The sequence below is a fragment of the Streptomyces sp. NPDC005402 genome (assembly GCF_040606575.1).
Taxonomy (GTDB): Bacteria; Actinomycetota; Actinomycetes; order Streptomycetales; family Streptomycetaceae; genus Streptomyces.
Window position 1 is genome coordinate 229282 of sequence record NZ_JBEXFB010000006.1, and the last position, 57671, is coordinate 286952.

General features: G+C 70.1%; 47 protein-coding genes, 2 tRNA genes and 1 pseudogene (1 of these 50 running past the window's edge). 33 read left to right on the plus strand and 17 right to left on the minus strand.

The features are described 5' to 3' along the window. Together ABZT02_RS13980 and ABZT02_RS13985 are read left to right on the plus strand one after the other, a co-directional pair. A protein-coding gene (locus tag ABZT02_RS13980; RefSeq protein ID WP_356017987.1) for a histidine phosphatase family protein crosses the window boundary here: on the plus strand, positions 1-437 show its 3' portion. It extends 187 nt beyond the left edge of the window; only the last 437 of its 624 coding nucleotides appear in the window; its start codon lies beyond the left edge, outside the window; the stop codon is at positions 435-437. 12 nt (positions 438-449) lie between these two features. Then, positions 450-1226, plus strand: coding sequence for an SAM-dependent methyltransferase (locus ABZT02_RS13985; protein ID WP_356017537.1), 777 nt, complete (start codon positions 450-452; stop codon positions 1224-1226). Positions 1227-1346: 120 nt separating this feature from the next. Here the strand turns inward: ABZT02_RS13985 and ABZT02_RS13990 are convergent, their stop codons facing one another. The 8 genes from ABZT02_RS13990 to ABZT02_RS14025 all read right to left on the minus strand — a co-directional run bounded on the left by ABZT02_RS13990 (position 1347) and on the right by ABZT02_RS14025 (position 9801). After that, positions 1347-1988, minus strand: coding sequence for a superoxide dismutase (locus ABZT02_RS13990; protein WP_356017539.1), 642 nt, complete (start codon positions 1986-1988; stop codon positions 1347-1349). A gap of 41 nt (positions 1989-2029) precedes the next feature. After that, a complete protein-coding gene (locus ABZT02_RS13995) occupies positions 2030-3421 on the minus strand; it encodes an amino acid permease (protein WP_356017542.1) in 1392 nt (463 codons plus the stop codon). A 112-nt stretch (positions 3422-3533) separates the two neighbouring features. Then, positions 3534-4430, minus strand: a complete 897-nt coding sequence (locus ABZT02_RS14000) for a TauD/TfdA family dioxygenase (protein ID WP_356017544.1) — start codon at positions 4428-4430, stop codon at positions 3534-3536. 15 nt (positions 4431-4445) lie between these two features. Further along, positions 4446-5798 carry an LLM class flavin-dependent oxidoreductase gene (locus tag ABZT02_RS14005; protein WP_356017546.1) on the minus strand — a complete coding sequence of 451 codons (1353 nt, stop codon included), beginning with the start codon at positions 5796-5798 and terminating at the stop codon, positions 4446-4448. Next, on the minus strand, positions 5795-6520 hold the full coding sequence (locus ABZT02_RS14010) for an ABC transporter ATP-binding protein (RefSeq protein ID WP_356017548.1): 726 nt from the start codon (positions 6518-6520) through the stop codon (positions 5795-5797). The genes ABZT02_RS14005 and ABZT02_RS14010 overlap by 4 nt, the downstream gene beginning before the upstream one ends. Next, positions 6496-7344, minus strand: a complete 849-nt coding sequence (locus ABZT02_RS14015; protein ID WP_356017550.1) for an ABC transporter permease — start codon at positions 7342-7344, stop codon at positions 6496-6498. Before ABZT02_RS14015 ends, ABZT02_RS14010 begins: the two co-directional genes overlap by 25 nt. Beyond that, positions 7341-8408, minus strand: coding sequence for an ABC transporter substrate-binding protein (locus tag ABZT02_RS14020; protein ID WP_356017552.1), 1068 nt, complete (start codon positions 8406-8408; stop codon positions 7341-7343). The genes ABZT02_RS14015 and ABZT02_RS14020 overlap by 4 nt, the downstream gene beginning before the upstream one ends. Before the next feature lie 181 nt (positions 8409-8589). Next, the gene (locus tag ABZT02_RS14025) at positions 8590-9801 is read right to left on the minus strand and encodes an ROK family protein (protein ID WP_356017554.1); all 1212 of its coding nucleotides are present in this window, start codon (positions 9799-9801) and stop codon (positions 8590-8592) included. Between the two features lie 420 nt (positions 9802-10221). On the opposite strand from ABZT02_RS14025, the gene ABZT02_RS14030 reads away from it, so the two are divergent. Continuing rightward, on the plus strand, positions 10222-10830 hold the full coding sequence (locus ABZT02_RS14030) for a biotin transporter BioY (protein WP_356017557.1): 609 nt from the start codon (positions 10222-10224) through the stop codon (positions 10828-10830). Here the strand turns inward: ABZT02_RS14030 and ABZT02_RS14035 are convergent. Together ABZT02_RS14035 and ABZT02_RS14040 are read right to left on the minus strand one after the other, a co-directional pair. Then, positions 10820-11307, minus strand: a pseudogene (locus ABZT02_RS14035) (hypothetical protein); the annotation flags it as partial. The gene ABZT02_RS14030 and the pseudogene ABZT02_RS14035 overlap by 11 nt on opposite strands. A 132-nt stretch (positions 11308-11439) precedes the next feature. Next, positions 11440-12165, minus strand: a complete 726-nt coding sequence (locus ABZT02_RS14040) for an LPXTG cell wall anchor domain-containing protein (protein ID WP_356017989.1) — start codon at positions 12163-12165, stop codon at positions 11440-11442. 239 nt (positions 12166-12404) lie between these two features. Between ABZT02_RS14040 and ABZT02_RS14045 the strand changes: the two genes are divergently transcribed. Beyond that, complete coding sequence (locus ABZT02_RS14045) at positions 12405-15101, plus strand: protein kinase (protein WP_356017559.1); 2697 nt, start codon at positions 12405-12407, stop codon at positions 15099-15101. A gap of 69 nt (positions 15102-15170) precedes the next feature. On the opposite strand, the gene ABZT02_RS14050 is transcribed toward ABZT02_RS14045, so the two are convergent. After that, positions 15171-16583, minus strand: a complete 1413-nt coding sequence (locus ABZT02_RS14050) for an amino acid permease (protein WP_356017561.1) — start codon at positions 16581-16583, stop codon at positions 15171-15173. 204 nt (positions 16584-16787) lie between these two features. Here ABZT02_RS14050 and ABZT02_RS14055 point away from each other — a divergent pair, with 204 nt between their 5' ends. After that, on the plus strand, positions 16788-17273 hold the full coding sequence (locus ABZT02_RS14055; protein ID WP_356017563.1) for a ribose-5-phosphate isomerase: 486 nt from the start codon (positions 16788-16790) through the stop codon (positions 17271-17273). 151 nt (positions 17274-17424) lie between these two features. Then, positions 17425-18240, plus strand: coding sequence for a DNA-formamidopyrimidine glycosylase family protein (locus ABZT02_RS14060; protein WP_356017565.1), 816 nt, complete (start codon positions 17425-17427; stop codon positions 18238-18240). A gap of 10 nt (positions 18241-18250) precedes the next feature. Here ABZT02_RS14060 and ABZT02_RS14065 read toward each other — a convergent pair whose 3' ends face one another. After that, positions 18251-19480, minus strand: coding sequence for a GNAT family N-acetyltransferase (locus tag ABZT02_RS14065; RefSeq protein WP_356017566.1), 1230 nt, complete (start codon positions 19478-19480; stop codon positions 18251-18253). A 169-nt stretch (positions 19481-19649) separates the two neighbouring features. On the opposite strand from ABZT02_RS14065, the gene ABZT02_RS14070 reads away from it, so the two are divergent. Continuing rightward, positions 19650-20831, plus strand: a complete 1182-nt coding sequence (locus ABZT02_RS14070) for a PP2C family protein-serine/threonine phosphatase (RefSeq protein ID WP_356017568.1) — start codon at positions 19650-19652, stop codon at positions 20829-20831. 98 nt (positions 20832-20929) lie between these two features. Then, on the plus strand, positions 20930-21385 hold the full coding sequence (locus ABZT02_RS14075; protein WP_356017570.1) for an HD domain-containing protein: 456 nt from the start codon (positions 20930-20932) through the stop codon (positions 21383-21385). Here ABZT02_RS14075 and ABZT02_RS14080 read toward each other — a convergent pair. After that, positions 21382-22500 (minus strand): acyltransferase family protein, encoded by a 1119-nt coding sequence (locus ABZT02_RS14080; RefSeq protein ID WP_356017573.1) that lies wholly within the window; start codon positions 22498-22500, stop codon positions 21382-21384. The genes ABZT02_RS14075 and ABZT02_RS14080 overlap by 4 nt on opposite strands. A gap of 365 nt (positions 22501-22865) precedes the next feature. Between ABZT02_RS14080 and ABZT02_RS14085 the strand changes: the two genes are divergently transcribed. Then, positions 22866-23060 carry a hypothetical protein gene (locus ABZT02_RS14085; RefSeq protein ID WP_007382026.1) on the plus strand — a complete coding sequence of 65 codons (195 nt, stop codon included), beginning with the start codon at positions 22866-22868 and terminating at the stop codon, positions 23058-23060. Positions 23061-23135: 75 nt separating this feature from the next. Here ABZT02_RS14085 and ABZT02_RS14090 read toward each other — a convergent pair. Further along, positions 23136-23206, minus strand: a tRNA-Gly gene (locus tag ABZT02_RS14090). Between the two features lie 886 nt (positions 23207-24092). Here ABZT02_RS14090 and ABZT02_RS14095 point away from each other — a divergent pair. The 5 genes from ABZT02_RS14095 to clpX all read left to right on the plus strand — a co-directional run bounded on the left by ABZT02_RS14095 (position 24093) and on the right by clpX (position 28893). Then, positions 24093-24169 (plus strand) — tRNA-Pro (locus ABZT02_RS14095). Positions 24170-24351: 182 nt separating this feature from the next. Beyond that, on the plus strand, positions 24352-25761 hold the full coding sequence (gene tig, locus ABZT02_RS14100) for a trigger factor (RefSeq protein ID WP_356017575.1): 1410 nt from the start codon (positions 24352-24354) through the stop codon (positions 25759-25761). 328 nt (positions 25762-26089) lie between these two features. Then, positions 26090-26695, plus strand: coding sequence for an ATP-dependent Clp protease proteolytic subunit (locus ABZT02_RS14105; RefSeq protein WP_050789879.1), 606 nt, complete (start codon positions 26090-26092; stop codon positions 26693-26695). Between the two features lie 70 nt (positions 26696-26765). Further along, positions 26766-27446, plus strand: coding sequence for an ATP-dependent Clp protease proteolytic subunit (locus ABZT02_RS14110; protein WP_007382023.1), 681 nt, complete (start codon positions 26766-26768; stop codon positions 27444-27446). A gap of 160 nt (positions 27447-27606) precedes the next feature. Next, on the plus strand, positions 27607-28893 hold the full coding sequence (gene clpX / locus ABZT02_RS14115; protein WP_356017578.1) for an ATP-dependent Clp protease ATP-binding subunit ClpX: 1287 nt from the start codon (positions 27607-27609) through the stop codon (positions 28891-28893). A 71-nt stretch (positions 28894-28964) separates the two neighbouring features. Here clpX and ABZT02_RS14120 read toward each other — a convergent pair whose 3' ends face one another. Further along, a complete protein-coding gene (locus ABZT02_RS14120) occupies positions 28965-29996 on the minus strand; it encodes a hypothetical protein (protein WP_356017581.1) in 1032 nt (343 codons plus the stop codon). 135 nt (positions 29997-30131) lie between these two features. On the opposite strand from ABZT02_RS14120, the gene ABZT02_RS14125 reads away from it, so the two are divergent. From ABZT02_RS14125 to ABZT02_RS14175, 11 genes are all read left to right on the plus strand, one after another. Then, entirely contained in the window at positions 30132-32756 is a 2625-nt protein-coding gene (locus ABZT02_RS14125) for a valine--tRNA ligase (RefSeq protein WP_356017583.1), read from the plus strand. Positions 32757-32861: 105 nt separating this feature from the next. Beyond that, positions 32862-34346, plus strand: a complete 1485-nt coding sequence (locus tag ABZT02_RS14130; RefSeq protein WP_356017585.1) for a folylpolyglutamate synthase/dihydrofolate synthase family protein — start codon at positions 32862-32864, stop codon at positions 34344-34346. Positions 34347-34354: 8 nt separating this feature from the next. Further along, entirely contained in the window at positions 34355-34720 is a 366-nt protein-coding gene (locus ABZT02_RS14135) for a DUF4233 domain-containing protein (RefSeq protein ID WP_356017588.1), read from the plus strand. A 64-nt stretch (positions 34721-34784) separates the two neighbouring features. Next, the gene (gene ndk / locus ABZT02_RS14140; RefSeq protein WP_007382017.1) at positions 34785-35198 is read left to right on the plus strand and encodes a nucleoside-diphosphate kinase; all 414 of its coding nucleotides are present in this window, start codon (positions 34785-34787) and stop codon (positions 35196-35198) included. A gap of 309 nt (positions 35199-35507) precedes the next feature. Continuing rightward, a complete protein-coding gene (locus ABZT02_RS14145) occupies positions 35508-36527 on the plus strand; it encodes a rod shape-determining protein (RefSeq protein WP_004931372.1) in 1020 nt (339 codons plus the stop codon). Positions 36528-36642: 115 nt separating this feature from the next. Next, positions 36643-37590, plus strand: coding sequence for a rod shape-determining protein MreC (gene mreC / locus ABZT02_RS14150; protein ID WP_356017590.1), 948 nt, complete (start codon positions 36643-36645; stop codon positions 37588-37590). Positions 37591-37601: 11 nt separating this feature from the next. Next, the gene (gene mreD / locus ABZT02_RS14155) at positions 37602-38279 is read left to right on the plus strand and encodes a rod shape-determining protein MreD (protein ID WP_356017592.1); all 678 of its coding nucleotides are present in this window, start codon (positions 37602-37604) and stop codon (positions 38277-38279) included. A 135-nt stretch (positions 38280-38414) separates the two neighbouring features. Then, positions 38415-40664 carry a penicillin-binding protein 2 gene (gene mrdA / locus ABZT02_RS14160; protein WP_356017594.1) on the plus strand — a complete coding sequence of 750 codons (2250 nt, stop codon included), beginning with the start codon at positions 38415-38417 and terminating at the stop codon, positions 40662-40664. Then, positions 40661-41860, plus strand: coding sequence for a rod shape-determining protein RodA (gene rodA / locus ABZT02_RS14165; RefSeq protein ID WP_356017596.1), 1200 nt, complete (start codon positions 40661-40663; stop codon positions 41858-41860). The genes mrdA and rodA overlap by 4 nt, the downstream gene beginning before the upstream one ends. Before the next feature lie 65 nt (positions 41861-41925). Further along, complete coding sequence (locus tag ABZT02_RS14170; RefSeq protein WP_356017598.1) at positions 41926-43425, plus strand: CYTH and CHAD domain-containing protein; 1500 nt, start codon at positions 41926-41928, stop codon at positions 43423-43425. Positions 43426-43501: 76 nt separating this feature from the next. After that, complete coding sequence (locus ABZT02_RS14175; protein WP_356017600.1) at positions 43502-45469, plus strand: TIGR03960 family B12-binding radical SAM protein; 1968 nt, start codon at positions 43502-43504, stop codon at positions 45467-45469. Between the two features lie 75 nt (positions 45470-45544). On the opposite strand, the gene ABZT02_RS14180 is transcribed toward ABZT02_RS14175, so the two are convergent. Both ABZT02_RS14180 and ABZT02_RS14185 read right to left on the minus strand, forming a co-directional pair. After that, positions 45545-46243 (minus strand): DUF899 family protein, encoded by a 699-nt coding sequence (locus ABZT02_RS14180; protein WP_356017602.1) that lies wholly within the window; start codon positions 46241-46243, stop codon positions 45545-45547. A 179-nt stretch (positions 46244-46422) separates the two neighbouring features. Next, positions 46423-47007, minus strand: a complete 585-nt coding sequence (locus ABZT02_RS14185; protein WP_356017604.1) for a TerD family protein — start codon at positions 47005-47007, stop codon at positions 46423-46425. Positions 47008-47230: 223 nt separating this feature from the next. Between ABZT02_RS14185 and ABZT02_RS14190 the strand changes: the two genes are divergently transcribed. The 8 genes from ABZT02_RS14190 (at position 47231) to ABZT02_RS14225 (ending at position 57646) form a co-directional block, all read left to right on the plus strand. Next, positions 47231-47380 (plus strand): hypothetical protein, encoded by a 150-nt coding sequence (locus tag ABZT02_RS14190; protein WP_356017606.1) that lies wholly within the window; start codon positions 47231-47233, stop codon positions 47378-47380. A gap of 118 nt (positions 47381-47498) precedes the next feature. After that, positions 47499-48665 (plus strand): hypothetical protein, encoded by a 1167-nt coding sequence (locus ABZT02_RS14195; RefSeq protein WP_356017609.1) that lies wholly within the window; start codon positions 47499-47501, stop codon positions 48663-48665. 48 nt (positions 48666-48713) lie between these two features. Further along, positions 48714-49478 (plus strand): TIGR03936 family radical SAM-associated protein, encoded by a 765-nt coding sequence (locus tag ABZT02_RS14200; protein WP_356017611.1) that lies wholly within the window; start codon positions 48714-48716, stop codon positions 49476-49478. 263 nt (positions 49479-49741) lie between these two features. Continuing rightward, positions 49742-53800: an Rne/Rng family ribonuclease gene (locus ABZT02_RS14205; RefSeq protein WP_356017613.1), complete on the plus strand. Its 4059-nt coding sequence runs from the start codon at positions 49742-49744 to the stop codon at positions 53798-53800. Positions 53801-54011: 211 nt separating this feature from the next. Then, the gene (locus ABZT02_RS14210) at positions 54012-55079 is read left to right on the plus strand and encodes a glucose-1-phosphate thymidylyltransferase (protein ID WP_356017615.1); all 1068 of its coding nucleotides are present in this window, start codon (positions 54012-54014) and stop codon (positions 55077-55079) included. Beyond that, the gene (rfbB, locus tag ABZT02_RS14215; RefSeq protein WP_356017618.1) at positions 55076-56062 is read left to right on the plus strand and encodes a dTDP-glucose 4,6-dehydratase; all 987 of its coding nucleotides are present in this window, start codon (positions 55076-55078) and stop codon (positions 56060-56062) included. The genes ABZT02_RS14210 and rfbB overlap by 4 nt, the downstream gene beginning before the upstream one ends. Then, positions 56059-56943, plus strand: coding sequence for a dTDP-4-dehydrorhamnose reductase (rfbD, locus tag ABZT02_RS14220; protein WP_356017619.1), 885 nt, complete (start codon positions 56059-56061; stop codon positions 56941-56943). The genes rfbB and rfbD overlap by 4 nt, the downstream gene beginning before the upstream one ends. A gap of 97 nt (positions 56944-57040) precedes the next feature. Further along, on the plus strand, positions 57041-57646 hold the full coding sequence (locus ABZT02_RS14225) for an FG-GAP repeat protein (protein WP_356017621.1): 606 nt from the start codon (positions 57041-57043) through the stop codon (positions 57644-57646). The last annotated feature ends 25 nt before the right edge of the window (positions 57647-57671 follow it).

Sequence of the window (57671 nt, forward strand, 5' to 3'; positions counted from 1 at the left end):
CCGCCGACCCGGCCTGCCGTGCCCTCGGCGTCACCCCGCACCGCGAACCCGGGCTCAGGGAGTGCGACTTCGGGGTGGTGGAGGGCCGTACCCTCGCGGAGTTCGCCGCCGAGGTGCCCGACGCGGCCGAGGCCTTCCGCGCGGACCCGGTGACGTACCCCTTCCCTGGCGCGGAGGACCCGGCGGCGGCCGCCGCCCGGGGCACGGAGGCCCTGCGCCGCATCGCCGCCGCCCACCCCGGCGAGCGCGTCCTGGTCGTCGCCCACAACACCCTGCTGCGGCTGGTGCTGTGCGCGCTGCTGTCGATCCCGCTCGGGGAGTACCGCAGAGTGTTCCCGCGGTTGCGCAACGCGGCGATCACCGAACTCCGCCTCGACAAGGACGGATCCGCCGCACTTCTCTCCCTCAATGTGCCGTGCGAGCCGGACAGGTCGTAGCACGATGGGCCCATGACGGAGATCGACACCTCGGTGCCGCATTCGGCCCGGATCTGGAACTACTGGCTCGGCGGCAAGGACAACTACCCCGTCGACGAGGCGGCCGGCGACGCCTACACGGCCGTCTTCCCCGGCATCGTCACCATCGCCCGCAGCAGCCGCGCCTTTCTCGGCCGCAGCATCCGGTACCTGGTCCAGGAGGCGGGCGTCCGCCAGTTCCTGGACGTCGGCACCGGGCTGCCCACGGTCGACAACACCCACGAGGTCGCCCAGCGCTTCGCCCCCGAGTCGAAGATCGTCTACGTCGACAACGACCCGCTGGTCCTCGCCCACGCCCGCGCCCTGCTCACCTCCACCCCGGAGGGTGAGACGGCGTACGAGGACCTGACGCTCTACGAGCCGGAGAAGATCCTCGAGGCGGCTTCCCGGACCCTCGACCTGACCCGCCCCACGGCCTTGATCCTCAGCGGCATCCTCGGCCATGTCGCCGACTACGACCTGGCCCGCGAGCTGGTCGGCCGGCTGGTGGCGGGCCTGCCCTCCGGCAGCCACCTCTGCGTCAACGACGGCTCGCGCGGCACCGACCCGGACTACGAGCACGCTCAGGACGCCTACAACGAGACCGGCGCGGTGCCCTACTTCCTGCGCCCGGTGGACAAGATCGAGGCCTTCTTCGAGGGCCTGGAGCTGGTGGACCCGGGCGTGGTGTCGGTCCCGCTGTGGCGCCCGGACGGCGGCGCGGCCCCGGCCCCGATCGGCCAGCACGGCGGTGTGGGCCGCAAGGCCTGAGCTCCCGGCTCATGGGAAACCCCCGCGAGTCACGTCCTCGCGGGGGTTTCCCGTCCTTCCGCCCGCCGCATGAAGGTTGAGAAGACGATCACGAGGCGGGACGCTCCGGGTGCGGGCCGCTCAGGGCGCCGGCAGCAGTACGTCCGTACGGGACCTGGCGGCCTCGTAGCGCCGGGCCACGTCCTGCCAGTCGACGACGGCCCACATCGCGTCGATGAAGTCGACCTTCTGGTTCTTGTACTGGAGGTAGAAGGCGTGCTCCCAGGCGTCGAAGACCAGGATCGGGGTCGAGCCCTGGCCGACGTTGCCCTGGTGGTCGTAGACCTGCTCGACGATCAGCCGTCCGCTGAGCGGCTCGTGGGCGAGGACGCCCCAGCCGGACCCCTGCGTGGTCGCGGCGGCCTTGGTCAGCTGCGCCTTGAAACCGGCGAACGACCCGAAGGACTCGGCGATCGCGTCCGCGAGCTCGCCCACGCCGTCGGCCTCCAGCGGCTCGCCGCCCCCGTCGCCGGACATGTTCCGCCAGTAGATGGAGTGCAGGATGTGCCCGGAGAGGTGGAAGGCCAGGTTCTTCTCCAGCCCGTTCACCGCCCCCCACGACTGCTTGTCCCGCGCCTCCGCCAGCTGCTCCAGCGTGTCGTTGGCGCCCTTCACATAGGCCGCGTGGTGCTTGTCGTGGTGCAGCTCGATGATCTCGGGACTGATCACGGGCGCGAGTGCGGAGTAGTCGTACGGCAGGTCGGGCAGCGTGTAGACGGGCATGCAGGGGTCCCCTCCGGACTCTTATTGCAAGTAGCTCGCAACTACAAGCTAGCAACAAGAAGGCGTTTCTGTCGCGCGTATCCCACGCCCGCCAGCACCAGCGTCATCCCGCCCGTCCAGTACAGCTGAACGCGGGTGTCAGGTTCGCGGGCCATCAGGACGAGGATCGCGGCCATGCCCGCCAGGGCGACCCAGGTCAGGTAGGGGAACGCCCACGTGCGGACGGTCAGCCGCTCGGGGGCCTCGCGTTCCAGCGCGCGGCGCAGCCGCAGCTGGGAGACGGCGATGAAGCCCCAGACGACGAGGATGACCGCGCCGATCATGTTGAGGAGCCAGGAGAAGACGTCGTCGGGGCGCCAGTGGCTGAGGACCACACAGGCGAAGCCGAAGACGCTGGAGGCGAGGACCGCCAGGCGCGGGACACCACCGGAGACGCGCCCCAGGAGGCCGGGGCCGAGGCCCCGCTCGACCAGGGAGTAGGCGATGCGGGACGAGCCGTAGACGTTGGCGTTCATCGCGGACAGGAGGGCGACCAGGACGACGACGTTCATGAGCTGCCCCGCTCCCGGGATGCCCAGTTCGTCGAGGGCGGCGACGTACGGGCCCTTCTCCACGACGGACTTCGAGTCCCAGGGGACCAGGGTGACGATGACCGCCATCGAGCCGACGTAGAACAGCGCGATGCGCCACATCGCCGTACGGACCGCGCTCGCCACCCCGCGTACCGGGTCCTCGGACTCGGCCGCCGCGATGGTGACCGTCTCCAGGCCGCCGTACGCGAAGACGGAGGCGAGCAGGCCGACGACCAGGCCCTCGCCGCCGCCCGGGAAGAAGCCTCCTCGGCCGGTCAGGTTCGCGGTGCCCGGAGCGTCCGTGCCGGGCAGGACACCGGCGATCGCCAGCACCCCGAGGACCAGGAACAGCCCGATCGCGCCGACCTTGAGGGCCGCGAACCAGAATTCGAACTCGCCGAAGTTCTTCACCGCGGCCAGGTTCGTGACGCAGAAGACCACCATGAACAGGGCCACCCAGGCCCAGTCGGGCGTCCCGGGCAGCCAGCCGGTCACGATCTTCGCCGCGCCGATGCCCTCCAGGCCCACGGCCGTGCACAGCAGGATCCAGAAGGACCAGCCGACGGTGAAGCCCGCCCAGGGCCCGAACGCCCGCTCGGCGTGCGCGGAGAAGGAGCCGGAGGACGGGTACGCGGCCGACATCTCGCCGAGCATCCGCATCACCAGCATCACGAGGAGGCCGGAGAGCGTGTAGGCGAGGACGATCGAGGGCCCGGCGGCGGCGATCCCGGCGCCGGAACCGACGAACAGTCCGGCACCGATCACCCCGCCGAGGGCGATCATCGACAGATGGCGCTGCTTGAGGCCGTGGGTCAGGGAGGCTTCGGACTCTCGTGGAGCCTTGACGGTGGTGCTGGGCATCGGCGCGGTTCGTCCAGTGCGTGAGACGGCAAAAACGCCCACAGTCTGGGTGGTCTCCCCAGGTCAGAGGGGAGGCCGCCCAGACTGTGGACTGGTCCGGCACCGGCTGTGACTAGGCGGCTACGGCCGTGTAGTGCGAGGCGTCCCCCTCGATCGAGTAGCTCTCCTTGCCCTCGATGCCCACCGGCACCTCCCCGGCGACGGTCACCCGGTGCAGCCGGCGCGGCAGACCGTCGTAGTTGTCGACGGCGTAGTGCTGGGTGATGCGGTTGTCGAAGAGCACGAGCTGGTTCTGAGACCAGCGGTGCCGCAGCAGGTTCTCCGGCCGGGTCACATACGCCTGGAGCAGATCGAGGACCTTGCGGGACTCGCTCACCGAAAGCCCCACGATCCGCTGTGCGAACCCGCCGATGAACAGCCCGCGTTCACCGGTCAGCGGGTGGACCCGGACCACCGGGTGGGCCGTGCGGAACTTGATCGAGGTGAACTGGGCGCGCCGGGCGGCCTGTTCCTCGTCCAGCGTCTCCTCCGGTACGGCGTAGTCGTAGTCGTTGGTGTGCTCGGCCCACAGTCCGTCGGCCAGCCGGCGCAGCGGCTCGGGCAGATTTCGGTACGCGGCAGCCGAGTTGGAGATCAGCGTCTCGCCGCCGTACGGCGGGATCGTCAGGCTGCGCAGGGTGCTGGCCTGCGGCGGGTTGAGGACGAACGTGACGTCGGTGTGCCAGTTGTTGGCGGCGCGGCCCCCCTCGCTGTCGACGGGCAGGACGTTCGGGGCGCCGTCCACGGCGGGCACGGTCGGGTGGGCGGAGGTGAGCTCGCCGAAGTGCCGGGCGAAGGCCTGCTGGCCCTCGTCGTCGAGGTTCACCTCGTCGAAGACCAGCGCCTTGTGGACGTTGAGGGCGTCCCGGAGGGCGGCGGCCGTCTCCTCGTCGAGCGGCCTGGAGATGTCGACACCGGAGACGTGGGCGCCGATGCGGGCGGTGACCTTGCGGATCTCGATACCGGACATGGGAGGGGGTCCTTCCTAGGCGTGGACGGGCTGGGCGTGGACGGGCTGGGCGTACTGGTTCGCGGGGCGGGGGAGGCCGTAGCGCTCCCGCAGGGTCTGCCGGGGCCCGTACTCCCGGCGGAGCAGACCGCGGGTGCGCAGGATGGGGACGACGTGGTCGACGAAGGCGTCCAGGCCGGACGGCAGGACCGCGGGCATGATGTTGAAACCGTCCGCGGCACCCTGCGTGAACCAGGTCTCGATGGCGTCGGCGACCTGCTCGGGCGTACCGGCGAAGGTGAGATGGCCGCGCCCGCCGCCGAGCCGCCCGATCAGCTGCCGCACCGTGAGGCGGTCGCGCCGGGCCAGCTCCACGACGAGTGTGTAGCGGCTCTTGGCTCCCTCGACGGCGGACTCGGGCGGCAGGTCGGAGGGGAGCTGCCGGTCCAACTCCAGGACACCTTCCGGCAGTTGGAGAAGGCGCTCCAGGTTGGCCACTCCGTGCCGGTGCACGATGTGGTCCTCCAGCTCTTGTTCCCTCGCCAGCGCCTCGGTCTCCGTGGCGCCGATGACGGGGACGATCCCGGGGAGCACCTTGATGTGGTCGGGATCCCGGCCGGCCGCGACGGTACGGGCCTTGAGGTCGGCGTAGAAGGCCCGGGCGTCCTCGATGGTCTGCTGCGCGGTGAACACCGCCTCCGCGTACCGGGACGCGAACTCCTTGCCGTCCTCGCTGGAGCCCGCCTGCACGAGCAGCGGGTAACCCTGGGGTGCGCGCGGCACGTTGAGCGCGCCCTCGACGCTGAAGTACGTCCCCTGGTGCCGGGGCGGGTGGACCTTCGTGTCGTCGCCCCAGACGCCGGCCGCCTTGTCGCCGACGATCGCGTCGTCCTCCCAGCTGTCCCAGAGCTTGAGCGCCACGTCGAGGAACTCGGCGGCCCGGGCGTAGCGGTCCGCGTGCGCGGGCTCGTGCTCCAGCCCGAAGTTGCGGGCGGCCTCCTTGCCCGCCGTGGTGACGATGTTCCAGCCCGCCCGGCCGCCGCTGATGATGTCCAGCGAGGCGAACTTCCGGGCCAGGTTGTAGGGCGAGTTGTAGGAGGTGGAGGCGGTCGCGATCAGCCCGATGTGCTCGGTGGCCGTCGCCAGCGCGGTCAGCAGCGTCAGCGGCTCCAGCGCACCGGCGGGCCGCTGGGCGAGGTTGCTCCACAGCTGCGGCCCGTCGGCCAGGAAGAGCGAGTCGAAGGTGCCGCGCTCCGCGATCCGGGCGAGGTGGACGAAGTGGTCGAGCGAGACGTGCGCGAACGGATCACTCTCGGGCAGCCGCCAGGAGGCCTCGTGGTGGCCGGTGTTCATCAGGAACGCGTTGAGGTGGAGCTGTCGTGCGGTCATGCGTGGTCCTCCGTGACGCCGAGGGCGGTCAGCAGTCGTTCGCGGTACTCGCCCAGCAGGGGATCCCGGTACGAGCGCGGGTGCGGGCGGTCGATGGTCAGGTCGAGGCCGATGCGGCCCTGTTCGAGTACGAGCACACGGTCGGCGAGCACGATCGCCTCGTCCACGTCGTGGGTGACGAGAAGGACGGACGGCTGGTGGCGCTTCCACAACTCCCGCAGCAGCGCGTGCATCCTGATGCGCGTCAGCGCGTCGAGGGCGCCGAACGGCTCGTCGGCCAGCAGGAGTTCGGGTTCACGAACCAGTGAGCGAGCGAGGGCGGCGCGCTGGGCCTCGCCGCCGGACAGCTCGTTGGGCCAGGCGCGTTCACGGCCGGCGAGACCCACCTCGGCGAGCGCCTGGCGTCCCCTGTCCTCGCCGTCCGTGCCCAGCAGGACGTTGTCCAGCACCCGCCGCCAGGGCAGCAGCCGGGAGTCCTGGAAGACCACGGACACCCGCTCGGGGGCACTGAGCCGACCGCTCCCGGCCACCTCGTGGTCGAGCCCGGCCACCGCCCGCAGCAGCGTGCTCTTGCCGGAGCCGCTGTGCCCGAGCAGGGCGACGAACTGTCCGGCCGGGATGTCGAGGTCGATGCCGTCGAGGACCGTACGCCCGTCGAACGACCGGGTCAGGCCCCGCAGCTGTACGGCCGGCCGGGTCAGCTGCTCAGTGTGCGTCGCCATGACAGCACCTTCCGTTCGATGAGACGGACCGCGCTGTCGGAGACCAGGCCGAAGACGCCGTAGACGACGAGACCGACGAGGATCACATCGCTCTGGCCGTAGTTCTGGGCCTGGAACATCAGGTAGCCGAGTCCGCTGGTGGCGTTGATCTGTTCCAGGACGACCAGGCCCAGCCAGGAGCCGGTGACGCCGAGCCTCAGGCCCACGAAGAATCCGGGCAGCGCGCCGGGGACGACGATCTGCCGTACGAACGCGAACCTCGACAGGCCCTGGACCTCGGCGAGTTCGACGAAGCGGTGGTCGATGCCGGACAGCGCGGCATGGGTGTTCAGATAGATCGGGATGTAGACGACGATCGCGATGATGGCGACCTTGAAGGTCTCGCCGATGCCCAGCCAGAGGATGAACAGCGGGATCAGACCGAGGGTCGGGATCGCCCGGTTGAGGTTGACCGTGCCGTCGATCAGCGCCTCGCCGGTGCGGCTGAGCCCGGAGGCCAGGGCCAGCAGGACGCCGGCGACCAGGCCGATCGCGAACCCGGACGCGGCCCGCCGCAGCGAGGTCAGGACGTCGGTGGGCAGTGTCCCGTCGGTCCACAGACGGACGCCGGTCCGCACCACCGTCCAGGGTGCCGGGATCGCGGCCGGATCGAGCTGCCCGGCGGCGGAAGCGGCGGCCCACAGCGCGAGGAGGAGGACCGGTCCGGCGAGCCGGGCCGCGGGCAGCCGCCTGCCGGGGGAGAGCCGGCGGCGCCTGCGGACCTGGGGCGTGTCCTCGGCCGGGGCGACCGTGACGGCGGCTTCGGTCGTGGTCACGGCGCTCACCTCCGGTACTCCGCGGCCACGGACTTCGCCGCGATGCCCTCGAAGCGGTGGTCGAAGAGCTCGCTCACGTCGAACTTCCTGACGAACCCGCCCTCCGCCAGCAGATCCGCGGTCTCCTGCTCCCACTTGATCGCCTCGCTCCAACTCGGCGGGAAGAGCGGCTTGTTGGCGAGCGCGGTGACCGCCTTCGCCTGGGCGGGCGTCAGGTTCTGCGTCTTGACGTAGAACTCCTCGTTCCAGAGGTCGGGGTTCTCGTACGCCCACACCTGGCCCTTGGCCCAGTACGGGATGTACGCGGCGACCGCGGCGGCCTTCGCGGGGTCGCTCAGCACGGCGGTCGGCGCCCAGAGCAGGTTGAGCAGGTCGACCACGTCGGTGGTGATGGCGTGCGCGCCCTTGGGCTCGTACTGCTGGAGGTAGGCGGGCGCCTGGCTGTTGGCGAGCGGGGCCACGTCCACCTGGCCGGACTGGAGCGCGGTGAAGAACTGGTTGCTGGTCAGCGGGACGAGCTCCACCTCGTCGTAGGAGAGCCCGGCCTTCTTCAATGCCCGCAGCAGGACCACGCCCTGCGCCTGTCCCTGTGAGAAGGCGAGTTTCTTCCCCTTGAAATCCCCGACCGTGCGGATGTCACTGCCGGGCTTGGTGGCGAAAAGGTAGTTCGGTTTGCGGGTGATGTTGATCGCGACGATTTTCGCGTCGTAACCCTGGAAGTGCGCCTGGATCGGCGGGATACCCGCGTTGTTGGCGACATCCAGGGAGCCGGACCGGAAGGCGTTGATGACATCGGGCCCTGCGCTGATATTGGCCCAACTGCTCACCTTGAACGGCAACTCACCCAGTCTGCCGAGTTTCAGCTGGAGTTGCTGGGTGCCGGAATACGAGGCGATCTTGAGGCTTGTGCCGGCGGGCACCTTGGCGGCGAGCGGGGCGGACAGGGCGCCCTTGGTGTCGGCGGCGGCACTGCCGGAGGCGCAGCCGCTGAGGCCCGCGACACCGGCCGCGGCACCGAGGACCGAGGAGAGGAACAGCCGCCGGTCGATGCCGGACGTGCGGGAAAAGGACATGGGAAGGCTCCCTGGAATCAGTGCACGGAAAACTCACGGAGAAAAGAGTTCATGCGGAGGAAATGAGCGCGTCACGCGGGGCAACGTGTCAGCGACAAAGGGCGTGACAGTACAGGTGAGGGCTCATGAAAAAGATGTTCGCGGCCATGGGGAACTCCTGTCAATATTCGGAGTTTCTGAATTAAATAGCCTCAGGTGACGAGGCCAGTGGATCCCGGTAGAGCACGTCGAGCGCCACCGAACCGCCGGCCACCGCCAGCACGGAATCGGGGAAACTCGTCGGCATCACAGAAGCCGCGCGTGCGTCGCCGACCCCCTCGCGCAGCGCGGCGAGGCAGTCCTCCCGGTGCATGACACCGACCTCGGTCACCACGACCGTCTCCGGGTTCAGCACGTCCAGCAGCAGCCGCGTGGCCCGACCGACGGCCCCTGCCCGCGCCACTAGCAGCCGCACGGCCTCCGGGTCACCGGCGGCCGCCGCCGCGACGACATGCATCGGATTGGTGCCGTCGGTGACCCCGGCCCGTCGCGCCCGCTCGCACAACGTCCGCTCGCTCAGCTCGACTTGCAGGCACCCGGTCCGTCCGCACGGGCAGGGTTCGGTGCCGCCCGGCACCGGCAGATGGGCGATCGCGCCCGCCTGGGAACGCGGCCCGTGGTGCACCTCGTCGTGGGTGGCGAACGCCGCGTCCACCACATTGCCGGCGAACAGATGCAGCATGCTCCGGCCACCGCGCGCCCGCCCGAACAGCCGCTCCGCGTTGACCAACGCCCGCGCGTGGCCGTCCACATGGACCGGCAGACCGGTGCGGGCGCCGAGCACCTCCCGCACCGGCACCTCGCGCCAGCCCAGCAGGGGATGCTCGACGACGGTCCCGGAGTCCCGGTCCACCCAGCCGCCGGCCGCGAAGCCGACACCGAGGGCCCGCAGTCGCGGGGAGCGGTCCAGCAGCGCGGTGAGCCCGTCGGCGGCCCGCGCCAGGACCGTGGACGGATCGGCGCCGTCGACCGCGCCGGCTGCGTCGGCTCCTTCGTGCCGAAGCTCCCGCCGGTCCACCACCCGCCCGCGCAGATCGAGCAGCGCCACCGTCGTATAGGGGACGGCCACATGGATCCCGCCCACGACGAACCGTGAGTCGTCCAGGTCCAGGGGCACATGGGGGCGGCCCACACCCTGGGACCGCCGGGGTGCTTCCGACTCGCGGATCAGGCCGAGTTCGCTGAAGCGGGCGCAGTAGTCGGTGACGGAGGCCGGGGAGAGTCCGGTCAGCCGGGAGATGGTGCTGCGGGCCACCGGCCCGTGCTCCAGCACGGACCGCAGGACGACACTGGCGCTGGTCCGGCGCCGGGAGGTGGGAGGTGGGCTGACAGGGGGTGCCTCGGTACGGGGCATGGAAGACCGTCCTCGGGAACGGGGGCCGACACGTCTCGGAGGATGAGGCGCGCCGGAGCCCGCCTCACGCCGGACGGCGACAGACGGCCGTGCCCACGCGTCGCAGGTCGACGTGACGACGCGACGAGAAGTACCGGGACTGGGCGACCATGTCCGAAGAGTAAGCCACGAACGGTGAATCCGACCAGACCACTAGGATTCATTGGTGATTCCCCACAGCAGGAGGCGGCGCGCCCCCTGTACCCCCACCCACCTCACCTCAGTGACAGGCATCACGCCGAACCCGGTGTAACCCACACTCTTTGTCCGGAGCCCACCAAGCCCCCGTTCAAGGCTTTGTCGACCGTTGACGGTGATCGGCTCAAGGGCGCCGGGATAGCGTCACCGTGTCCCCCTGTCGTTCACACCCGCGGAGTCCCCATGAGCACCGCCGCCCCCATCCTCCCCCACTCTCGAAAGGACTCGAGCGGGGGGACCCCCACCGGCCAGGTCCTCGCCGACCTGATCCCCGCCTCCCGCGTCCGGGACATCGCGCTCGTGGTGGGCGGCGCCGCCCTCACCGGCCTCGCCGCGCAGCTCTCCGTGCCCGTGCCGGGCTCCCCGGTGCCGGTGACCGGCCAGACCTTCGCCGCGCTCCTCGTCGGCACGACCCTCGGCGCCCGCCGCGGTGTCGCCTCCCTCGCCCTGTACGCGCTGGCCGGCCTCGCCGGACTCCCGTGGTTCGCCCAGGGCACCTCCGGGTTCTCCGTCTCCTTCGGCTACATCCTCGGCATGATCCTGGCCTCCGCCGCCGTCGGCGCCCTGGCCCGCCGCGGCGCCGACCGCAGCGTGTGGCGGACGGCCGGTGCCATGCTGGTCGGTGAGGCGATCATCTACGCGATCGGCGTCCCGTACCTCGCCTACGCCGCCGACATGTCGCTGTCCGCCGCCATCGCGGCCGGCCTCACCCCGTTCCTCCTCGGCGACGCCCTCAAGGCGGCCCTGGCGATGGGCGTGCTCCCCACCACCTGGAAGCTCCTCAAGCGCTGACCCTCCTTTGCAAGAGGCTCGCCGGGTCGTAGCGCGACTCCCACCCGGCGAGCCTCTTGCGCGTCCCGGCGTCGTACAGACCCTCGGTCCGGTCCCCGGCCCCGAAGGCGAAGTTCACGGTACGGCCGAGGGTGACGGGCGACAGCAGCGCGAAGGCCGGGTCGAGCACCTCGCGCGCCTGCTGCCGCCCCCCGCCAATCAACAGCCGTACCAGAAAACGCCCTTCGCGGTAGGCACCGAGTTCGGCGCCGGCCGCGCCGGCGCCCCGCTCAGATGATTGACCTGTACGACGGCGCCGTAGAGCCTGCGCACGGGGACGAGTCAGATCTCCAGCTCGGTGATGATGCCGAGGCGGTGTCCGCCGCCCAGTGTGTACGACACGGCACCGACGCCCGGTGCGGAACCGCCCAGTGGCGCGAGCTCGTACGGCTCGGCCGCCTCGACCACCTGACCCCGGCGGACCCCCGCCTCGACCCGGCACGGACTGCCGGGTGCGGTGCAGGGCGGCGCGCTCATCAGCACCCGGCGCATCTGTTCATGCCGGACAGGCTGGAGGCATAACCTGACCGTTTCCGTCAGGTTATGCCTCCACCGGTTTCCCGCTCCGTGTCAGGCGGTGCGCTGCGGCCGCCGCTGCGACCACCACAGCCCGGCCACGCCCGCCGTCATCAGGGACGCGCCCGCCGCCCCGAGCGGCAGCAGTTCACGTTCCGCCCCGGTCTTGGGCAGCTCGCTCGGTGCGTCGCCGCCGGGGGCCACCGGCTTGTTGTCGGTGCCCAGCAGCAGCGGGGTGGCCGGGGCGTTCGGCGACGGGTTCGTCGTACCGAACGGAACCGGGCCCTGCTGCCAGAACGTCTTCTTTCCGTCGCCGGTCTGCACCGGCAGACAGATCTTGCCGGTCTTCTTGAGATCGAACGTCGCGTCGACGGCGTACGACTTCGACTTACCGGCCGCGAGATTATCGATGGGGCAGGCAAAACCGCTGTTCGAGCCCTCCGGCAGATCCTTTTCTTCAATCGGAGAGCAGCCTTGAACGTTTTTGACCGTCATGCCGTCGAAACCGACGACCAAAAGCCTGATCTTTCCGCTGTCCTTGCTCCCGTCGTTCTTCACGCCGGCCGTGAGGCCGGTCTTCTGCGAGCTGTTGTCGACGGAGATCGTCCCGGGCAGTGTCGTCGTCAGCTTCACGCCCGTCGGCGCCTCGTCAACAGCCTTTCCCCCCTTGCTGCTTGCGGGTCCTTCGTCCGCACTCGCGGTGAAGGAACAGACCATCACCGTCGAGAAAGCCGCCGTGACCAGCGATCCGGCGATGGTCGTCATACGACGAGAACTCATGTCCGCCCCCCTTGGCTGCGCCTGAATTCGCAGTACTTGAAGAGGTACCACAAGATTTCTCCGCACTATGCTGGTACGGCGCGAAGTGTGACCATTGTGTTCCACTCGGGACATCGTTGAGGGGGTGCAGCGGATTGCCGGGGAATGCGGGAGACACGGGAAATGCGAGGCGCGGCGGAGTTCCAGGGCTCCTGGTGACGGGGCGTTATCGCCTGGTCGAAAGTATCGGCCAGGGGGGAATGGGACGGGTGTGGCGGGCCGCCGACGAGATGCTCGACCGGCAGGTCGCGGTCAAGGAGATGCGGATCGACGGCCTCGACGCGGAGGACACCCGCACCCGCCGTGAACGGACCCTGCGCGAGGCCAGGGCCACGGCCCGGATCGACCACCCCAACGTCGTACGGGTCTACGACGTGGTGGACGAGGGCGAACGCCTGTGGATCGTCATGGAGTTGGTCAAGGGCCGCTCCCTGGAACGGCTGACGGTGGAGGACGGCCCGCTGGGCCCGCGCGAGACGGCGCTGCTCGGCCTGGGGCTCGTGCGGGCGCTCCGCCAGGTCCACGCCCGCGGCGTCCTGCACCGGGACATCAAACCCGGGAACGTCCTGGTGGAGTCCGGCGACCGCACCGGCCACCGGATCGTGCTGACCGACTTCGGCATCGCCGCGATGCAGGACGCCAAGGCGCTCACCATGGTCGGCATGCTCGTCGGTTCCCCCGACTACATGGCCCCCGAGCGGGTCTCCGGGCGCCCGCAGGGGCCCCCGTCGGACATCTGGTCCTTGGGTGCGACGCTCTGCGCGGCCCTGGGCGGCCGCTCCCCCTTCTCCCGCGACACCACCCTGGCCACGCTGCACGCCGTCCTCTACGAGGAGCCCGAACTCCCCGCGGCGGCAGGCCCGTTGACCGACATCCTGACGGCCCTGCTGGAGAAGGACCCGTCGATACGACCGGGCCTGGACGAGGTGGAGTCGGCCCTGCACATCGTCGCGTTCCCGGCGCCTACGCCGACTTTGAGGATGGGGGCGGGAGACGACCTCGGTACGGCGGAACCGGGTGACCGGCGCGGGCCGGGCCAAGCCGCCGACGAGACGGGCGAGCAACCGCCGTCGGAGGGAGGCGGGCGCGAAGACGGGGCCGGGGCCGCGCGGGGACCGGTTGCCGTAGAGGAGGGGGACCGGGAGCGCCGGTGGGGAGACCCGGGGCGGGTGGGCTCTGCGGGGGCGCCGGTTGCAGGACGGGCCGACCCCGCGCAGTCGGCGGGGGCCGGAGGGGATGACGGGACGCAGGCGTCGGAGACGGCGCCGGTATCGGAGCGAGCGCGGGCGGTGCGGGATCCGCGGGTGCCGCCGTCGGAGACGGGGCCGGAGGCGGCCGTACGTGAGCCTGCCGTTGTGGAACCGTCGGACGCCCTGCCGCTCGGGCATGCCTTCTCGGGCGCAGCTGATGACGAGGACTCCGGCACGTCGTCGGACGGGGCTCAGCCCGTTACCGAGGTCGCCGGGGCGGTCGTGGGCGAATCGGTACGTGAGCCTGCCGTTGAGGAGCCGTCGGATGCCGTGCCACCAGGTTTTGCCCTCTCGGGTGGGGCAGGTGACGGGGGTTCGGGCCCGTCGTCGGACGGCTTCCCGGCGGTCGCCGAGGTCGTGGCCGCGCAGCCCGAACCCCCCACCCCCGCCGAGCCGTTCTCGACCGACCGCGTTGCCAGTGCCTCCACCGAGGCCGTCTCGGAGGAGCGTTCGGAGGTCCGGTCGGAGACGCCGTCCGGGAGCGCGGTGGGAGCCGTACTCCGGGCGGGTGCCACCACGACCAGTACGCCCCTCGCCAGCGCCCCCACGCAGGACTCCCTCTCGGCGGGCGCCCCCACGGAGCACTTCCCGATGCCGGACGCACCGACACGGGACACCCCCGCGCGCGCGGCCTCCGCCCCCACCCGTGTCGGCCCGGTACCCACGGCCCACCGCCGCTCCGGCCCCGGAGTCTCCCTGGTCCGCGGCGAGCAGGCGGTACCCGACCCATCGGGATCCCTGGACACCACGGCAGGCACCGGCACCTCCCACACCGACGGCCCCGCTGCCAACCTCCGTACCTACCCCGACCGTACCGACCCCGACCGTACCGACCCCGAGCGTCCCGACCCCAGCTCCACCGGGCGCCCGGGCCCCGGCGCCGATCCCCAACGTCACTCCGGTCAGGATCCCGACCCCGCCCCAGCGCTGGTCCTCGGCCCCCACCCCCACCGCATGCAACCGGGCGAACTCCCCGGCCCCGCTCGCCCTGCCACAGGCCACCGCGGCCGCCGCCGAACCGCCCTGGTCGCCGCCGGAAGCATGGTCGCCGCAGGTGCCGTCGTGGTCGCGATCATCCTGGCCACCCATTCCGGCTCACCCGGCGACGACAAGGCGGGCAGTTCCCCAGCTGCCTCCACTCGCGCCTCCGCATCGGAACCCGGCGCGTCCACGCCCGCCGGCACCCCGACCTCGACCGTCGAGGGCACCTCCCGCCCACGCTCCCTCCCGCCCGGCGCACACGAGGAGGCCGGTGGGTTCGCGTGGGCGACCCCCACCGGCTGGCGGCGGGACGTGAAGACCGGGGCGGAGGTCCACTACACCTCGCCCGACGGAAAGCAGGAGCTCGCAGCCAAGTCCTCCCTCGCCCGGGGCGACTTGATGGAAACCTGGCGGACCTCCGAGCAGAACGCCCACCAGGGCGAGGACTACGCCAAGATCCGCCTGGAGGAGACGACGTTCCGCGATCACCCCGCGGTCGTGTGGGAGTACACCTTCACCCTCGACGGCATCCCCTGGCATGCGCAGCTGCTCGGCTTCAACGTGGGCGACAAGTCGTACCAGATCAACACCTGGTACCAGCCGGAGATCGAGACGCAGGCCCTCAGCACGTACGAGAAGGTGAAGGACAGCTTCACCGTCCTCTGAACGCCCAGGAGGAACGCACACGAGAAGGGCCCCGCGGCACACGCCACGGGGCCCCGCTCACACATCCGTTCAGCCGACGGAGACCTTGTCCGTCACCTCACCGGCGGGCGCGGCACCCGCCCGCCCGCGTCCGACCTTCTCCTTCACCACGGCGATGACCAGCACCACCGCCGCGACGAGCAGCGACAACAGCACGGTCTCCCGCCCGTCGTGCTCGGTGTCGGTCAGCATGTAGCCGAGGACGAACACGATCAACGCGGCCGTAGCCCAGGTCAGATAGGGGTACAGCCACATCTTCACGACCAGCTTCTCCGGCGCCTCGGCCTGGATGATCTTCCGCATCCGCAGCTGCGAGAAGCAGATGACCAGCCAGACGAACAGGGCCACCGCACCGGAGGAGTTGACGAGGAAGAGGAAGATCTTGTCGGGGGAGAGGTAGTTGAAGAACACGGCGACGAAGCCGAACACCACCGACGCGAGGATCGCGGCCATCGGCACACCCCGGCCGTTGACCCGCGCGAACGCCTTCGGCGCGTCTCCGCGCTCGCCGAGCGAGAAGGCCATCCGGGAGGCCGTGTAGAGGCCGGAGTTGAGACAGGACAGCACCGAGGTCAGCACGATGAAGTTCATGATCTGACCGGCGTGCGCGATGCCGAGGGAGTCGAGCGCGGCGACGTAGGAGCCGTCGTCCTGGATGGACTTGGAGTCCCACGGGATCAGCGTGACGACGACGAAGATGGATCCCAGGTAGAAGACCGCGATACGCCAGATGATGCTGTTGGTCGACTTGGTCACGGCCCGCTGCGGGTCCTCCGACTCACCGGCCGCGAGCGTCGCGATCTCGCTGCCCATGAAGGAGAAGACGACGAGCAGCACGCCGGTGAGGATGGCGCCGGGCCCGTGGGGCAGGAAGCCGCCGTGGTCGGTGAGGTTGGAGAGCCCCGCCTGGTCGGCGTCGACACCCGGCAGGACGCCGAACACGGCGAGCAGGCCGATGACGATGAACGCCCCGATGGCGACGACCTTGATCCCGGCGAACCAGAACTCGAACTCGCCGTAGGACCCCACGGAGACGAGGTTGGTGGCGGTCAGCACCACCATCACGATCAGCGCCCATCCCCACTGCGGTACGGCGGGTATCCACCCTTCGAGGATCTTGGCACCGGCGGTCGCCTCGACGGCGAGTACGACGACCCAGAAGAACCAGTACAGCCAGCCGATGGAGAAACCGGCCCAGCGCCCGAGGGCCCGGTCGGCGTGCGCCGAGAAGGAGCCGGAATTCGGATTCGCGGCGGACATCTCACCGAGCATCCGCATCACGAGGACGACCAGCGTGCCGACGAGGGCGTACGACAGCAGGATGCCGGGGCCGGCGGTGGCGATACCGGAGCTGGAGCCCACGAAAAGGCCCGCTCCGATGACACCGCCGATGGCGATCATCGAGAGGTGACGGTTCTTGAGTCCGGCCTGGAGACCAGTCATTCGGGGAATTCCTTCGTGCCGGGTGTGGGGCTCCCGTACGAGCGGTGTACGGGTCGGTCCAGTGAATCGGAGGCAAAGAAATTCGTGAACCTTTGAATCCAGATCGTTACTTGAGGTTTGCTTGAGGTTCCATTGTCGGGTTCACGGTTTTCCTGGCCGACACCCGGGGCTGCTGCCCTGAAACAGCCGTGTCACACTCGTCTCATGCGCGTGTATCTCGGCTCCGACCATGCGGGCTTCGAACTCAAGAACCACCTCGTCGACTGGCTCAAGGCGGCCGGCCACGACGTGGTCGACTGCGGCCCCCACATCTACGACGCCCAGGACGACTACCCGCCCTTCTGCCTCCGCGCCGCCGAGCGCACCGCCGCCGACGCCGACTCCCTCGGCATCGTGATCGGCGGCTCCGGCAACGGCGAGCAGATCGCCGCGAACAAGGTCAAGGGCGTCCGGGCGGCCCTCGCCTGGAGCGAGGAGACCGCGTCGCTGGGCCGCCAGCACAACAACGCCAACGTCGTCGCGGTGGGCGCCCGCATGCACTCCACGGAGGAGGCGACGAAGTTCGTCGAGACCTTCCTCGCCACGCCGTTCTCCGGCGACGAGCGCCACCAGCGCCGCATCGACATGCTGTCCGCCTACGAGACGACGGGCGACCTGCCGGCGATCCCGGCACACCACCCCCAGCAGTAGCCTCCGGCGGTGGGGCGGCGAAATCCAGCCCCTCCGGCGTTTGAGGAGCGGGGGCCCCGGGGGCGGAGCCCCCGGAGGACGGGACGGGTAGGGGCGGCGGGGGCGAGAATCCCATGGGCCGCCCCCACCCCCGGACGAACAAGGAGCCACCGTGCCCGAGGGCCACACGATCCACCGCCTGGCCCAGGACTACGGCACCGCCTTCCAAGGCACCACCCCCCGCGTCACCAGCCCCCAGGGCAAGTTCTCCGACGCCGCCGCCCTCCTCGACCGCTCCGAACTCACCCGCACCGAGGCCCACGGCAAGCACCTCTTCCTCGGCTTCCGTGACACCGACTGGGTCCACATCCACCTCGGCCTCTTCGGCAAGGTCACCTTCGGCGCCGCCCCCGCACCCCCGCCCACCGACACGGTCCGCCTCCGCCTCGCGAACACCACGGCGTACGTCGACCTCCGCGGCCCCACGACCTGCGCCCTGATCACCCCCGCCGAGAAGCAGTCGATACACGACCGTCTCGGCCCGGACCCCCTCCGCTCGGGCACCGACGCCGACCCGCATGCCGCGTACCAGCGGATCTCCCGCAGCCGTACGACGATCGCCGCCCTGCTGATGGACCAGAAGGTCATCGCGGGCGTGGGCAACGTCTACCGGGCGGAGGTCCTCTTCCGGCACCGCATCGACCCGTACCGGGCGGGCAGGGACATCACCCCGGCCGAGTGGGACGCGATCTGGGCCGACCTCGTCGAGCTCATGCGCGAGGGCGTGCGGAACAACCGCATCGACACCGTCCGCCCGGAGCACACCCCGGAGGCGATGGGCCGCCCGCCCCGCGTCGACGACCACGGCGGCGAGGTCTACGTGTACCGCAGGGCCAACCAGCCCTGTCACATCTGTGGCGGCGAGATCCGCACCGCCGATCTCGCCGCCCGCAACCTCTTCTGGTGCCCGGCCTGCCAGAAACCCTGACGGCCGGGCCCTAGAACCCGTGCGGCAGCCACGGCGCCACCGCCGACCCGAACCCCACCGCCGCCTCGGCCAGCGCCCCCTGCCGCAGCTCCCGCACCAGACCGGCCCCCGCCAGCGCGGCGAGACTCACCCCGCCGAGATAGGCCGCCCCCAACTCCCGTACGGACAGGGCGAGATCGGCCGGGTCCGTCGTACGGTCGCAGGACGCGCCCTTCGCGTCCCCGCTGAGCCGCCAACGCCCGCTGTTCCAGGGGCAGAAGGCGTCCTCGACCTCCAACACCACGTCCACCGGCGTCTGATAGGTCCGCGCCTCAAGTGCGGCCGCCACGTCGACCAGCCGCACGTGCAGCGAGTCCCGCACCAGCAGCGAGCAGCGCCGGACGTCGGAGACGAGGTACTGCCAGACCTCGTCGACCGGCCGCCGCCGGACGTCGATCCGCGAGGTGAGGTCGAGGTCGAACAGGAACCGCCACAGCGCGCCGTGGGTGGCCGGATCCAGCGCCTCCAGGTCGGAGAGCACCACCGTCCCCTTGGGCCCGGCCGGCTCCCAGTCCGCCTTGACCCGGTACCGCGCGAACCCCACGACCTCCCCGTCCCGCTCCGCGACCACGCACTGCAGCGGTGAGGCGCCACCCCGCTCGCTCTCCGGGTCGAGCAGCCCGAGCCGCTCCCAGCCCGGAATCCGGGCGATCATCCCGGGCCGCCGGGGCACGAGCCGGGCGTAGACCGCCTCGCACGCGTCGAGCACGTCGGCGGGCGCCGCGTACCGCAGCAGTACGTCGTCGGTGCCGGGCGGCAGGGACAGCCGTACCCGGGTCGTGTCGATGTCGGCGTTGACGTGGTAGGTGCCGACGCCGTACCCGAACCGGCCGTAGATCACCGGCTCGGAGGCGGTGAGCACGGCCAGCGGTTCGCCCCAGGAGCGCACGTCGTCCAGCTGGCGGCGCATCATCGAGGTCAGCACCCCGCGCCGGCGGTGCGTCCCGGCCACGCTGACCATGGTCACGCCCGCGGCGGGCACGGCGGCCCCGCCCGGCACGGTCATCCGGAAGCCGAACGCCCCCGCCGTACCCACACACCGCTCGCCGTCCCAGACGCCGATGGAGCGGTCGTGCTCGGTGAGCTGACGAAACAGCTCCAGTTCCTCGGCCGACTCCGGAACCCCGCCGAAGGCGCGGATCAGGTTGTCGTACCACTCGTCCCACTCGTCCTGTCGAAGCACCCGCAAGTCAGTCCCCATGAACCATGCCTACCAGGGCATTGCGGGACGAGCGAGGGAATTTCACCGGCACCCGTCGTGAGCAGGGGCGCGTACGGCCCTTCGGCGTCTGTGAAGTTGAACCTCGCACGGGGGACAAGTCGTACCTCCTGTGCCAAGCAGGGGGTTCGACGGATAAGGTCCCGAACTAATGGCAGCAGGACGAGAGCGGCGCGCGGAAGCCGAGACGTTCACGGCCCGGTTGAGGATGCAGTGGCACCGGGTCCGCGTCGGCCTGCGCCGAAGCGCCGTGGACTACTTCCGCGGCGACGGCTCGGACTGGGTCGCGCTGGCGGGCCTGCTCCTGACCGTCCCGGTGATCGCGGCCGTCACCCTGATGAACTCGGTGTGGTGCTCACCGGTCGCGCTGGTCCTCCCGATCGTCGCCGGCGGACTGCTGCTGCGCCCGGCGAGCCTGCTCGGCCTGTACGCGGCGGCGGCGACCGCGCTGATCGTGGAGTCGGTGCGGCTGGGGCCGTACACCGAGGGGCCCTCGCGGGTCACCCCGGGCGTGGTCCTGGTCGTGGCCGCCTGCGGGTTCTTCGGCCTGCTGATCGCCCAGTTCCGCAGCCGGGTCGGGGTGCCCTGGCGGCGAGGCGGCACCATGCTGTTCGACCTGCGCGAACGCATCCGGGTGCAGAGCAAGCTGCCGCACCTGCCGCAGGGCTGGCACCGGGAGATGGCGCTGCGTCCCGCGGGCGGACAGTCCTTCTCCGGCGACTTCGTGGTCGCGGCCCGTACGAACGGCGGCCGGACGCTGGAGGTCGTCCTGACCGACGTCTCCGGCAAGGGCATGGACGCGGGGTCGCGTGCGCTGCTGCTGTCGGGAGCGTTCGGCGGCCTGCTGGGTTCCCTGCCCCCGCACGCCTTCCTGCCCGCCGCGAACGGCTATCTGCTGCGCCAGGACTGGGACGAGGGCTTCGCGACCTCGATCCACCTGGTCCTGGACCTCGACTCCGGCGACTACGAGCTCTACTCGGCCGGCCATCCGCCGGGGCTCCAGCTCAGCGCCGGCAGCGGCCGCTGGGAGGAGAAGGCCGCGGAGGGCCCCCTCCTCGGTGTCTACGACGGGGCCCAGTTCGACCCGGTCAAGGGATCACTGCGTCCCGGCGATGTCCTGATGCTCTTCACCGACGGTCTGGTGGAGACCTCCGAACGGGACATCGTGGAGGGCATCGACCGCCTGACGGGCGAGGCCGACCGGTATGTGGCCGGCGGCTTCCACGGCGCCGCCTGGCACCTGATCGAGGCGGTCGCCAAGGACGTCAACGACGACCGGGCGCTGCTGCTGATCTGCCGGGAGGGACCGACGGCTCAGGCGATGCCGCGCTAGCCGTTCGTTCGCGGGCACGATCACCGTGCTCGGCCTCACCGCGACCCGCCTCCCGGCCCGCGCGGCGCCGCGCCGCTGGGGCGCGACACACTGGGGGAATGACCGACGAGTTGAGCCTGGCCGAGGTCGAGTCCCTCGCCCGCGCCGCGCACGAGGGCCAGACCGACAAGGCCGGACATCCCTACGCCGAACACCTGCGGGCCGTCGCCGAGGGCGTACGCGCGCGGGGCGGCGACGACGAGCAGATCGCGGCGGCCTGGCTGCACGACTCCGTCGAGGACGACGCGCTCTCCGCGCGGTGGCTCGACGAGGCCGCGCTGAGCCGCCGTACGAAAGACATCGTGCTCGCCGTCACCAAGCGGGCCGGAGAGCCGCCCGAGGCGTACGCCGGGCGCATCCTCGCGACCCCGGGCGCCCTGCTGGTGAAACAAGCAGACCTCGCGCACAACGCGGACCCGGCACGCCTGGCGGTCCTCGACGAGGCGACCCGGAGACGACTGACCGAGAAGTACGCCAGAATGCGCGCGCTTCTCCGTCTGCCGGCGTCCGGCTAGGCGTTGACCCGCTCCCGGGGAGCCGCCGCCTTCTGCTCGCGCCCGCGCGCCACCTCGGCCGCCTCCCGCCTGAACGCCCACTCCATGTCGGGCTCCATCACGCACCGGAAGACGCGGCGCACCGGCGCGGTGCACAGCAGGGTGACGGCGATCGCGGCCAGCGCGCTCACGAAGAGCTCACCGGCCGGACGGTGCAGCCGGGCGTGGTCGAACCAGCCCGCGAAGTCCGCGCCCTTGATCAGGAAGCCGTGCAGCAGATAGCCGTACAGCGTGCCCGCGCCGAGCGTGGTGAACCACATGCGCCGGCCCGGCACCCAGGCGAAGAAGCAGGCCGTGAGCAGCAGCGAACTCCCGAACATGGCCAGCACCATGACGGGACCCGTCCACCAGGGCGCGCCCAACTCCTGGACGGCGTCGCGGTGGTAGAACCACCCGGTGTCCATGCGCGGCACCGCCCACCAGCCGACGGCGAGGGCGGCCGCGAACACCGGCACCGCCGCGATCCGCAGTGAGCGCCGGCGCACCATCCGGAAGTGCTCGGGCTTCATGACCAGGCCCAGCACGAAGTACGGCAGGAACTGCAACACCCGCTGCAGGTCCAGGTCGTCGCCGATGTCCGGGGTCACGGACGCCAGCATCGCGATGCCGAGCGCGAGCGGCAGCGGCCACCGCACCAGCTTCCAGATCGGCGTGGTCAGCCGCCAGATGAACAGCGCCACCAGGAACCAGGTCAGGAACCACGGGTCCAGGAGGCTGATCTCCATGCCCGGGTTGTGGTCGGCGTAGCGCTTGAAGAGGGAGTACGCCGTCTCGAAGACGATGTACGGCACCGCGACGCCGGTGACGAGGCGCTTCAGCCGGTCCGGGCGCATGTCGAAACTGCGCGAGAAGAAGCCGGAGATGACGATGAACGCCGGCATGTGGAACGAGTACACCACCGTGTACACGCCCTCCAGGATCCGGCTGTCGCCCTTGAGCGGCTCCCAGGTGTGCGCGACCGCCACCAGGACGATGGCCAGGTACTTGGCGTTGTCGAAGAAGGAGTCACGCTGCTTGTGAGGAGGGTCCTGCGGCGGGCGCGGACGGGGGACTGCGTCGGCGGCGGCTGGAAACATCTGAGGCACCCTAGTCCGGGCTGTGTGCTTCCGTAAAACCGGCCGTCTCGTTGCTGGTTGTTCACTTCTGAGCCGTCTTCAACAGGCCTGTATTGTCTGGATTAATCCCCCTGAAATGCCGCATAACCACGGCTGTCGCACATGTGTGTCGGTGCTTCGAATTCCCTGCGGACGAAATGTGCGGACGCGGTGGCCGACGACCGAAAGGAACCGGCCAGGTGGTGCGGTGCGTGTATCGGCATGGCCAAACGTTGCCTCACCGGCCGCATATGCGGGCCGCGTTGGTGGCACGATGGTTCTGGCGGGGGTCGCGGGGTCGCGTCCCCGGGCCGGGAGAGCGGGACCGACCGAGGGTGTGATCAGTTGTGGCCATTTCGCTGTCAGTGGTGCTGCTGTTGGGGATCATCCTGGTGGTGTTGATGCGGGGAGGCTCCATCAAGGCCGGCCCCGCCATAGTCGCGGTGCTCTTCGGCTTCTTCCTCGCCTCGACCGGCATGGCCGACGACATCCAACGCTTCCTGGACTCGATAGCGGAGACCATCAACTCGATCCAGTTCTAGCCCCGGCACACGGGACGGACAGACCAAAGGCCTCCGGCCCGATCCCCTGAGGGACCGGGCCGGAGGCCTTCTCGGAGCGGGCGACGGGAATCGAACCCGCGTAGCTAGTTTGGAAGACTAGGGCTCTACCATTGAGCTACGCCCGCACAGCACGCGCCGCGGTCCGCTGACCGACGGCACGAAAGCATCGTACCGGGTCGTCACCCCTCGCCGCACACCCCTTCCGCCACGCGCCCCCGACGCCACGGCAGACGAACGGGGGCGGCCGCGGACGCCACCCTTTCAGGTACCACGTCCGTCACCTCCTGAGACGTACGGAGCCCTCGCACCGCTTTCGCCCTGCCCCGGCCCACGCGGAACGCTCCTGGCCGGGCGCGGGCTCTCACCACCGACACCCGCCCCTCTCAGCGACCGGCTGCCCTGTGGGAGCGGACTGGATGCCCCTCCCGTGTCTCCCACTGCCCGGCGTGTCCTTGCTCGTGGTCCGTCACCGCCCGGTGTGTCCTCGCTCGTGGTCCGTCGGCGGAGCGCGAGCGAGGTCACCCTGCGAGTCGCCCAGGCAGCAAGAGGGTCGGTGGCGACGCGCCGGTCGTGAGGTGAGTTGTCGCGCGCGGCCGCCACCGGGCGCCGGTGTGGTTCCGAGCCCGTTCCCCGCAGAGCGGGCGTCCCCGTCCGGGTGCTTCTTCGATGGTGTCCGTCCATGCGATGCAGCCGATCAAGCAAGCGGAACGCCACTTCGACGGCGGGGACCAGCCGGGCCGAAGGCGGCAGGTCATGATCGGCTGCACCATGAGCGCGCGAGCGGGCGAGAGGGCCGCGGGAAGGCCGAAAGAGGGGGCGCGGCCCCGTTTCCCCGGGCTCCGCACTGCCTGCGTCTCAGGTCGAGGCGGCTCGGGCGAGCGGTGACGGGCTGGCTTCGGTGGCGCCGGCGGGCCTGTAGTCGTAGGCGCCCATGTGCCTGGTTCTGCCTGCGGCTCGCGAAATGCGGCAACCCCGCTGCCTGCGGGCATGTACCCTACGTGTCGCACCAGACGGGGTGTGGCGCAGCTTGGTAGCGCGTCCGCTTTGGGAGCGGAAGGCCGTGGGTTCAAATCCCGCCACCCCGACCACCAGCGCGATCAGCTCGCGTGACCGAGTCCGTGATCGCCTTTGGGGCGTGTCGCCGCTGCCGTTACTATGCAAGCTGCACGCCCGTGTGCCTCTCCTTACAGAAGATCCTCCGGGCGGCGATCCGCCGGAGCCGTTCTGGCCCCGGCAGAATCCGAGAAGTCAGCCACAAGGAGACCGAACCGTGAAGAGCGCCGTGGAGACCCTGAACCCGACTCGGGTTCGGCTCAGCATCGAGGTGCCCTTCGAGGAGCTCAAGGACAGCCTCGACGCGGCGTACAAGAAGATCAACCAGCAGGTCACGGTGAAGGGCTTCCGGAAGGGCAAGATCCCGGCCCGCGTCATCGACCAGCGGTTCGGCCGCGGTGCGGTGCTGGAGGAGGCCGTCAACGACGCGCTTCCGAAGTTCTACACCGAAGCGGTCAACGAGGCCGAGATCGACGTCCTGGGCCAGCCCGAGGTCGACATCACCGAGCTGAAGGACGGCGAGACGCTGAACTTCACCGCCGAGGTCGACGTCCGCCCGGCCATCGAGATCCCGGACTACTCCGGCATCGAGGTCGAGGTCGACGCCGTCGAGGTCACCGACGAGGACATCGACCAGTCGGTCGAGCAGCTCCGTGAGCGCTTCGCCTCGACGTCCCCCGTCGAGCGTGCCGCCGAGGACGGCGACGTCGTGACCATCGACCTGGAGGCCAAGGTCGACGGCGAGGTGCTGGAGGACGGCGTCGCCAGCGGCGTCTCCTACACCATCGGCTCCGGCGAGCTGCTGGAAGGCATCGACGACGCCGTGAAGGGCCTGGAGGCCGGTGGCGAGGCCACCTTCACCTCCGAGCTCAAGGGCGGCTCCGCGGCCGGCAAGGAGGCCGAGGTCACCGTCAAGGTCACCCAGGTCGCCGCCCGCGAACTGCCCGAGCTGGACGACGAGTTCGCGCAGCTCGCCTCCGAGTTCGACACCCTCGACGAGCTGCGGGCCGACAGCCGCAAGCGCCTCGAGAACATGAAGCAGTACGACCAGGCCACCCAGGCCCAGGAGCGCGTCCTGGAGAAGCTCCTGGAGCTCGTCGAGGTGCCCGTCCCCGAGAAGCTCCTCGAGGACGAGATCAACACCCGCAAGCACAACCTGGAGCACCACCAGCTCGGCCAGATGGGCCTCGACCTCGAGAAGTACCTCGAGATCCAGGGCAAGACGGCCGAGGAGTTCGACGCCGAGACCAAGGAAGCCGCGGTCAAGGGCATCAAGACCCAGTTCGTGCTGGACGAGCTCGTCAAGCGCGAGAAGCTGAACGTCAATCAGGAGGAGCTCACCGAGCACCTCATGCGGCGCGCCGCCTCCTCCGGCATGTCCCCCGACCAGTTCGCCCAGGCGGTCGTCGAGGGCGGTCAGGTCCCGCTCCTCGTCGGCGAGGTCGCCCGCGGCAAGGCCCTGGCCGTCGTGGTCGAGGCCGCCACGGTCAAGGACACCAACGGCGAGGTCGTCGACCTGGACGACGACGAGGACGAGACGGCCGAGACCGTCGAGGCCTCTTCCGAGGAGACCCCGGCCGAGGGCGAGGAGACCCCCGCCGAGGCCGAGGAGAAGACCGAGGGCTGAGCCCACGGCCTCTCGAACGTCACAGGAAGGGCCCCGGAGACGCAGGTCTCCGGGGCCCTTCCTGCTTGCGGTCGCAGGTCCCGGCCGGGGGCGCCGGGAACCGCGCGGCGAGCCACGTGACGGCCGCGCCCGGCACTGAACCGGCGATACCACGGGCTACGCCCCCGGCGAACACCCCCCTTACCGGGATTCCCCAAGGACACCAGCGCGTTAGGGTCCATGAGTACCAGGGCAGGGAAGTCCCTCGAACTGCCCAGCCCCCGGACGGGAACACGTGAGACGGCCCGGCGCCGTCGTAAGACGAGCAGGTGGATACGTGACGAATCTGATGCCCTCCGCCGCCGGCGACCCCTCCATCGGTGGTGGCCTCGGTGACCAGGTCTACAACCGGCTGCTCGGCGAGCGGATCATCTTCCTCGGCCAAGCGGTCGACGACGACATCGCCAACAAGATCACCGCGCAGCTGCTGCTCCTTGCCGCTGACCCGGAAAAGGACATCTACCTCTACATCAACAGCCCCGGCGGATCGATCACCGCCGGCATGGCGATCTACGACACCATGCAGTACATCAAGAACGACGTGGTGACCATCGCCATGGGTCTCGCGGCCTCGATGGGCCAGTTCCTGCTCAGCGCGGGCACTCCCGGCAAGCGCTTCGCGCTGCCGAACGCCGAGATCCTGATCCACCAGCCGTCCGCCGGCCTCGCCGGTTCGGCCTCGGACATCAAGATCCACGCCGAGCGGCTGCTGCACACCAAGAAGCGCATGGCCGAGCTCACCTCGCAGCACACCGGCCAGACGATCGAGCAGATCACCCGCGACTCGGACCGCGACCGCTGGTTCGACGCCCACGAGGCCAAGGAGTACGGCCTCATCGACGACGTGATCGCCACGGCCGCCGGTATGCCGGGCGGCGGCGGCACCGGGGCCTGAGCCCCATGCGGGGCCACAACACCCCCGTACAGCCCCTCAGCCGACCGCCTAAGCCCCTAGGAGACAGACAGTGAACGACTTCCCCGGCAGCGGCCTCTACGCCCGCACCGAGGCCGAGTACACCGGCCCGCGTGCCGAGTCCCGCTATGTGATCCCGCGCTTCGTCGAGCGCACCTCGCAGGGCATCCGCGAGTACGACCCGTACGCGAAGCTCTTCGAGGAGCGCGTGATCTTCCTCGGCGTGCAGATCGACGACGCCTCCGCCAACGACGTCATGGCGCAGCTGCTGTGCCTGGAGTCGATGGACCCCGACCGGGACATCTCGGTCTACATCAACAGCCCCGGCGGCTCCTTCACGGCGCTTACTGCGATCTACGACACCATGCAGTTCGTGAAGCCGGACGTCCAGACGGTCTGCATGGGCCAGGCGGCCTCCGCCGCCGCGATCCTGCTGGCCGCCGGTACGCCCGGCAAGCGCATGGCGCTGCCCAACGCGCGCGTGCTGATCCACCAGCCCTACAGCGAGACCGGCCGCGGCCAGGTCTCCGACCTCGAGATCGCCGCCAACGAGATCCTCCGGATGCGCGCGCAGCTGGAAGACCTGCTGGCCAAGCACTCGACCACGCCGATCGAGAAGATCCGCGAGGACATCGAGCGCGACAAGATCCTCACGGCCGACGACGCCCTGGCGTACGGCCTGATCGATCAGATCATCTCCACCCGGAAGATGAACAACGCCGCCGTCCGCTGACGCGGACCCGTAGGATATGCCGCCCCTTGGCACAGTGCACGTCAAAGTGAACCCTGCCAAGGGGGGCCCGAACGGGGGGCCCGGCAAGGTACCGTCGGACATAAGGCAGCACCAGGAGCCGCTGTACCTAGGCGTCTCCCAGGCGAAGGGGAAGCACACCGTGGCACGCATCGGTGACGGCGGCGATCTGCTCAAGTGCTCGTTCTGCGGCAAGAGCCAGAAGCAGGTCAAGAAGCTCATCGCAGGGCCTGGTGTGTACATCTGCGATGAGTGCATCGACCTCTGCAACGAGATCATCGAGGAAGAACTCGCGGAGACGAGCGAGGTGCGCTGGGAGGAACTCCCCAAGCCCCGCGAGATCTTCGAGTTCCTCGAGGGCTATGTGGTGGGCCAGGACTCGGCCAAGAAGGCCCTCTCCGTGGCGGTGTACAACCACTACAAGCGAGTCCAGGCCGGCGAGAACGGCGGCGGCAGCAGCCGTGACGACGCGATCGAGTTGGCGAAGTCCAACATCCTTCTGCTGGGCCCCACGGGCTCCGGCAAGACGCTCCTCGCCCAGACCCTCGCGCGGATGCTGAACGTCCCGTTCGCGATCGCCGACGCGACGGCGCTCACCGAGGCGGGCTACGTCGGCGAGGACGTCGAGAACATCCTGCTGAAGCTGATCCAGGCGGCCGACTACGACGTCAAGAAGGCCGAGACCGGGATCATCTACATCGACGAGATCGACAAGGTCGCGCGGAAGAGCGAGAACCCGTCGATCACGCGGGACGTGAGCGGCGAGGGCGTGCAGCAGGCGCTTCTGAAGATCCTCGAGGGCACCACGGCCTCGGTCCCGCCGCAGGGCGGACGCAAGCACCCGCACCAGGAGTTCATCCAGATCGACACGACGAACGTCCTGTTCATCGTGGGCGGTGCCTTCGCGGGCCTGGAGAAGCTCATCGAGTCCCGGGCGGGCGCCAAGGGCATCGGCTTCGGCGCGACGATCCGCTCCAAGCGCGAGCTGGAGGCCAAGGACCAGTTCGAGGACGTCATGCCTGAGGACCTGGTGAAGTTCGGCATGATCCCCGAGTTCATCGGCCGCCTCCCCGTCATCACCTCGGTCCACAACCTGGACCGTGAGGCCCTCCTCCAGATCCTGGTCGAGCCGCGCAACGCGCTGGTGAAGCAGTACCAGCGCCTCTTCGAACTCGACGGCGTGGAGCTGGACTTCGAGCGCGAGGCCCTGGAGGCCATCGCCGACCAGGCCATCCTCCGCCAGACCGGCGCGCGCGGCCTGCGCGCCATCATGGAAGAGGTCCTGCAGGGCGTCATGTACGAGATCCCGTCCCGCAAGGACGTGGCCCGCGTCGTCATCACGGCGGACGTCGTCCACTCCAACGTCAACCCGACACTGATCCCGCGGGACGCGCGCGGACGGGGTTCGGGCGAGCAGAAGACGGCGTAGTCCTCACGGACTTGCGAAGGGGCCCCGGTCAACCGACCGGGGCCCCTTCGCCGTTGAGGTACCGACGTCTGTCAGGACTTGACGCGCACGTCGTTGCGGACCTTGGCGGTCAGCTCGGCCGCCTCCGTCATCGTGGTGCTCTTGCCCTCGGTCAGGGCGGCCATGTCGTACGCGAAGACGTAGGTCACCGTGCTGTGGTCACCCCAGATGCACACCGGCATCGACAGGGTCTGGCCGGACTCGGTGGTCTTGACCTCCTGGCACTTCATGACGCCGTTCTCGAAGCCCGCGGGGGTGAACTCCTGCGGGCTGCCCACGAAGGAGCCCGAGCCGGAGTCCTTCGAGGAGCCCCTCTTGGCCTCGGCGAACATGGAGTCGACGACCTTCTCCGGGTCGTCGATCGTGCCGTACACGCCGGCGAACATCAGGGACTTCACGCTGAGCCCTGTGCCCGAGGAGTAGGTCGCGCTGACGTCCTTGGCGTCCTTGACGCCCCACGACTCGGCGTCCTTGACGTCACTGTCGCTCAGCGCACCGAGCCCGCCGTCGCCGCCCTTCTTGTAGTCCCCGTCGAGGATCGTCGCCGGTGCGGCCAGCTTGTGCGCCCCGTCGTCGGTGATGTCGGAACCGCCGCTGCCGCTCCCGTTGCCGAGGACCAGATACGCCCCGACCGCGATCGCGGCCACGACCGCCACCCCGCCGACGATGATGCCGATCATCTTGCCCTTGCCACCGCCCGGCGCCGGGGGCTGCGGGACGCCGTAGGGGGCCTGGCCGTACGGCGGCTGCTGGCCGTACGGGGCCTGCTGGCCGTAGGGGGCCTGGGGCTGGCCATACGGCGGGGTCTGCGGCGGGACGCCACCCTGCTGCGGGTAGCCGTAACCGGGCTGGGGCTGCTGACCCTGCGGCGGCTGCTGGGGGTAGCCGGGCTGCCCCGGAGGCGACTGCGGTGCCTGCTGGGGGTAGCCGTAGCCGGGCTGGGGCTGGCCCTGCGGAGCCTGCGGCGGCTGGCCGTAGGGGCCCGGCTGGCCGTACGGCCCGGGCTGCGGCTGCTGCCCGGGCTGCTGGGGCTGCCCGTACGGGCCCGGCTGGTTGTGACTCATCTCTGGGTTCCCCTCCAGATGCTTATGTGTTCCTGACATCCTGGCTCAGGCGCGGACGGCGCACGGCATCGGGGCCCCACCGTTACAGAACAAACGCGTTTCGGGACACGCCCGGGACACCCCTAAACTGACCCCGTGACCGAGAACGCTCAGCAGCAGCCCACAGCGCCCAGCACCGAACTGCCGACCCAGTACGCGCCGGCCGAGGTAGAGGGGCCGCTGTACGAGCGCTGGGTGGAGCGCGGTTACTTCACCGCCGACGCGAAGAGCGACAAGCCCCCGTACACCATCGTCATCCCGCCGCCGAACGTCACCGGCTCACTCCACCTGGGCCACGCCTTCCAGCACACGCTCATGGACGCCCTGACCCGCCGCAAGCGCATGCAGGGCTACGAGGCGCTGTGGCTGCCGGGCATGGACCACGCCGGCATCGCCACCCAGAACAAGGTCGAGCAGCAGCTCGCCGAGGAGGGCAAGTCCCGACACGACCTGGGCCGCGAGGAGTTCGTCGAGCGCGTCTGGCAGTGGAAGGAGGAGTACGGCGGCCGGATCCTCGGCCAGATGCGGCGCCTCGGTGACGGCGTCGACTGGAGCCGTGAGCGGTTCACGATGGACGAGGGCCTGTCCAAGGCCGTCCTCACCATCTTCAAGCGGCTCTACGACGACGAGCTGATCTACCGCGCCGAGCGCATCATCAACTGGTGCCCGCGCTGTCTGACGGCCATCTCCGACATCGAGGTGGAATACCAGGAGGACGCGGGCGAGTTGGTCTCCATCCGCTACGGCGAGGGCGAGGACAGCCTCGTCGTCGCGACCACGCGCGCGGAGACGATGCTCGGTGACACGGCCGTCGCCGTCCACCCCGACGACGAGCGGTACCAGCACCTCATCGGCAAGCAGATCAAGCTCCCGCTCACCGACCGCACCATCCCGGTCGTCGCCGACACCCACGTCGACCCCGAGTTCGGCACCGGCGCGGTCAAGGTGACCCCGGCGCACGACCCGAACGACTTCGAGATCGGCCGCCGCCACGACCTGCCGTCCCTGACGATCATGGACGAGCACGGCGTGATCACCGTCCACGGCCCCTTCCTCGGCCAGGACCGCTTCGAGGCCCGCTCGGCCGTCGTCGGCGCCCTCAAGGAGCAGGGCCGCATCGTCGCCGAGAAGCGCCCGTACATGCACTCCGTCGGCCACTGCTCGCGCTGCAAGACCACGGTCGAGCCGCGCCTTTCGATGCAGTGGTGGGTCAAGGTCGGCCCGCTCGCCAAGGCCGCCGGTGACGCGGTCCGCGACGGCCGCGTCAAGATCCACCCCGAGGACATGTCGAAGCGCTACTTCGACTGGGTCGACAACATGCACGACTGGTGCATCTCGCGCCAGCTGTGGTGGGGCCACCGCATCCCGATCTGGTACGGCCCCGACGGCGAGGTCGTCTGCGTCGGCCCCGACGACGAGCCGCCCACCGGCGAGGGCTGGACCCAGGACTCCGACGTCCTGGACACCTGGTTCTCCTCCGGCCTGTGGCCGTTCTCCACGCTCGGCTGGCCCGAACAGACCGAGGACCTGCGGAAGTTCTATCCGACCGACGTCCTGCTCACCGGCCACGACATCATCTTCTTCTGGGTCGCCCGGATGATGATGTTCGGCCTCTACGCCATGGACGGCCAGGCCCCCTTCCACACCATCGCGCTGACCGGCCTGGTCCGCGACGAGTTCGGCAAGAAGATGTCGAAGTCCAACCCCAACGCGGTGGACCCGCTGGTCTGGATGGACGCCTACGGCTCCGACGCCGTCCGCTTCACCCTCGCCAACGGCGCCAACCCGGGCGCGGACGTGCCGATCGGCGAGGACTGGGTCAAGGCCTCCCGGAACTTCACCAACAAGATCTGGAACGCCACCCGCTTCGCCCTGATGAACGGCGCCACGGTCGAGGGCCCGCTGCCGGACGCCTCCGAGATGTCGGCGACGGACCGCTGGATCCTCTCCCGGCTCAACACGACGGTCGCCCAGGTCGACGCGTACTACGACGACTACCAGTTCGCCAAACTCGCCGACGCGCTCTACCACTTCGCGTGGGACGAGATCTTCGACTGGTACGTCGAGCTGTCGAAGACGACGTTCTTCGCGGGCGGCGAGCAGGCCCGGGTCTCCGGCCGGGTCCTCGGCGAGGTCCTCGACGTGACGCTGCGGCTGCTCCACCCGGTCATCCCGTTCGTCACGGACGCCCTGTGGACCACGCTCACGGGCGGCGAGTCCCTGGTCGTCGGTAAGTGGCCGGCGGACAGCGGCTTCCGCGACAAGGACGCCGAGGACGAGATCGCGCTGGTCCAGCGGGTCGTCACCGAGGTCCGCCGGTTCCGCAAGGACCAGGGACTGAAGGACGGCCAGAAGGTCCCGGCCCGCCTGGAACTCACCGGCACCGCCCTGGCCCCGCACGAGCCGGCCATCCGCCAGCTGCTGCGCCTCCAGCCGGAGGAGGAGGGCTTCGCGGCCACGGCGACCCTCCCGGTCGCCGGTGCCACGGTCGCCCTCGACCTCTCCGGCACGATCGACGTGGCGGCGGAGCGCAAGCGCCTCGCGAAGGACCTGGCGGCCGCCGAGAAGGAGAAGGCCCAGGCCAACGCCAAGCTCGGCAACGAAGCGTTCCTGGCGAAGGCCCCGGACAACGTCGTGGACAAGATCCGCGGCCGCCTGGCCAAGGCGGACGAGGACATCGCGAGGATCAAGACCCAGCTGGACAGGCTGCCCCAGCAGTAGGACCTACAGGGGCGCGGGGAACTGCGCGACCAGCCACAAACTTCCCCGCGCCCGCCAAACGGGACCAGTCACCCCTCTCCGTGGGCGCAGCCCTAAACTGACCGTGTGAGCGACAGCGACCCCTTCGACGAGATCATCGCCAACGAGACCGACCGAGACCCCGACCTCGCGGTCATCGAGGCCGGCAGCCGCACCCTGCGCACCCAGGGCGGCCCGCCGGAGGCCGACGTGCCCGCACGGCCCGAGGACCCCGAGGTCGACAAGGCCCTGCGTACGGTCGAAGCGGCGCTGGCCAGCCGCTGGGGCGAGACCAAGCTGGAGCCCTCGGTCAGCCGCATCGCCGCGCTGATGGACCTGTTGGGCGAGCCGCAGCGGTCGTACCCCTCGATCCACATCACGGGGACGAACGGCAAGACCTCCACGGCCCGCATGATCGAGGCCCTCCTCGGCGCCTTCGAACTGCGCACCGGCCGCTACACCAGCCCCCACGTCCAGTCGGTCACCGAGCGCATCAGCCTCGACGGGGCGCCCATCTCCGCCGAGCGCTTCATCGAGACGTACGACGACATCAAGCCGTACATCGAGATGGTCGACGCCTCGCAGCAGTACCGGCTGTCCTTCTTCGAGGTGCTGACCGGCATGGCGTACGCCGCCTTCGCGGACGCGCCGGTCGACGTGGCCGTCGTCGAGGTCGGCATGGGCGGCTCCTGGGACGCGACCAACGTCATCGACGGTGATGTCGCCGTGGTCACCCCCATCGACCTGGACCACACCGACCGGCTCGGCGGGACTCCGGGGGAGATCGCCGTCGAGAAGGCCGGGATCATCAAGCAGGACGCGACCGTCGTCCTGGCCCAGCAGCCGGTGGACGCGGCGCAGGTCCTGCTGAAGAAAGCCGTCGAGGTCGACGCCACCGTTGCGCGCGAGGGTCTGGAGTTCGGAGTCGTCTCCCGGCAGGTCGCCGTCGGCGGCCAGCTGATGACCCTGCGCGGCCTCGGCGGCGAGTACGAAGAGGTGTACCTGCCGCTGCACGGCCCCTACCAGGCGCACAACGCGGCCGTGGCGCTCGCCGCCGTGGAGGCGTTCTTCGGCGTGGGTGCCCAGCGCCCGGACCGCCTGGACATCGACACCGTCCGCAAGGCCTTCGCGGCCGTCTCCGCGCCGGGCCGCCTCGAAGTCGTACGGCGTTCCCCGACCGTCGTCCTGGACGCCGCCCACAACCCGGCCGGCGCCCGCGCCACCGCCGAGGCGGTCGGCGAGGCCTTCGACTTCAGCCGGCTGATCGGCGTGGTGGGCGCGAGCGGCGACAAGAACGTGCGGGGGCTCCTTGAGGCCTTCGAGCCGATCTTCGCGGAGGTCGTGATCACGCAGAACTCCAGTCACCGCGCGATGGACGCCGACGAGCTCGCCGCGATCGCCGTCGAGGTGTTCGGCGAGGAGCGCGTGCAGGTCGAGCCGCGGCTGCCGGACGCCCTGGAGGAGGCGATCACGCTGGCCGAGGAGGACGGCGAGTTCGCGGGCGGCGGTGTGCTCGTCACCGGGTCGGTCATCACGGTCGGCGAGGCCCGGCTGCTGCTGGGAAGGGGCTGAGCCAGGTCATGCGTACGCTCTGTGCCTCGACGCTGATCGGCGAGTTCTTCGTCATCGGCTTCGCCGGACTGGTCGCGATGAAGGACCCCGACCTGGCCACGTCCACGGTGTGGACGGTCAGCGGCATCGCCATGTTCTTCTGCCTCGCGCTGTGCGGGGTGGTGACGCGGCCCGGCGGCGTCGCCCTCGGCTGGGCGCTCCAGGTCGCTCTGATCGCCTCCGGCTTCGTGGTGCCGACGATGTTCTTCATGGGCGTGGTCTTCGCGGCTCTGTGGTGGGCCTCCGTGCACTACGGCCGGAAGATCGACGAGGCGAAGGCGAGATTCGCCGCCCAAGCCGCCCCGGCGGACTCCACTACACCTGACGCTGTGTGACGAGCGCACCGACACGCCCTGTAATGTCGTCCCACCGCACATGTCAGCAGGTTAGGAGCCCCTCGTGAGCCAGCGCACCCTCGTCCTCCTCAAGCCCGACGCCGTCCGTCGTGGCTTGACCGGCGAGATCATCAGCCGTATCGAGCGCAAGGCCGGCTGGCAGATCACCGCGCTGGAACTGCGCACCCTGGACCAGGACACGCTGGAGCAGCACTACGGCGAGCACAAGGGCAAGCCCTTCTACGAGCCCCTGGTGGAGTTCATGGCGTCCGGTCCGGTCGTGGCGCTGATCGTCGAGGGTGAGCGGGTCATCGAGGGCGTACGCCAACTGGCGGGCCCGACCGACCCGATCGCCGCCGCGCCCGGGTCCATCCGTGGGGACTTCGGTGTCATCGTCCGCGAGAACCTCATCCACGCGTCCGACTCGGAGGAGTCCGCCGAGCGCGAGGTGAAGATCTTCTTCCCGGGCCGCGCATAGGTCCCGTGCGTAGGTTTGGTGGCATTTTCTGAGGGAGCGTCAGTTCGCCCTGCCCTCTGACCTGGGGCGGCCGTACATTTTCGGCCGTCCCTCGGCATATGCGCGCCGATCGGGGGAACGAGAACCCCCTATGGGCCGTCTCCACAAGCGAGGCGGCGTTTGATCTGCTGACAATGGCGAAGACCCTCGCGCAGTGTTCGTGCAGGCGCGTCTACGATGGAAGCCTTCACGTCACAGCACCCACTTCGCCGACCTGAAAAGCCCTCAAAAGCTCCCAGGAAGGCCAGACGAATCCTGATGGGGAACTCAATGTCGTTCATCGGCCGTGACATGGCTGTCGACCTCGGGACCGCCAACACGCTGGTGTACGTCAGGGGTCGCGGGATCGTACTCAACGAGCCGTCCGTCGTCGCGATCAACACGAACACCGGTGGAATTCTGGCTGTCGGCGCCGAAGCGAAGAAGATGATCGGGCGGACCCCCGGCAACATCGTTGCCGTGCGACCGCTGAAGGACGGCGTGATCGCCGACTTCGAGATCACCGAGCGGATGCTCCGCTACTTCATCCTGAAGATCCACAAGCGGCGGTATCTCGCGAGGCCGCGCGTCGTCGTGTGTGTCCCCTCGGGCATCACCGGCGTCGAGCGCCGCGCCGTCATCGAGGCGTCGTCCCAGGCCGGCGCCCGCCAGGTGCACATCATCGAGGAGCCCATGGCGGCCGCCATCGGCTCCGGCCTGCCGGTCCACGAGGCCACGGGCAACATGGTGGTGGACATCGGCGGCGGCACCACGGAGGTCGCGGTCATCTCCCTCGGCGGCATCGTCACCGCCCAGTCCATCCGCGTCGCGGGCGACGAGCTGGACAACGCGATCATCCAGCACATCAAGAAGGAGTACTCCCTCCTGCTGGGTGAGCGGACGGCCGAACAGATCAAGATCACGATCGGTTCGGCGTACGACCTCGACGCTGACGAGCACACCGAAATCCGCGGCCGGGACCTCGTCTCCGGGCTGCCCAAGACCGTCGTCATCTCGGCCGCCGAGGTCCGCAAGGCGATCGAGGAACCCGTCAACGCCATCGTGGACGCCGTCAAGACGACCCTCGACAAGTGCCCGCCGGAGCTCTCCGGCGACATCATGGACCGCGGCATCGTCCTCACCGGCGGCGGCGCCCTGCTGCGCGGACTCGACGAGCGGCTGCGCCGGGAGACCGGCATGCCGATCCACATCGCCGAGGACCCGCTGGACAGCGTGGCGCTCGGTTCCGGGAAGTGCGTCGAGGAATTCGAGGCGCTCCAGCAGGTGCTGGACGCCCAGCCGCGCAGATGACGTAACTCTTCGATTCCGCCGTACGAGATGATCTCCTCTCGTGCGGCGGATCGTTGATATAGAGGCATAAGCTCCCACAAACGCAACTCCAATAGGAAGGGCACGGCCGCCGCACGTGAGGGACACACGAGAGAGCCGGCTGCTCCTGGTGCTGCTGATCGCCGTCGCGTTCGCGCTGATCACGGTCGACATCCGCGGCGGGGAGGACTCGCCGGTCGACGGTGCCCGCCAAGGCGCGGCCGCCGTGTTCGGACCCGTCGAGAACGGTGTGTCAGCCGCGGTCGACCCGGTCGGAAACGCCGTCTCCGCCATCCGCGACTCCGACGAGCGGCACGACCGGCTCGCCGCGCTGGAGAAGGAGAACACCGCCCTCAAGGCGAGACTCGGCAGCGACGACCGCAACTCCAGCCGCCTCAAGCAGCTCGACAAGATGCTGAAGATCGCCGGCGAGGGCCAGTACGGCATCAAGGGTGCCCAGGTCATCGCCATAGGAGCGGCCCAGGGCTTCTCCTGGACCATCACCATCGACGTCGGCGCGGGCGACGGCATCCAGCGCGACATGACCGTCCTCAACAGCGACGGACTGGTCGGCCGCGTCACTACCGTCGGCCCGAACACCGCCACCGTGCTCCTCGCCAACGACCCCGACTTCACCGTCGGCACCCGCATGGAGGCCACCGACGAACTCGGCTTCGCCTCCGGCCAGGGCGACCGCCCGCTGCGCGTCGAACTCCTCAACGGCAAGGCCGAGATCAAGAAGGGCGACCGCCTGGTCACCTTCGGCTCCCAGGCCGACAAGCCGTTCGTGCCCGGCGTCCCGGTCGGCGTCGTCTCCCGCGTCGACCCCTCCGGGGGTGACCTCACTCGCACCCTCTACGTCACGCCGTACGTCAGCTTCAGCAAGCTCGACATCGTCGGCGTCGTCGTCCAGGCCCCGAAGAAGGACCCGCGCGACACGGTGCTGCCCGCCAAACCGAAGCCGACGCCCACGCCGACCGTGACGGTCACCGTCACCCCGTCCGCCAATGCGCCGGTCGGCGGCCAGATCCAGCAAGAGCAGTAGGAGCTGTAGTCATGCGCGTCAACCGGATCCTGCTGTCCGCCGCCCTGATCGTGGTCGCCCTGGTCGTCCAGGTGAGCGTCCTCGCCCGCCTCCACCTCCCGGGCGCCGTCCCCGACCTGCTGCTCCTCACCGTCCTCGGCCTCGCCCTGGTCTACGGCCATGTCGGCGGCGCCCTCGTCGGCTTCGCCGCAGGTCTCCTCGCCGACCTCGCCCCGCCCGCCGACCACGCCGCGGGCCGCTACGCCCTGGTGCTGTGCGTCATCGGCTACCTCGCCGGCCTCGCCAAACCGGAGAACGGCAGACTCAAGTCGGCCACCGGCCCCATGGTCGTCGTGGTCGTCGCCGCCATCGGCACCACCCTGCTGTACGCCGGTGTCGGCGCCCTCGTCGGCGACACCGCCGCCCGCCATGTCGGCCTCGTCAGCCTGCTGTTCACGGCCTCCCTGTACGACCTGCTGCTCGCCCCGTTCGTCGTCCCCGGCATCATGGCGCTCGCCCGCCGCGCCGAGAACGACCCCCTCGCCGAGGCCGGTTCCGCGGCCAAGTCGGCGGACATCTCCTCGGGCTGGCTCTCCTCGGGCACGGGTCTGAAGATCGGCGGCCAGCGGGGCGGGCTCGGCAGCCTGAAGACGAAGGCACGGACCCGTACCGCGCGGGTGGGCCGTATCAAGGGGGTCAAGCGGCTGTGATCCCACGGGAGTCGGCGGACCGCGTTCACAGGTTCGCCGTATATGACACATACACACACTGAGAGGGGGCGGCAGCCGCAGTGACCAATGCCCACCCGTCTCCCACCACCACCCTCAAAGGGATGGGCTTCGCCCATGACTAACATTCCGGAGACCGGACGGACCCCACGGGTCCAGATCCGACTCGTCGTCATCCAGATCCTCGTGCTGTCCCTCCTCGGCACCCTCGGCGGCCGCCTCTGGTACCTCCAGATCCGCGAGGGCGACGCGTACGCCAGGGAAGCCTCCGGAAACCACGTCCAGCAGGTCGTCGAGCCCGCCGTGCGCGGCTCCATCCTGGACGCCCGCGGAGTGCCCCTGGCGGACAACGAGACCCGCCTCGTGGTCTCCGCCTCCCGCACCGACCTGCTGAAGATGAGGGACGACGGCAAGGCCGTCCTCGCCAAGCTGGCCAAGGTCCTCGGCATGTCCGCCAAGGACGTCATGTTCAAGGTCCGGCTCTGTGACGCCAAGACCCCCCAGCCCTGCTGGAACGGCTCGCCGTACCAGCCCATCCCCATCACCGACGAGGCCACCCCCAAGCAGGCCCTGCAGATCCGTGAGCGCGCCGAGGACTTCCCCGGCATCACCGCCGAGCCGGAGGCCGTGCGCCGCTACGCCGCCCCCGGCAAGTCCAACACCGCCCAGGTCCTCGGCTACCTCTCCCCGGTCACCGACGACGAGATCACCAAGGCCCAGGACACCGACTCGCCCTACCTGCGCTCCGACCAGGTGGGCCGCTCGGGTCTTGAGCGCCAGTACGACAAGGCGCTGCGCGGCAAGGCCGGCGTCACCCGTTACGAGGTCGACAACCTCGGCCGCGTCATCGGCGAGGCCGAGGCGGACGAGGCCCAGCCCGGCGCCAACCTCGTCACCAGCATCGACGCCCGCGTCCAGCGCGTCGCGGAGTACGAGCTGAACGACGCGATGAAGATCGCCCGCACGCAGTTCGACAAGATCACCGGCGAGAACTACAAGGCCGATTCCGGTGCCGTGGTCGTGATGGAGGCCAAGACCGGCCGGATCGTCGCCATGGCGTCCGCACCGACGTACGACCCGAACGTCTGGGTCGGCGGTATCTCCGCCAAGGACTACAAGAGGCTCACCGGCAAGGGCTCCGACTACCCGTTGCTCAACAGGGCCATACAGGGTCAGTCCGCACCCGGTTCGACGTTCAAGGTCGTCTCCACGGCCGCCGCGGTCGAGGCGGGCTACGAGTGGGACGGCGGCTATCCGTGCACCAGTTCGTACTCGGTGGGCGGCCAGGTCTTCAAGAACTTCGAAGGGGAGAGCTTCGGCCCCATCTCCCTCGGCCGCGCCCTGGAGGTCTCCTGCGACACCGTCTTCTACGGCCTCGCCGACCGGGAGTGGAAGAAGGACGGCGGCATCAACCCCAAGAAGGGTGAGCCCAAGGACTACTTCTACAAGGCCGCCCACCAGTTCGGCCTCGGCAAGGAGACCGGCATCGACCTCCCCAACGAGGTCACCGGCCGCGTCCCCGACCGCCAGTGGAAGGAGTCGTACTGGAAGGCCAACAAGGACTCCTGGTGCAGGACCGGCAAGAAGGACGGCTCCTACGTCGAGAAGATCGCGTACGAGAACTGCCTCGAAGGCAACAAGATGCGCGAGGGCGACTCGATCAACTACTCCATCGGCCAGGGCGACACCCTCGTCACCCCGATCCAGGAGGCCAAGATCTACGGGGCGCTCGCCAACGGCGGCACCCTGTACCAGCCGACCATCGGTAAGGCGATCGTCAGCGCCGACGGCAAGACGGTTCAGGAGATCAAGCCCAAGGCCGTCGGCAGGCTGCCGATCGACCAGGCCACCGTCAAGGGTATGGACACAGCCCTTGAAGGGGTCGTCACCCGTGGTACGGCCGCCTGGAAGTTCGGGGGCTGGCCGCAGGACAAGATCCCGCTGCACGCCAAGACCGGTACCGCCGAGGTCTACGGCAAGCAGACCACGTCATGGCTGGCCACGTACTCCAAGGACTACACGGTCATCATGACGATCGCCCAGGCCGGTACCGGCTCCGGCGCCTCCGGCGAGGCCGTGCGCAACATCTACAACGCCCTGTACGGCGTCTCCGACGACGGCACCATCGACAAGAAGAACGCCCTGCTGCCGACCCCCCAGAAGAGCCTGCCGAAGGTCCAGGCGGACGGGACCATCAAGTCCCCGAAGATCGCCAAGGACCCGGCCAAGGACCAGCGGGTGAGCCAGGAGGGCGCGCCCGAGCCGGACGAGACACAGCAGGCCGCGACCGTGAACACGTCGACCGGCGGGAACCGTGACACCCGAAGGCGGCGCCGCAAGAGGGGGAGCCGGAGGATGCTCACATGACCGGGGCGAACAGTTTCCAGGTCTCCGGGTACGGCCCCGCGCGCGCGGGCTGGACCCGGCTGCTGGCCCGCGACTCGCTGGCCCGCCGACTGGACTGGCCGATACTGTTCTCGGCCCTGGCCCTCTCCATGATCGGCTCGATCCTGGTCTTCTCGGCGACCCGCAACCGCACCGAGATCAACCAGGGCGACCCGTACTTCTTCCTGATCCGCCACCTCATGAACACCGGCATCGGGTTCGCCCTGATGATCGGCACGGTGTGGGTCGGCCACCGCACCCTGCGCACCGCCGTGCCCCTGCTGTACGGCGCCTCGCTCTTCCTGCTCCTGATGGTTCTCACCCCGCTGGGCTCCACGGTCAACGGCGCCCACTCCTGGATCGTGCTCGGCGGCGGCTTCTCGCTCCAGCCCTCGGAGTTCGTGAAGATCACGATCATCCTCGGTATGGCGATGCTGCTGGCGGCCCGGGTCGACGCGGGCGACAAGCCCTATCCCGACCACCGCACGGTGCTCCAGGCCCTGGGCCTCGCCGCCGTACCGATGCTGATCGTGATGCTCATGCCCGACCTCGGGTCGGTCATGGTCATGGTCATCATCGTGCTCGGTGTGCTGCTCGCCTCCGGCGCCTCCAACCGATGGGTCTTCGGGCTCCTCGGCGCGGGAACGCTCGGCGCGCTCGCCGTGTGGCAGCTCGGGATCCTCGACGAGTACCAGATCGCCCGCTTCGCCGCCTTCGCCAACCCCAGCCTCGACCCCGCGGGCGTCGGCTACAACACCAACCAGGCCCGCATCGCCATCGGTTCGGGCGGCCTCACGGGCGCGGGGCTCTTCCACGGCTCGCAGACCACGGGTCAGTTCGTGCCGGAGCAGCAGACCGACTTCGTCTTCACCGTCGCCGGCGAGGAACTGGGCTTCGTCGGCGCGGGCCTGATAATCCTCCTGCTCGGGGTCGTCCTGTGGCGGGCCTGCCGGATCGCCCGCGAGACGACCGAGCTGTACGGCACGATCGTGGCCGCCGGGATCGTCGCCTGGTTCGCCTTCCAGTCCTTCGAGAACATCGGCATGACCCTCGGGATCATGCCGGTCACCGGTCTGCCGCTGCCGTTCGTGTCGTACGGCGGATCGTCGATGTTCGCGGTGTGGGTGGCGGTGGGACTGCTGCAGTCGATCAGGGTGCAACGGCCGATGTCGGCGTAGGCCGGGTGGTCCGGGTGGCGGTCGGCCCTCTGCCGGAACCGGGGGCCGACCACTAGATTTGAATCATGGCGGACACAAAGCGGGAGATCGAACGCAAGTACGAGTCCGACGAGGGTGGCCTGCCCGATCTGACCGGAGTCGCCGGCGTCGAGGCCGTCGTCGACAAGGGCGTGATGCGACTGGACGCCACCTATTACGACACGCCCGACGAACGCCTCATGGCCTCCTCGATCACCCTGCGCCGCCGTACGGGTGGATCGGACGCCGGCTGGCACCTGAAGTTCCCCGTCTCCCAGGGCGTGCGCGACGAGATCCGGGCCCCGCTGTCCGACACCCTCCCCGACGAACTCGCCGCGCTGGTCCGCTCCCGCGTCCGGGACGTCGAACTGCTGCCCGTGGTCCGGCTGCGTTCCGACCGCGACGTGCGCCACCTCCTCGACGCGGAGGGCAAGCTGCTCGCCGAGGTCAGCGAGGACGCCGTGCACGCCGAGCGGCTCAGCGGCGGCGTGGGCGACGCCCAGTGGACCGAGATCGAGGTGGAACTCGCCGACGGCGGCGACCCGGCCTTCCTCGACAAGGTGGAGAAACGCCTGCGCAAGGCGGGCGTACGGCCGTCCGGGTCCTCCTCCAAGCTGGCCAGGGCCCTCGCCGAGACCGCACCCCCGCGGAAGAGCCCCGTCACCGCGGACTCGGTGACCGCCGGCGACCACGTCCTCGCCTACGTCCGCGCCCAGCGGGACGCGATCGTCGAGCTCGACCCGGCCGTCCGCCAGGACGTCGAGGACTCCGTGCACAGCATGCGCGTCGCCACCCGCCGACTGCGCAGCACCCTCAAGTCGTACGGCAAGGTCCTCGACCGGGACGTCACCGACCCGATCGGCGACGAGCTGAAGTGGCTGGCCGGCGAGCTGGGCGTGGACCGGGACCGCGAGGTGCTCACCGAACGACTGTCGGCGGCCCTCGACGAGGTGCCCGGGGCGCTGGTCTCGGGGCCCGTGGCCGAACGACTGAGCGCCTGGTCGGGGGTCAATCCGGGCGGGTCGAGTGCGCGGCTGATCGGAGTACTGGACTCCCGGCGCCATCTCGCCCTGCTCGACGCCCTGGACGCGCTGATCGCGGACCCGCCGCTGCTGAAGGCGGCCGGGAAGAAACCCCACAAGGTGATCGCCAAGGCCGTGCGGAAGGACTTCCGCAAGGTCTCCGGGCTCGTCGGACAGGCGCTGGAACTGGAACCCGGCACCGATCGGGACGTCGCGATCCACGAGGCCCGCAAGAAGACCAAGCGCACCCGCTACGCGGCCGAGGCGGCCTGCCCGGCCCTCGGCAAGCCGGCCAAGACCATGGTCAAGTCCATGAAGGCGCTCCAGAACCTGCTGGGCGAGCACCAGGACAGCGTGATGGCCCGGCAGACCCTGCGCGAACTGTCCGCGGTCGCCCACGCGGCGGGGGAGAGCGCCTTCACCTACGGGCTGCTGTACGGGCGTGAGGAGCAGCGGGCGGCGGCGGTGGAGGCCGAGCTGCCCGGGTTCTGGGACGGGATCAAGGGGGAGGCGGACGCCCTCTGACCTTCCGGGCGTACGGGGGGTGGTCGCGGCCGCGTTACGCTAGATGGTCACCCCTGTCCGTCCATGGAAGTGCGAGATGTCAGCCGAAACCGCCGCGTCGGTGTTCCCGCAGCTCGAAGCTCTGCTCCCGCATGTGCAGAAGCCGATCCAGTACGTCGGCGGTGAGCTCAACTCCACCGTCAAGCCGTGGGAGTCCTGCGACGTCCGCTGGGCACTGATGTACCCGGACGCCTACGAGGTGGGTCTGCCCAACCAGGGCGTCATGATCCTCTACGAGGTCCTGAACGAACAGGAGGGCGTCCTCGCCGAGCGCACCTACAGCGTGTGGCCGGACCTGGAGGCGCTGATGCGGGAGCACGACGTCCCGCAGTTCACGGTGGACAGCCACCGCCCGGTGGGCGCCTTCGACGTGTTCGGCCTGTCCTTCTCCACGGAGCTGGGCTACACCAACATGCTCACCGCGCTGGACCTGGCGGGCATCCCGCTGGAGTCCAAGGACAGGGGGTTGGACGACCCGATCGTCCTGGCCGGCGGCCACGCGGCCTTCAACCCCGAGCCGATCGCGGACTTCATCGACGCGGCGATCATCGGCGACGGCGAGCAGGCCGTGCTCGACATGACGAAGATCATCCGCGAGTGGAAGGCGGAGGGGCGACCGGGCGGCCGCGAGGAGGTCCTCTTCCGCCTCGCGAAGACCGGCTCGGTGTACATCCCGGCGTTCTACGACGTCGAGTACCTCCCGGACGGCCGTATCGCCCGCGTGGTCCCCAACAAGTCGGGTGTCCCGTGGCGCGTGTCCAAGCACACCGTCATGGACCTGGACGAGTGGCCGTACCCCAAGCAGCCCCTCGTCCCCCTCGCCGAGACGGTCCACGAGCGCATGTCGGTGGAGATCTTCCGCGGCTGCACCCGCGGCTGCCGCTTCTGCCAGGCGGGCATGATCACCCGCCCGGTCCGCGAGCGCTCCATCACGGGCATCGGCGACATGGTCGAGAAGGGCCTCAAGGCGACGGGCTTCGAGGAGGTAGGACTTCTCTCCCTCTCCTCGGCGGACCACTCGGAGATCGGCGACATCGCGAAGGGCCTGGCGGACCGGTACGAGGAGGACAAGATCGGCCTGTCCCTCCCCTCCACCCGCGTGGACGCCTTCAACGTCGACCTCGCGAACGAACTGACCCGCAACGGCCGCCGCTCGGGCCTGACCTTCGCCCCCGAGGGCGGCTCGGAGCGCATGCGCAAGGTCATCAACAAGATGGTCTCGGAAGAGGACCTCATCCGCACGGTCTCCACGGCGTACGGCAACGGCTGGCGCCAGGTGAAGCTGTACTTCATGTGCGGCCTGCCGACGGAGACGGACGAGGACGTCCTCCAGATCGCCGACATGGCCACGAAGGTGATCGCCGAGGGCCGCAAGGTCTCCGGCCAGAACGACATCCGCTGCACGGTGTCCATCGGCGGCTTCGTCCCCAAGCCCCACACCCCCTTCCAGTGGGCCCCGCAGCTCTCCGCCGAGGAGACGGACGCCCGCCTGCAGAAGCTCCGCGACAAGATCCGCGGCGACAAGAAGTACGGCCGCTCGATCGGCTTCCGCTACCACGACGGCAAGCCGGGCATCGTGGAGGGCCTCCTGTCCCGCGGCGACCGCCGCATCGGCGCCGTCATCCGCGCCGTCTACGAGGACGGCGGCCGCTTCGACGGCTGGCGCGAGCACTTCTCCTACGACCGCTGGATGGCCTGCGCCGACAAGACGCTCCCCGCGTTCGGCGTGGACGTCGACTGGTACACGACCCGCGAGAAGACCTACGAGGAGGTCCTCCCCTGGGACCACCTCGACTCCGGCCTCGACAAGGACTGGCTCTGGGAGGACTGGCAGGACGCCCTCGACGAGACGGAGGTCGAGGACTGCCGGTGGACGCCGTGCTTCGATTGCGGGGTGTGCCCGCAGCTCGACACGCACATCCAGATCGGACCTACGGGGAAGAAGCTGTTGCCGTTGACGGTGAAGAACGCGGGTGCTCCTGCGGCGAGTGGGCATTCGCACTGAGGTGAGTGACGACGAGGCCCCCTTCCTGCCCGCCTGGGTTCTGGGAGGGGGCCTCGGCTGTCCTGAGGCCGGGCGTCAGTGTGCGTTGCCGGCGTCCGGGCCGTAGAGGGCTGCGATGTCCTTCGATGTGGCCCAGCGGCTGTACGTGGGGGACTGGGGCCAGCCTTCCGGGGAGTCCTGCCATTCCTCCTGGCGGCCGTAGGGGAGGAGGTCGATCAGGGCGAAGGTGTGGCTGAGTTGCTCGGTGCCGCGGCCGTTGGTGTGCCAGGTGCGGTAGACGGTGTCGCCGTCGCGCAGGAAGACGTTGACGGCGAATCCTCCGTCGGGCGGAGCGCCGACGTCGGTCCCGAACGGGCTGTTCGCGGTCGAGTACCACGGCATCCTGTTGCCCACCCGCTCCTTGTAGGCGAGGGCCTCCTCGATCGGGCCCTGGGTGACGATCACGAACCGCGCGTCGTAGTTGTCCAGGAACTCCAGGCGGGTGTACTGCGAGGTGAAGCCGGTACACCCCGAGCACTGCCACTCCTGGCCGGCGGACCACATGTGGTTGTAGACGATCAGTTGCCGCTTGCTCTCGAAGACGTCCGCCAGTCGTACGGGGCCGTCCTCGCCCTCCAGTGTGTAGTCGGACATCTCCATCATCGGCAGGCGGCGACGCTCGGCCGCGATGGCGTCGAGTTCCCGCGTGGCGGCCTTCTCCCGGGCTCGTAGTTCTTCGAGCCGGTGCTCCCATGTCGCGGCGTCGACGACGGGAGGCAGTGCGTGGGTGGTCATGGATCCCCTCACAGAGTGCGTGCGCAGCTTTCTCTTGTGCAGAGGCAGACCCCGGCGGGCTTTGGAACTCATCGGTCGAGAGAGGGGAGAAGGAGGGGGAGGGGGCCAGGGGGCGGGGGCCAGGGGGAGGGCCGTTGTTCGTCGGGGCTCTCCGCCCGGCGTCCCGTTACCGGCAGCCGCTACTTGCTCGCGGCGAAGCGCATCAGGGCCAGTTCGTCGCCCTGCTTGATCTTGCCGGTGGTGTTGATGACTTCGAGCTTCCAGGTGTTGCCGACCCGGACCGCCTTGGCGACCGCGCAGCCGTTGTCCGTGGTGAGCATGCTCGGCCAGATGTCGGCGACCTGCTGGGAGCTGCCGCCGGTGGCGTCGTAGACCTTGAAGCTGACGTTGCGGGCCTTCTGGAAGGAGCTGCCCTTCTTGTAGGCCGCGGCGACGAAGACGATCGACGTGATGTGCGGCGGGATCTTCGCGAACTCGACGGTGACCGTCTCGTCGTCGCCGTCCCCGTGGCCGGTCTGGTTGTCGCCGCTGTGGAGCAGGGAGCCGTTGCCGATGGGGTCGAGCGAGTCGAGGCCCGCCAGACGTACCGGGTCGCCGTCGTGCATGGCTATGGCGATCAGGTCGAGATCCGTGCCGCTCTTGCGGCGGAGCTTGCCGATCACCCCACCGCTGGCCCCCGCGGTGGGGTCCCAGGAGACCCCTATGGACAGATGGGTCACGCCGTCCAGGTCCGCCGGGCCGTCTTCCTTCGTAAGCGTAATCATGGGGACATAGTGCACGGGCTCGCACCGAGGTCCCAGGGCGGACCCTCCATGAGGGCCGGGACGTGAGGCCTGTGTCGACCCTTGGCCGACCTCCGAGGCGGGCCTGGATCCGGCCGTGCTGGTGAACGGGCGGATCGGACCGTCCGAGGAGGCGTCGCGCGAGCCGGCGGGGTTCGCGGCCTTCGTGGACCTGGAACGGCCGCGTAGGTCAGGCTGAGTGACGGTGACGAACCTCTGGTACGTCAAGGACGACACCTTCCTCGGCAGGCTCTCGATCCGGCACCGGCTCACCCCGCACCTGCTGGAACTCGGCGGCGGCCGCCCTGCCCCTCTGCCGTCGACTGGGCATCGACCGGGCCCTGGTCACCTGTGACGCCACCAACACCGCGTCTCGTAAAGTGATCGAGGCCAATGGGGGAGAATTCGAGGACCGGCGCGGCGTAAAGCTTCGGTACTGGATCCGGACGGGGAACTGAGGCGTCTACGTCGTTATGGACCTGGAGAAGCAGCCCGTGCCGCAGACGTCCCCGCCCGAGGGATGTCTGACGGTCGCGATTCGCATTCCCGTACGTATCGTCGTGCTCGTGCTGGTCGTGCCCGTGCGGATCGTGTGGGACGCGGTCGTCGTCGTGGGGCGTTTCCTGCGCGACAGCGTGCTGCGGCCGCTGTGGCGGGCACTGGTCGTCTGGCCCTGTGTGGCCCTGTGGCGATACGTGGTCGTGCCCCTCGCCAAGGCGGTCGGCTGGCTCGGCAAGGTGCTCGTGGTCATCCCCCTGGTGGCGCTGTACCGGTATGTGCTGACGCCGGTCGGGCACGGCATCGGGTGGGTCGTGCGGGGGATCGTGGCCGGGCTGGTGTGGGTGTACGCGCGCGTGCTCACTCCGGTCGGGCACGGGATCGTGTGGCTTCTCCAGGGCCTGGGCGCCGGGCTCGTCTGGATCTGCACAGTGATCGGGCATGGCATCGCGTGGGTCGTGCGGGGCATCGTGGCCGGGCTGGTGTGGGTGTACGCGCGCATGTTCACTCCGGTCGGGCACGGGATCGTGTGGCTTCTCCAGGGCCTCGGCGCCGCGCTCGTCTGGATCTTCACGCCGATCGGGCGCGCGATCGTCTGGTGCGCCAGGGGGCTCGCATGGCTGGCGAGCGCCGTCGCCACCGGCATCGGTGTCGCCCTGTACTGGATCGCCCGGATCCTGCTCGTCCTGCCCGCCGTCGCCCTGTGGCGCTGGATCCTCGCGCCCGCGGGAAGGATGTCGGCCGTCGTCGGCCGGGAGGTGTGGGGTGCGCTCGGGCATGCCTGGCGGATCGCCGGGCACATCTCGCTCGCTGTCGGGCGGTTCCTCGGAACCCTTTTCAGGTGGATCTTCGTCGAGCCGGTGCGCTGGGTGTACCGCGAGGTCCTGACCCCCGTCGGGCAGGTGATCCGGGACATGGTGGTGCGTCCTGTCGCCGAGGCCGCGCGCAGTGTGGGACGGATCACCCGGGCCGCGCTCGCGTCCGCCCGGGAGTCCGTACGGCAGGCCCGGGCCGACGTCCGGCGGATGCTCTTCGGGGATGCCGCAGCGACCCGTGAGCGTGAGACGGTGGCCCGGCGGGAACCGACGGGCGCCGACACACGTACTCTTGGTAGCAGTACGACCGCACTCACGAAGGACTGAGCGACACTGGGCAAGCGACAGCCCGAAGGCCCGCCGCCCGCACCGGCGGTGCAGCGCATCCGACTGCGCTACACCAAGCGCGGCCGCCTCCGGTTCACCAGCCACCGTGACTTCCAGCGCGCCTTCGAGCGGGCGCTGCGCCGTGCCGAGGTGCCCATGGCGTACTCGGCGGGGTTCACGCCCCATCCGAAGGTGTCGTACGCCAATGCCGCACCCACCGGCACGGGCAGTGAGGCGGAGTACCTGGAGATCGCGCTCACTCAGGCGCGCGACCCGGAGAAGCTCCGGCTCCTCCTCGACGAGTCGCTGCCCGCCGGGCTCGACGTCGTCGACGCGGTCGAGGCCCGGACCTCGGGACTCGCCGACCGGCTCACCGCTTCCGTGTGGGAGCTCAGGCTGGACGGCGTGGAACCGGCCGAGGCCGAGCGCGCGGTCGCCGCGTTCAACTCCGCCGAGGCGGTCGAGGTCCAGCGCACCACCAAGAACGGCCTGAGGACCTTTGACGCCCGCCCCGCGGTCGTCCAACTTGAAACGCACAGTGAACCCGCTGATAGGCCGACCGACCAGCCCTGTGCGATACTGCGGCTGGTTGTTCGGCACGTGACGCCTGCCGTTCGACCCGACGACGTCCTGTCCGGTCTCCGCGCCGTGGCCGACCTGGCGCCGCCGGTCCCCGCAGCGGTGACCAGGCTGGCGCAGGGGCTGCTCGATGAAGAGACCGGCACGGTGACCGACCCGCTCGCGCCCGACCGCGAGGCAGTCGAGGCCCACTCAACGGCCGAACCGACTGCCGCCGCGAAGGCGCCGGCGTAAGGAAGGTCCCGCGAAGGACGGGCGTCGTAGCGCAGCCCTCGGACTCGGGAGCCACCTGGGTCGGGCAGCGCACTGACCACAAGACTTTCGCCAGGCCGTACCCAACAAGGGCGTACGGAACCGGCGAGACAGGACACAGAGAGCTCCCGTGCGGCGCCCGCGCCCCGGACGGCGGCACCGCGCATCGCGCGAGCCGCGGACGTCACCGGCATCCTCGCCGGACCAGGCGCGGCGCCCGGGAGCCTGACGGGAGACAAGCCCGCATGCTCGAACCGACCGAACCCATCGAGGGTTCCGAACAGAACACTCCCAGCGACACGCTGCCGCCGCGCCGTCGGCGCCGTGCCGCGTCCAGGCCGGCGGGACCGCCGGTCGCCGCCGCCCCGGGCGGCGAGGAGGTCGTCGCTCCGGCCGTCGCGGCCGCGCAGGCGGAGGACCTCGTCACGGACGAGGAGGAGAAGCTCGACGAGACCGTCGAGAACACCGAGATCGCTCAGGCGGAGGAGCCGGCCGAGGCCGCTGCGCCCGCCGGGCGTCCGCGTCGGCGTGCGACGCGTAGGGCGTCCGCCCCTGCCGGAGCGCCCGCCGCGGCCGAGGCCGCCGAAACCGTGGTGCCGGCGGTCGCCGCCGAGACCGCCGCCGCGGACAGCGCGCCGGCCGTCGAGACCGAGGACGCGGCTCCGCCCGCCGGGCGTACCCGTCGGCGCGCGACCCGTCGGGTGTCCGCACCCGCCGGTGCCTCCGCGGCCGACGAGGTCGCCGAGACCGTGGTGCCGGCGCCGGCCGAGACGCCCGCCGCGGCCGGGACCGCCGATGAGGCGCCCGCCGCCGAGACCGCCGCGCCCGCCGGGCGTACGCGTCGCCGGGCTTCCCGGCGTGCCGCCGCGCCCGCCGGTGCTCCGGAGGCCGTGGAGGCCGTGGAAGCGGCGCCTGCCGCCGAGACCGTAGAGCCGGTGGCCGCGGAAGCGCCCGCCGAGACCGCCGATGCCGAGGACACGGGCGCGCGTCGTACCCGTCGCCGTGCCACGCGCCGCGTCTCCACGCCTGCCGGTGCCCCCGAGGGCGAGGCCGTCGAGGCCGCGCCGTCCGAGCCGGTTGCCGAGGCCCCCGCCGTGCCGGAACCGGCCGCTGAGGCCCCCGCCCCCGCCGAGGAGGCCGCCCCGCGTCGTGGCCGGCGTCGGTCCGTCCGTCAGGCCGCCACCGGGTTCTCCGAGCCCGAGCGGCGCGCCGGCGATGCCGAGGACGAGGACGGGTCGCCGCGTCGGCCCGCGCGTCCCGCGGTCGCCGTGTTCCAGGCGCCCGTCTTCACCGAGCCGCAGTTCCAGACCGCGCAGCGGGCCGCAGCCGAGGCAGCCGCGGAGGCGGAGGCCGAGCAGAGCGAGCCGGCCGAGTCCGTCGAGCCGGTCGAGGAGATCGCCGAGGAGCAGACCGGGTCGCGGCGCCGCCGCCGGCGCCGGGGTGCCGCCGACGAGCCCGAGGCGCAGGAGACCGTCGCCGAGGCCGTCGTGGAGGACGAGGAGGCGGACGACGCCGTCGAGGACTCCGTCGACGAGGACGAGGCCGAGGAGACGGGGTCGCGCAGGCGCCGTCGTCGCGGTGGCCGCCGTAGGCGCCGGGGCGATTCCCCCGAGGCCGCCGGTGACGAGGACTCCGACGACGCCGACGAGTTCGCCGCCGAGCAGTCCGGGCAGGCCGGGCAGTCCGCCCAGGACGAGGACGGCGCCGAGGACGACGAGGACGACGAGGACGCCCGTTCGGACGAGTCCGGCGGGTCCAGCTCCAGCCGTCGCCGCCGTCGCCGCAGGCGTCGGGCCGGTGACTCCTCCGTCGACACCGGGCCCGATGACGGCGACCCCGAGCGGACCGTCGTCAAGGTGCGCGAGCCCCGCCCCGCGCGGGAAAGGAGTGCCGAGCCGTCCGACGAGGTGCAGTCCATCAAGGGCTCGACCCGTCTGGAGGCCAAGAAGCAGCGCCGTCGCGAGGGCCGCGAGCAGGGGCGTCGCCGCGTCCCGATCATCACCGAGGCCGAGTTCCTGGCCCGCCGCGAGGCCGTCGAGCGCGTGATGGTCGTCCGGCAGAGCGGTGAGCGCACCCAGATCGGCGTCCTCGAAGACGGTGTGCTCGTCGAGCACTACGTCAACAAGGAGCAGGCCACCTCGTACGTCGGCAACGTCTACCTGGGCAAGGTCCAGAACGTGCTGCCGTCGATGGAGGCCGCCTTCATCGACATCGGCAAGGGCCGCAACGCGGTCCTGTACGCCGGTGAGGTCAACTTCGAGGCGCTCGGCATGGCCAACGGGCCGCGCCGCATCGAGTCCGCGCTCAAGTCCGGCCAGCCCGTGCTCGTCCAGGTGACGAAGGACCCGATCGGACACAAGGGCGCGCGTCTGACCAGCCAGGTCTCCCTCCCGGGCCGCTACCTCGTGTACGTCCCCGAGGGCTCCATGACCGGGATCAGCCGCAAGCTGCCCGACATCGAGCGCGCGCGTCTGAAGACCATCCTCAAGAAGATCGTCCCCGAGGACGCGGGCGTCATCGTGCGCACCGCCGCCGAGGGCGCGAGCGAGGACGAGCTGCGCCGCGATGTCGAGCGGCTCCAGGGGCAGTGGGAGGACATCCAGAAGAAGGCGAAGAGCGGCAACGCCCCGACGCTGCTCTACGGCGAGCCGGACATGACCGTCCGGGTCGTCCGCGACATCTTCAACGAGGACTTCACCAAGGTCGTCGTCAGCGGTGAAGAGGGATGGGAGACCATCCACGGATACGTCTCCCACGTCGCGCCCGACTTGGTCGACCGGCTGTCGAAGTGGACGTCCGAGGTCGACGTCTTCGCCACGTACCGGATCGACGAGCAGCTCGCCAAGGCGCTGGACCGCAAGGTCTGGCTGCCGAGTGGCGGTTCGCTGGTGATCGACCGGACCGAGGCGATGGTCGTCGTCGACGTCAACACCGGCAAGTTCACCGGCCAGGGCGGCAACCTGGAGGAGACGGTCACCAGGAACAACCTGGAGGCGGCCGAGGAGATCGTGCGTCAGCTCAGGCTGCGCGACCTCGGCGGCATCATCGTCATCGACTTCATCGACATGGTCCTGGAGTCCAACCGGGACCTGGTGCTGCGGCGCCTCCTGGAGTGCCTGGGCCGGGACCGGACCAAGCACCAGGTCGCCGAGGTCACCTCGCTGGGCCTGGTGCAGATGACCCGTAAGCGGGTCGGGCAGGGCCTGCTGGAGTCCTTCTCGGAGACCTGCGTCCACTGCAACGGCCGCGGTGTCATCGTGCACATGGAGCAGCCGACCTCCGCCGGGGGCGGCGGCAAGCGCAAGAAGCGCGGACGCGGTGGTGACGGGCACGAGCACACGCACGAGGCCGTGGCCGTCGAGACGATCGAGGAGCCCGAGGAGGTCGAGACCGAGGCGGAGCTCGCCGCCGAGGTTGCCGAGCCGATCGCGCTCACTCCGGCCGAGTTCGCGCCCGACGAGGAGCTGTACAGCAGCGTCGCCGAGGCGGAGGCCGCGGCCACGCGCGGGCGTGGCCGCCGCAGGTCGAGCCGCCGGGCGTCCGCTCCGGCCGGTGCCCCGCGGGGTGCCGGTGCCAGGCGGTCGGGCGGTGCCGAGGCGCCGGCCGACCAGGAGAGCCCGGTGTCCGAGGACGTCGAGGTGCCGACCGCTCAGGCCGTACCGGCCGAGGCCGAGGTGGCGCGTCCGGTGCAGCCGGAGTCGGCCGCCGAGGCGCAGGCCGAGCCGGTCGCCGCGGAGGACCCGGTCGTCGAGGCCGCGCCCGTCGCCGACGAGGCGGCACCGAAGGGTCGTACCCGTCGTCGCGCCACCCGCAAGGTGTCCGCGCCCGCCGGGTCGCCTGCCGGGGCGGAGGCCGCCGTGGTGACGGTCGCCGAGACCGCGCCGGTGGCCGAGCCGCAGGCCGAACCGGCTCCGGCCGCGGCGGCCGAGCCCGCCGCGGCGGCCGCCGAGAGCGCCGCCCCGGCCCGTCCGCGCCGCCGTGCCGTCCGCAAGGCCACCGCGCCCACCGCGTCCGAGGAGGCGGCCGTCGTGGTCGTGCCTTCGGCCGAGGCGCCGGCTGAGGCTTCGGTCGCGGCGGAGGAGCCCGCCGAGGAGGCGGCTCCGGCCAAGAAGACGGCCCGCAAGACGGCCAAGAAGGTCACGGCGAAGAAGGCCGCGACCAAGAAGGCCGCCGTCGCCAAGAAGACGGTCGCGAAGAAGACCGTCGCCAAGAAGACGACCGCGAAGAAGGCGACGTCGAAGAAGACGGTGGCGGCCGAGCAGCAGCCGCCGCAGTCCGTCTCGACCCAGGCGGACGAGGCCTGACGGACGGTCACCGAATAGATTCGGCCGTACGAAGATCGAAATCCGCTCCCGGTTCGCCGGGGGCGGATTTCGTGCTTCTGTGGGTATTGCGTCCGACGGAAAGTTGTCAACCGGTGATCGATCATATGAATGGCCGGTGAATCCCCGGCCTGCCCCCAGGGTTATGATGTGAGCCGTGATTGACGCTTAATTTAGACAAATAGGGACTTTCGTGAAGGCTCTCGTGCTCTCCGGGGGGGCGGGCACCCGCCTCCGCCCGATCACTCACACCTCCGCCAAGCAGCTGGTACCGGTCGCCAACAAGCCCGTGCTCTTCTACGGCCTGGAGGCGATCGCCGAGGCCGGGATCAGCGAGGTCGGCATCGTGGTCGGCGACACCGCGGAGGAGATCCGCGAGGCGGTGGGCGACGGCTCCCAGTTCGGGATCCAGGTCACCTACATCCCGCAGGAAGCGCCGCTGGGCCTCGCCCACGCCGTCCTCATCGCCCAGGACTTCCTCGGTGACGAGGACTTCGTCATGTACCTCGGCGACAACTTCATCGTCGGTGGCATCACCGGCCTGGTGGAGGAGTTCCGCGGCGAGCGTCCCGACGCGCAGATCCTGCTGACCAAGGTCCCCAACCCCACCTCCTTCGGTGTCGCCGAACTCGGCGCCGACGGCCGGGTGGTGGGCCTGGAGGAGAAGCCGAAGCAGCCCAAGAGCGACCTGGCACTCGTCGGCGTCTATCTCTTCACCCCGGCTATCCATGAGGCCGTCCGGTCCATCGAGCCCTCCTGGCGCGGCGAGCTGGAGATCACTCACGCCATCCAGTGGCTGATCGACCAGAAGCGCGACGTCCGCTCCACCACCATCTCCGGATACTGGAAGGACACCGGCAACGTCACCGACATGCTGGAGGTCAACCGGTCGGTCCTGGAGACCGTCGAGCCGGTGATCGAGGGCACGGTCGACGAGAGCAGCGAGATCATCGGCAGGGTCCGTGTCGAGGCGGGTGCCAGCGTCAGTGGCAGCCGGATCGTCGGGCCTGCCATCATCGGTGCCGGCACGGTGGTCAACGACGCCTACATCGGTCCGTTCACGTCCGTCTCTGAGGACTGCCGGATCCAGGACAGCGAAATCGAGTACTCCATCGTGCTGCGCGGCTCGTCCGTGACCGGCGTGCGCCGCGTGGAGGCCTCGCTCATCGGACGTGACGTCGAGGTCACGCCCGCGCCCCGCAACCCCAAGGCCCACCGGCTCGTGCTCGGTGATCACAGCAAGGTGCAGATCTCTTCATGACCACTCGGATTCTGGTGACCGGCGGTGCCGGCTTCATCGGCTCGCACTACGTCCGTACCGTGCTCGGCGCCGAGGGCCCCGGTGATGTCTCGATCACCGTCCTCGACAAGCTGACCTATGCGGGCAACCCGGCCAACCTCGACGAGGTGCGTGAGCACCCGGGCTTCGCCTTCGTGCAGGGCGACATCTGCGACCCCGAGCTGGTCGGCAAGCTGATGGCCGAGCATGACCAGGTGGTGCACTTCGCCGCCGAGTCGCACGTCGACCGTTCCATCGACGGTGGTGCGGAGTTCGTCCGCACCAACGTGGTCGGCACCCACACCCTCATCGACGCGGCCCACCGCGCCGGCATCAAGACCTTCGTGCACATCTCCACCGACGAGGTGTACGGCTCGATCGACGAGGGCTCCTGGCCCGAGACGCACCCGCTGGAGCCCAACTCGCCGTATTCCTCGGCGAAGGCGTCCAGCGACCTGATCGCGCTGTCGTACCACCGCACCCACGGCCTGGACGTCCGCGTCACCCGCTGCTCCAACAACTACGGGCACCACCACTTCCCCGAGAAGGTCATCCCGCTCTTCGTGACCAACCTCCTCGACGGCAAGAAGGTCCCGCTGTACGGCGACGGCGGCAACGTCCGCGACTGGCTGCACATCGACGACCACGTCCAGGGCATCGAGCTGGTGCGCACCAAGGGCCGCGCCGGTGAGGTCTACAACATCGGCGGCGGCACCGAGCTCTCCAACAAGGAGCTCACCGGCCTGCTGCTGAAGGCGTGCGGCGCCGACTGGGAGACCAGCGTCGAGTACGTCGAGGACCGCAAGGGCCACGACCGCCGCTACTCCGTCGACTGCACGAAGATCCGCGAGGAGCTCGGTTACGAGCCCCGCAAGAGCTTCGAGCAGGGCCTCGCCGAGACCGTGCAGTGGTACCGCGACAACCGCGCCTGGTGGGAGCCGCTGAAGGAGCGGGCCGCGCTGTGAACCAGGCCTGGCTTGTCACCGGCGCGGGCGGCATGCTCGCCCAGGATGTCCTGGCGCGCCTCGCCGAGGCGGGGATCCCGGCCGTCGCGGCGACCCGCGCCGAGCTGGACATCACCGAACCGGCCTCCGTGAGCGAGGCGTTCGCCCGGCACCGGCCCGCTGTCGTCGTCAACTGCGCCGCCTGGACCGCCGTGGACGACGCCGAGTCCCGCGAGGACGAGGCGCTGCGGATCAACGGCGACGGACCGCGCCACCTCGCCGAGGCGTGCGCGGAGACCGGGGCCGTACTCCTGCAGGTGTCCACGGACTACGTGTTCACCGGGGACGCCGAGAAGCCGTACCCCGAGGACGCGCCCACCGGGCCGCGCAGCGCGTACGGACGCACCAAGCTGGCGGGCGAGCAGGCGGTCCTCGCCGCGCTCCCGGAGACCGGCTACGTGGTGCGCACGGCCTGGCTGTACGGCGCGGGCGGCGGCAACTTCGTCCGTACGATGATCAAGCTCGAGGGCGTCAAGGACACTCTCGACGTGGTCGACGACCAGCGCGGCCAGCCCACTTGGACGGCCGATCTCGCCGACCGGCTGGTCCGCCTCGGCCAGGGCGCCCTCGCGGGCTCCGCCCCGGCCGGCGTCTACCACGGCACCAGCGGTGGCGAGACGACGTGGTTCGGCTTCACGCGGGCCATCTTCGAGCAGCTGGGCGCCGACCCGGAGCGGGTCCGCCCCACCACCAGTACGGCCTTCGTACGACCGGCGCCCCGGCCCGCGTACAGCGTGCTGGGCCACGATCGGTGGGCGGCGGCGGGCATCGAGCCGATCCGGGACTGGCGCGAGGCACTGACCGAGGCGTTCACCGCGCTGCTCGCGGCGGAGCGGGGCTGACCGGAGCCTACCGGCCACCGGCTTTTCCTGACGGCCGGTGGTCCCACTTGCATGAGACCGGAGGGGACCGGCACGTCATCCGGGGGTCCGGTCCGACTTGGACGGGGACGGGTACGGCGATCTCGTGGTCGGTGACCCGACCGCGACCGTGCTCGGGAAGTACGCCGCCGGCTACGCGGCCGTCCCGCGCCGGTCGGCACACGGCTCCCGGACCCGGAAGGCGCAGGTCGTCACCCAGGACGACCTGGGCTTCGGCGAGGCGGGCGCCGACGGCGTCTTCGGCGGCGTGAACACCATGGTGACCAACGACCTCAACGGCGGCGGGCGGGCCGACCTCGTCACCCAGGCGGGCCGGCGCACCCTCTTCGTCGTCCGGGGCAGCGACAAGGGGCTGACCGGTGCGGCGGCCCGCCTGACAGGCTCGGCGCCCCTCGCGGGCGATGTCGACGGCGACGGACACACCGATCTGGTCGTCGGCCCGGGCACGGGCCAGAGCGAGGACAACTCGGTACGGGTCCTGCTGGGCCCCTGTCCAGGGCCGGAGGGGCGGCGAGGTGCGGGTGCTGCGCGGCGGACCGGACGGGGTCGAGCCCGCTCCGGCGCCGGTGGTCCCGAACGCCGATCTCGGACCGGGGATCTCGAGGCCCGGAAGCGACTTCGGGGTGGTCAACCGACCCCGGCTTGCCTACCGGCGAGTACGTAAACCTTCCGTGAACTTCCGAGAAAGC

Bases quoted from the DNA above. Each gene is read 5' to 3' on its own strand.
- ABZT02_RS13985 (WP_356017537.1), top strand. From the start codon at position 450: ATGACGGAGATCGACACCTCGGTGCCGCATTCGGCCCGGATCTGGAAC.
- ABZT02_RS13990 (WP_356017539.1), bottom strand. From the start codon at position 1,988: ATGCCCGTCTACACGCTGCCCGACCTGCCGTACGACTACTCCGCACTC.
- ABZT02_RS13995 (WP_356017542.1), bottom strand. From the start codon at position 3,421: ATGCCCAGCACCACCGTCAAGGCTCCACGAGAGTCCGAAGCCTCCCTG.
- ABZT02_RS14000 (WP_356017544.1), bottom strand. From the start codon at position 4,430: ATGTCCGGTATCGAGATCCGCAAGGTCACCGCCCGCATCGGCGCCCAC.
- ABZT02_RS14005 (WP_356017546.1), bottom strand. From the start codon at position 5,798: ATGACCGCACGACAGCTCCACCTCAACGCGTTCCTGATGAACACCGGC.
- ABZT02_RS14010 (WP_356017548.1), bottom strand. From the start codon at position 6,520: ATGGCGACGCACACTGAGCAGCTGACCCGGCCGGCCGTACAGCTGCGG.
- ABZT02_RS14020 (WP_356017552.1), bottom strand. From the start codon at position 8,408: ATGTCCTTTTCCCGCACGTCCGGCATCGACCGGCGGCTGTTCCTCTCC.
- ABZT02_RS14025 (WP_356017554.1), bottom strand. From the start codon at position 9,801: ATGCCCCGTACCGAGGCACCCCCTGTCAGCCCACCTCCCACCTCCCGG.
- ABZT02_RS14030 (WP_356017557.1), top strand. From the start codon at position 10,222: ATGAGCACCGCCGCCCCCATCCTCCCCCACTCTCGAAAGGACTCGAGC.
- ABZT02_RS14040 (WP_356017989.1), bottom strand. From the start codon at position 12,165: ATGAGTTCTCGTCGTATGACGACCATCGCCGGATCGCTGGTCACGGCG.
- ABZT02_RS14045 (WP_356017559.1), top strand. From the start codon at position 12,405: ATGGGACGGGTGTGGCGGGCCGCCGACGAGATGCTCGACCGGCAGGTC.
- ABZT02_RS14050 (WP_356017561.1), bottom strand. From the start codon at position 16,583: ATGACTGGTCTCCAGGCCGGACTCAAGAACCGTCACCTCTCGATGATC.
- ABZT02_RS14055 (WP_356017563.1), top strand. From the start codon at position 16,788: ATGCGCGTGTATCTCGGCTCCGACCATGCGGGCTTCGAACTCAAGAAC.
- ABZT02_RS14065 (WP_356017566.1), bottom strand. From the start codon at position 19,480: ATGGGGACTGACTTGCGGGTGCTTCGACAGGACGAGTGGGACGAGTGG.
- ABZT02_RS14070 (WP_356017568.1), top strand. From the start codon at position 19,650: ATGGCAGCAGGACGAGAGCGGCGCGCGGAAGCCGAGACGTTCACGGCC.
- ABZT02_RS14075 (WP_356017570.1), top strand. From the start codon at position 20,930: ATGACCGACGAGTTGAGCCTGGCCGAGGTCGAGTCCCTCGCCCGCGCC.
- ABZT02_RS14080 (WP_356017573.1), bottom strand. From the start codon at position 22,500: ATGTTTCCAGCCGCCGCCGACGCAGTCCCCCGTCCGCGCCCGCCGCAG.
- ABZT02_RS14105 (WP_050789879.1), top strand. From the start codon at position 26,090: ATGCCCTCCGCCGCCGGCGACCCCTCCATCGGTGGTGGCCTCGGTGAC.
- ABZT02_RS14120 (WP_356017581.1), bottom strand. From the start codon at position 29,996: ATGAGTCACAACCAGCCGGGCCCGTACGGGCAGCCCCAGCAGCCCGGG.
- ABZT02_RS14135 (WP_356017588.1), top strand. From the start codon at position 34,355: ATGCGTACGCTCTGTGCCTCGACGCTGATCGGCGAGTTCTTCGTCATC.
- ABZT02_RS14145 (WP_004931372.1), top strand. From the start codon at position 35,508: ATGTCGTTCATCGGCCGTGACATGGCTGTCGACCTCGGGACCGCCAAC.
- mreD (WP_356017592.1), top strand. From the start codon at position 37,602: ATGCGCGTCAACCGGATCCTGCTGTCCGCCGCCCTGATCGTGGTCGCC.
- mrdA (WP_356017594.1), top strand. From the start codon at position 38,415: ATGACTAACATTCCGGAGACCGGACGGACCCCACGGGTCCAGATCCGA.
- rodA (WP_356017596.1), top strand. From the start codon at position 40,661: ATGACCGGGGCGAACAGTTTCCAGGTCTCCGGGTACGGCCCCGCGCGC.
- ABZT02_RS14170 (WP_356017598.1), top strand. From the start codon at position 41,926: ATGGCGGACACAAAGCGGGAGATCGAACGCAAGTACGAGTCCGACGAG.
- ABZT02_RS14175 (WP_356017600.1), top strand. From the start codon at position 43,502: ATGTCAGCCGAAACCGCCGCGTCGGTGTTCCCGCAGCTCGAAGCTCTG.
- ABZT02_RS14180 (WP_356017602.1), bottom strand. From the start codon at position 46,243: ATGACCACCCACGCACTGCCTCCCGTCGTCGACGCCGCGACATGGGAG.
- ABZT02_RS14185 (WP_356017604.1), bottom strand. From the start codon at position 47,007: ATGATTACGCTTACGAAGGAAGACGGCCCGGCGGACCTGGACGGCGTG.
- ABZT02_RS14195 (WP_356017609.1), top strand. From the start codon at position 47,499: ATGGACCTGGAGAAGCAGCCCGTGCCGCAGACGTCCCCGCCCGAGGGA.
- ABZT02_RS14205 (WP_356017613.1), top strand. From the start codon at position 49,742: ATGCTCGAACCGACCGAACCCATCGAGGGTTCCGAACAGAACACTCCC.
- rfbB (WP_356017618.1), top strand. From the start codon at position 55,076: ATGACCACTCGGATTCTGGTGACCGGCGGTGCCGGCTTCATCGGCTCG.